The organism is Geobacillus thermodenitrificans subsp. thermodenitrificans DSM 465 (assembly GCF_000496575.1).
Classification (GTDB): Bacteria; Bacillota; Bacilli; order Bacillales; family Anoxybacillaceae; genus Geobacillus; species Geobacillus thermodenitrificans.
Map to the genome: position 1 here is coordinate 1 of NZ_AYKT01000019.1, position 57,671 is coordinate 57,671.

Below are 57,671 nucleotides of genomic sequence, written 5' to 3' on the forward strand. Positions count from 1 at the left end.
AGGAAAAGGTTTATTGCCGGGCGAAGGGAAAGTAGGAACTTACAAACAATTAATAAAACAAGGCAAAGCGTTTGATAACCTTACTCCACACCATATGCCATCTGCTGAAAAAAGCCGGTATAAAGCGAAATGATGGTGTTAGCATGAATATGGAACAACCACATCCTGGTACTGGGGGAAGACACCGTAGGACTTATACTTATGGACTTTCTGGAGAAAAATTAAACGATTATTTAAATCTTAGCTACCGAGATGCACTAGCACATGATATTTGGGATGCTCGAAGAATTTATATGAAGGATGGGCTATACACTCCGAAAATAAGAAAAAGTTTAAGAGATGTAATTCAATTGAATAAGGAATTGTACCCAGAATTATTTAAGAAGTAATTATTTATAAGGAGGGAATATTTTTGGATATTAAGTCGGAAATAAAAAAGGTATACGATAACCGTCTGCTTAAGACAGAAAAACAAGTGGAAGAATTTGAGCAAGCTTTAAAAAATATATATGAATATGGTGAGGTTTCAATTATTAAAGATTTAATTTTAGCTTTTGATGATAATACTGAACACCATGAGGTAATGTTTAACTTGGTGCATACTATTGAGCATTTATATAAGAATAAAATAGAGGAAGGGTTAAAACTAATTGCTACTTCTGTGCCAACGGTTATAAGTTATGGGAGGGAATGGATAGAAATTTTACATTACAGAATATTAAATCACCCCCATGTGCGTACAATTTATGCAAAAGTTTTGGAGAATATCGACATCAAAACAAGAAATATTATTAAAGATTTGTTAGGAGATATAAAGAAAGAAGATCCAGAATTGTTTGGTGAGTCAGTAGATGAGGTATTAGATAATATTTAAGAACTAATTATGAAAACCTTGATTGGCAATATGCTTTTCAAGGGTTTTCTATTTTCAATCTAACAGCTATATCAAATAATAAAGTGTGTTTACGAGAGAATTTAAGTATGTTTTTTACCAACATTTTAATTCAGAGCTCATAATGGTTCACCTACAACGAGCTTGGCTGCAATGCATGGTAAAGCGACTAACGCCACGAATACCCTTCGAGTACACTTTAAAACACGAGAGAACGCTTTCTCGTGGCGAGAAATAGGGTATAAACTTTTAACTTTTAACCGACTATGACAATAATAATAAACTGGCAAATTATTTTTGTATTGTATTTTCACTAGAGACGGTCGTATAATACTCGTCATTATTAAAAAGCGTTACATAAATTGTAATTTTTGTAACGGGAGGGCGACACATTGAACGTTGTCGGGTATATACGAGTCTCAACGCAAGGACAAGCAAGAGATGGTTACAGCTTGAAATATCAAGAAGAGGAAATCAAAGCATATTGTGAGAAAAACGGCTGGAACTTGATCCATATTTTTAGAGATGAAGGCATTAGCGGGGCAAAAATGAATGAAGAAGCGTTCGAAGTAGACAGGGTGGGTTTACAGGAGATGTTGGCCCACCTTTCTTCTCTCCAAATTAAGTATGGCGTGGTGTTAAACACAAGCCGGTTGTGGCGCTCTGACATGGTGAGAGTGTTGATTCATCGAGAGTTACAGAAGTATGGGGTGGATATTAAAAGTATTGAACAGCCATCCTACAGTATCTACAAAAAAGACCCAAGCGATGTATTGGTCAATGGACTAATGGAGTTATTAGACCAATATCAGCGATTGGAAATTGCTTTAAAACTAAAGAAAGGTCAGCATAAAAAAGCAAAAGAAGGAGGATATGCCGGAGGAAGGGTGATCTTTGGCTATACGAAACCAAAAGGGGAAAAGGAACTCAAGGTACATCATGAACAAGCTAAAGTGGTCAAACGGGTCTTTGAACTAAAACGAAAACATCCTCAAGGGTCTTTAGCTCACATTGCCAGGGTGTTAAATGATGAAGGGTACAAAACCGCTCAAGGAAAACCATTTACAAAAGTACAAGTAAAGCGAATTTTAGACCGAAAGAGCTTTTATCAAGGGATGTATACCTACGGCCCCATACAAGCCCATGGCAAACACGAAGCCATTCTTTCAAACGTCACTTAAAAAATTCATGAGTTTTCTTATATATCGATATAGATGATGCCTCCATGGACAGGCTGATGTACCAATGCGCACCGGAAGGTGAACGCTCGAACTAACGGATTGACCCCCTAAATTTGGACACATCCTATCTTATTTTAGGTTATTCTCAAAATTTCTCGTTTTTTCTTGGCAAGAAGACAAAATCCTCTTGCCTTATACGCGAACTTCTTTGATGATTAACGATTCCGTTTGCGCTTTTTTGTGAAATTCATGCGGTGGAAGATCAAGAATACTCGAATGAATCCTTCGCTCGTTATAAAATTTCATGTACTCCATCACGGCTTGATAAGCTTCTTCATAGCTGTCAAACGCCATTCTTCCTAGACATTCCTCCTCCAGTAAACGATGAAACGCTTCCATATGCGCATTCATATTCGGCGTCCGTGGTGGAATCCGTTCATGTTCGATTCCAAATCGCTCACAGGCAGCTTCAAAGGCATGAGAAATAAATTGCGGGCCGTTGTCTGTCCGAATCACAGGTTTATTTGCCTGTTCAAATTGCTGACGCTTGAATAACGCTCTTTGAAGCGTCTTTACGGCATCGCTTCCTGAACAACTCAACCCAATATGGTAATCAATTACCGAACGGTCATACACATCGATGAGCGACAAAACAAGGAAAAAGCGTTCTTCTCCTTCGATATATCCATATTTCACATCCATTTCCCATAACTGATTCGAGCCTGTAATAATGCGATTTCGAGCGTGTTTCTTCGGATATGGAATCCGTTTCTCTCGCTGCGGACGTAGCAAGTCCATCGCTTTACACAATCGATATACTTTTTTCTTACTGATCACAAGCTGATGGTCTCTTCTTAACTGAATGGTCAGCTTGTGATATCCGTAGGCAAATCCTTCTCCCATCACAAGCTCAGAGAGCCATTCTTGGATTTGTTCGTCTGGCACTTTTTCGCCAGTTGCCGTTAGAGAGCAGCCGGGTGTTGGACGTCCCCCATCTACTGTTTTCTTCTCGACTTTTCCGTTCTGCTGATAATAGTAGGTTGAGCGATTGATTTCTAGAATCTCCAATACTTTTGTAATCGGATATCCTTTCTTGATCCACTGCTCGGCTACTTCCAATTTTTCAGTAAGTGAGGGTTCTTCTTTTTTATCAAATCACGCAAAATCGCGATTTCTAAATCTTTTTCCCCTAATAGCTTCTTGAGCTGCTCGTTTTCTTCCTCCAGCCGTTTGATTTCAGCTGAAGAGGGAGAGGAAACCATTTCTTGTCCTAGTTTTCCTTCTTCATATGCCTTCACCCATCTTTGCACAAGATTCGGGCTAAGCTCGTATCTTCTAGCTACCAATGCTTTATTTCCGACTTCTAATGCTTCTTTCACTACTTGTAGCTTAAATTCCTTCGAATGTTTTCTTCGTTTCATGTACATCAAAAGCCCCCTTCATTTGGTCACTTCGATTATAAAAAACACCTTATCGAGTGTCCAAATTCATTAGGGGGCTAATGAGATCTTATATTGGATAAACAGTTTGAATAAATGAAGATTTTTACTTTGAAGATAAATCACGATAATCAATAGTTGAACTGATACAAAACGTAAAGTCGATACATACTGTTTTTGAAGTTTGGATTGACCTATTGTAAAATGAGAGTGCTCTTACAATTTAGAGAGATTCTCATACAAGGGCTATTTTATGCTCATCTAATTTTATCTAGCATCACGGGGATTATATCTTATTTAATGAATGTAGCGGGATTGTTTAAAAGCTAACAGTAAAATTACGAAGGAAAACAGGATGAGTGGTAAATGAAAAAAGTGATAAACATAATTTGGAATATTAGTTTTATATTTTATTTATTAGCACTGGTCATGCTGTTGTTTGTAGGAGTTATGTTTGTGGGAGCTAGAGGGCATGTATGGACAGACTTATCGTTAATCGAATATTTAAGGCGTTCTTCAAATTTCGTTCCATTTAAAACGATTAGTATATATATTAAGGCGATGTTTAACGGAAGTTTGAATATAAGTATACCGATAAAAAACCTCTTGGGTAACTTAATTATGTTTTTACCAATGGGAATTTATCTGCCTTACTATATTAAAAAGATAAACAAGGTAGGTAGGTTTACATTCTCGATGATTATATTGTTATTTGTGATTGAAGTAACACAATTAGTGACAAGAAGAGGAAGTTTTGATATTGATGATTTTATACTTAATATCGTAGGTGCTTGGATAGGTTTTATTATTTGGAAAACAAAAACCGTTCAGAGGTTACTTAAATTAGATGTTTCTTACTCTTCAGCTAAAGAGGGCTTTAGATGAATAAGACTAAACTCAGATACAGAACTTCCGGTTGATTGGAAGTTCTGCTTTTTTATATAAAATCAGCAATAAACTTTAACAGAGCCTATTCTAAAATAAAACAGCGCTTATTCCCTACACTGCTTAAACATCTAACAAGGCCGAAGAATTGGTTTATCGAATCGTCGAAAAAACGCTACTCACCAGAGTTAGGGAGATGGATGATGTATCTGCTCTTGTTCACTCGATCCTGCTTTTGTTCCACCATGATGAGATGGAATCAGTTGATTCAATGCGGTGGGGAAACTGTGTATGAGACATGAACCTCCTTTCAGGTAGTTAACAGCACGTTGATGTTAACTAAGGAGTTTGGTTCATGTCTTTTTATTTGTCTGATTGTAAGTTTGCTTATCTGGGGAGTGTGGCCTTCGATATGTGCATATGACAGGTTTACGGCATTTTTATTTGGACAGTAGTTTAGCCACAGGCTGGGCTGTGTGGGTGATGGCGCATCTACCAATGCTCACATTCTTTTTTCTGCTCCATCAAACGAAAAATACGCCTCGAGTCGTAGTCAAAATATATCTTCGGAACATGATGGGAGGCAGGGAGTGTGCGGTACGATAGAAAGCGAAGGGAGGCGAAAGGATGGCAAAAAAGATCGGGTTGTTCATTGCCGGCGCGGCCGCGTTGATGGTGCTCTTGTTTCACCTCGGGCCGCTTGTCGGATTGGCGATCACGCTGGCGATCTTGTACTATGCGTTCAAAAAGTATTTGAAAGCTCCATCGACGTTTGGAAAAATCGCATGGGCGTTGATTGGCTGTGCGGCGTTAGTTATCAGCGTTTCGAATGTGCCGGCGCTGATTGCGCTTGTCGCGGCATATGTCTTGTATGTCGTGTATAAAAAATGGAACAGTGCGAAAGGTGAGCGTACCGTTCCAGGAACCGATGACCCGTTTGTCAATTTTGAAAAACAATGGGCTGAGCTGCAAAAGCATCATTAATCATATGGATGGAAAAGGAGTGGATCAATGATGGGATTGTTCTCACGTTTGAAAACGATCATTGAGGCTGATCTTCATGAATGGCTCGATGAAAAAGAAAAGAAAAATCCAATTGCGTTACTCAATCATTATTTGCGCCAATGTGAGCAGGAAGTTGAGCGGGTACGGCAGTTGCTTGAGCGCCAATATGTGTTGAAAGAGAAGTTTGCCCGCGAACATCACGAGGCAGAACAGATGGCGGAAAAGCGGGCCAAGCAGGCGGAGGTAGCCGAACGAGCTGGAGAAGAGGGATTGGCCGAGTTTGCGCGGCGTGAGCAGGCGCAATATACCGAACGGGCGGCCCGCTTAAAGCAACTGCTCGAACAAGCAAGCCACGAGCTGTTTGAGTTGGAAGCGAAATATGAGGACATGAAGCATAAGCTGAAGGATATGCAGATGCGGCGTATGGAGTTGATGGGGCGCGAAAATGCGGCGCGGGCACATTACCGGATTCATCGGGTGATCAATGGGGACACCGGTCCTGCTCAGGCAGCGTTTGCGGATGCTGAAGTTTATCTTGATCGCCTTGAACGGCAAGTCCAGTCCGATTATTATCGGAACACGATCGATGCGCGCATCGCTCAGTTAGAAAAGCAGTTGCAAGAAGGGAAATAACCGGATATGCTAAAGGCGTACATAGTTACGCCTTTTTCATTTTGGACAACAGGGGGCTCCCCACATGCTTGATCAGCAGAAGAAAACCGATTATGTCAGCTGGGCTGTCTTGCTCATCTTTTTGCTTTTTGTTGTCGAAATTGCATTTTTCCATCCTGGGTTGCTGTTTTCCATCGGATTAGCGATCGCTTTGCTTTATATCGGAAAACAGTCATGGCCACGCAAACGGGGGAAAGTGCTTTTTTGGATCGGTGGCATTAGCCTTGTGTTTCATGTGTTTACGATGGTGACGGCCCGGTTGGTCATTGTTGCTGGCTTATTTTATGTTCTGTGGAAATTCTTTCAATCCAAGCAGCAACCGACTGTCATTCGGCCAGTCATCATTGAAGCGAAGGACAGTCAAGGGGAAGTCATCGACCGAAAGCCGCTGTTTCATAATGTGCTGTTTGGACGGCAAACGACTCCCGAACATGTGTATGAATGGGATGATGTGAATATTCAAACCGGCATTGGCGATACGGTGATCGATGTCAGTAACACCGTCTTGCCAAAGGGAGAAGCAGTCATTGTTGTGCGCGGCTTGATCGGTCATGTGCGCGTGCTTGTCCCGTATGAAGTAGAGACAAAGGTCGTCCATTCAGCTATCTTTGGTGGGGGAACAGTGTTTGGGCAAGAAGCAAGGCATTTGCTTAACCAAACGCTCATTTATCAAACCCCTTCATATCAAGCGGCCGAGAGAAAACTGAAAATTGTCACCTCACTGATGATTGGTCACCTTGAGGTGAAGCGGTTATGAGCCGACCGTTGATGGTTTCTGTTTTGTCAGCGCTGATTCTTTTCATTTTGTTATCCCTTTCCTTTGTTTACGTGTTTCCGCCGGAGACGTGGGCGGAGTTGTGGGACAAAACGGTGATGGGCGTACCGTTTTTGCTGTTTGTGTCGGTTGTCAGCTTATTGATCGGGATCGCGAGCGGACTTGTGTTAGATTTCGTTTGGCGTAAGCAGCGGCAAGTTGTTATGCAGGCGCTCGAGCAAATTGAACACGGTGAAATGGGGGAACTTTGGCGGGAAGAGCCGTCACCGGAACTGCAGGACCTTTGGCGGCAAATCGAGAAGCTGCAAACGCAATGGCTCGAGCAAACGAAACGCGTTCAAAAATTAGCGGCAGAAAAGGTCGAACAGGAAGAACGGCTCGTTGAACGCATTCTTTCCGAAGAACGCACGCGGTTGGCGCGGGAGCTGCATGACTCCGTCAGCCAACAATTGTTTGCCGCTTCCATGATGATGTCAGCGATTACAGAAACAATGCCACCCGATGATGAACGGCAACGCAAACAATTGAAAATGGTTGAGCAAATGATTCACCAGTCCCAATTGGAAATGCGGGCGCTGCTTTTGCATTTGCGGCCGGTTCAGCTAAAAGGAAAGTCACTGCAAGAAGGGATGGAAGAACTGCTGACAGAATTGACGGGCAAAGTGCCGCTCGAGATGAAATGGAAAATCGAAGATGTTCCCTTGGATAAAGGGGTGGAAGATCATCTGTTCCGCATTTTGCAAGAGTCGCTTTCCAACACGTTGCGCCATGCAAAAGCGAAAACGGTTGAAGTGTTGCTGATTGAACGGGACGGGTTTGCAATTTTGCGCGTCACAGACGATGGTGTTGGCTTTGATGTGGAACGTTCGAAAAGCGGTTCGTACGGGTTGCAGCATATGTATGAACGGGCGGCGGAAATCGGTGGAACATTGAAAGTAGTCAGCTTAAAAGGCCAAGGAACAAGGTTGGAAGTGAAGGTGCCGCTTGTGTATAAGGGGGGATGACCGTGATAAAGGTGTTGCTTGTCGATGATCATGAAATGGTTCGGCTTGGCGTATCCGCGTATTTATCCGCTCAACCGGACATGGAGGTGATCGGCGAGGCGGAGGACGGGCAAAAGGGAGTTGAGCTTGCTCTCACATTGCGCCCTGATGTCATTTTGATGGACCTTGTGATGGAACCGATAGACGGCATTGCGGCAACGCAGGAAATCATGAGTGCATGGCCGGAGGCGAAAATTATTGTTGTGACGAGTTTTTTGGATGATGAAAAGGTGTTCGCAGCGCTCGAAGCAGGGGCGACGAGCTATTTGTTGAAAACATCGAAAGCAAGTGAAATTGCCGACGCCATTCGGGCCACGTTCCATGGACAATCGGTGCTCGAGCCGGAAGTAGCGGGAAAAGTCATGCAAAACCGGAGAAGACAGAGGGCGCGTCTGCCACACGAACAGCTTACGAGCCGAGAGATGGAAGTACTTTTATTAATGGCGCAAGGAAAAACGAACCAAGAAATGGCCGATGAATTGTTCATTTCACTCAAAACGGTGAAGGTGCATGTGAGCAACATTCTCGCCAAACTTGGTGTCCAAGATCGGACGCAAGCGGTCATTTATGCTTTTCGTCATGGGTTGGTGAAATGATGCGTGCATCATTTAGTTGACATGTGTAAGAATATCGCCATGTTCATACGAAAACCGCTCCACTTCATCAAGACGAACAAGAAGATGAAACGGGAGCGGTTTTGTTGTTTGCGGTGGATCAGAACGGTTGATCTGCTGAGAGAAATCTCGTTTGTTTGACCAATTTGCGAAGATTTCGGTCACGGTGAAGCACTTCCGTTTGTGAACACTTCGACAGAGGATGGGATGTCTGCGAGTTTTTCTTCAAGATGATCGATTCATTCAGTTGTTTGTTCATCCTTACGTTTCCTCATGAAGCGGTTTATAATGCCACCAACTTTGCCGTACAATAAACTCATACAATAAAGAGCATTGGGTAGAAAAAGAAGGTGACCATGTTGGAAGCAAGGTGGAAGTTCGATAATAGTTATGCAAGGCTGCCAGAACGCTTGTTTAGCAACGTTCTCCCTACGCCAGTGCGTGCGCCGAAATTGGTGGTGCTCAACCGTTCGCTCACAGCCGAGCTTGGGCTGAATGAGGAAGCTTTACGAAGCGAAGAAGGGGTGGAAGTGTTAGCGGGAAATCGGATTCCGGACGGGGCTAGGCCGTTAGCGCAGGCGTATGCTGGTCATCAGTTCGGTTATTTCACCATGCTTGGGGACGGACGGGCAGTGTTGCTTGGCGAGCACATCACTCCAAGCGGCAAGCGGGTCGACATTCAACTAAAAGGATCTGGGCGGACGCCGTACTCTCGTGGCGGAGATGGGCGTGCGGCGCTCGGGCCGATGCTGAGGGAGTATATCGTGAGCGAGGCAATGCATGCCCTCGGCATTCCGACGACCCGAAGCTTGGCGGTCGTGACAACAGGAGAGACCATTATACGCGAAACTGAACTGCCTGGGGCGATTTTAACCCGCGTTGCGTCGAGCCATTTGCGTGTCGGCACATTTCAATATGCAGCGCAGTGGGGGACGAGAGAAGAGCTGTGCGCGTTAGCTGATTATGCGCTTGAGCGGCATTTCCCTGAGTTTGAGGCGGTTGCGAACCGCTATTTGTTTTTACTTGAACAAGTCATCAAGCGCCAAGCGGAATTGATCGCAAAATGGCAGCTTGTTGGCTTTGTCCATGGGGTGATGAACACCGACAATATGACGATCAGCGGGGAAACAATCGATTACGGGCCGTGCGCGTTTATGGACACGTATGACTTGAAGACAGTGTTTAGCTCAATCGATACGGAAGGACGGTACACGTACGGTCATCAGCCGTATATCGGAGGCTGGAACTTGGCTCGTTTTGCGGAGAGCTTGTTGCCGCTGTTGGATGATAAGAAGGAAAAAGCGGTGGAGTTGGCTGAAGAAGCGCTTGGCCAATATTCAAAATGGTATGAGTACTATTGGCTTGGCGGGATGAGAGCAAAATTGGGACTTGCCGAGGAACAGGAACACGATGCAGAGTTGATCACCGAGTTGTTGCGGTTGATGGAAGAATACCGTGCAGACTATACGAACACATTCCGAGCATTGACATTAGGTGAGTACACTGGAATGGAGCTGTTTGACACTTCTGAGTTTCGTGAGTGGCACGAGCGGTGGCAAACGAGGCTTAGCAAGGAATCAGTCTCGCGAGAAGAAGCGTATGAACGGATGCGCCGTCACAATCCAGCGGTCATTCCGCGCAATCATCGGGTTGAAGAGGCGTTGGCTGCTGCAGTCAATTGTGGAGACTATCAGGTCATGGCTCGACTCCTTAAAGCGTTGGCCGATCCGTACGCTTACTCGCCGGAACAAGCGGAATACGCCGAACTGCCGCCGCCATCTGACCAGCCGTATCGGACGTTTTGCGGGACGTAATAAAAGGGACTTAGCAGCTCTTTTTTACTGTCAGTCCGGTGATGCTTTAATTCAATCATAAAGGTGAAACGAAACAATACGAAAACAAGAAAAGGAACTTTCCTATATCCAGAAAAAGGGACGAATGTTAGGAGCCCTTTTTTCTTTTTTCCTCTTTACTTTTACGTTACGTCAAGGTGTATCGTCATGAATAGGGAGGTGAGGAACATCGAATACACCGTGCATGAACTGGCCAAATTGGCAGGAGTGACAAGCCGGACGCTTCGGTATTACGATGAGATTGGTTTGCTCAAGCCGGCACGGTTGAGCGATGCCGGGTATCGGCTATACGGACCGCGTGAAGTCGATCTTTTGCAGCAAATTCTCTTTTACCGTGAACTTGGCGTGGATTTGGAAACGATCAAACAAATCGTTCATTCCCCGGAATTTGACGAACTTGAAGCGTTGCGGCAGCATCGCCAACAGCTATTGGAAAAAAGACGCCATCTTGATGCATTGATTGCGAGCGTTGAAAAAACGATTATTGCCAAAGAAGGAGGAATCACGATGAGTGACAAAGAAAAGTTTGCCGCGTTCAAGGAGCGGTTGATTGAAGAAAACGAGCGGAAATATGGAGAAGAAATTCGCCAGAAGTATGGCGACGAACAGGTCGATCGTTCCAACAATAGACTGCGGAATATGACAAAGGAACAGTTTGATGAGGCGGAACGGCTCGGCAAGGAAGTGCTAGAGGTGTTGAAAGAAGCGATGCAAGATGGTGACCCGGCCGGAGAGAAGGCGCAACGGGCGGCTGATTTGCACCGTCAATGGCTTTGCTTCTGGTGGGATCATTATTCCAAAGAAGCTCATGCCGGGTTGGCGCACATGTATGTTGAGGATGAACGGTTCAAAGCGCACTATGACCAAGTGCATCCGGGAGCGGCTGAATTTCTTAAAGAAGCGATTTTGATTTATACGGGAATGAAGAAGTAAGCCGGGCGCAGCCTGTTTCCTATCGGGAAGCAGGCTGCATTTTTTGTGGGGAGGAGTGGATGATGGCCAGCGCGCACAAAAAGTACATAGATAATCTAATTGCAATCGCTGTTTGTTATCATTAAAATGGAGGCACAAAGAGAGTCGTAGTAAGATGGGGGATGCAGTGTCGTTTGTTTCTGAAGAAAACAGAAAAGATTTGCATTCCCGTCTATAGCACACGCTGAACGAATTGTACTTTATTCAACGAGCGCTGGATGAATCGACGATTGTCGTGATTACTGACAAAACAGGAAAAATTACTTATGTGAATGAGGCGTTTTGCTGCATCTCCCAATATAGTCGGGAAGAATTGAGCAGCAATCCCCATCGTTTAGTTGAATTCAGGGCACCATAGCCCTGAGTTTTTTGGGAATATATGGAGGAAAATTGAGAAAGGGAAAATACGGAGGGGAGAGATGAAGAATAAGGAGGAAGATGGAAGTTATTATTGGGTTCAGTCGACGATTGTTCTTTTTTAGATGAACAAGGAAAGTCATATAAAATATGTTTCCATTCGTACAGATATTACCCGTTTATAACAAATTGAATATATGGCGAAACACGATGATTTAACGGGCCTTCCCAATCGACGGTTGTTAAAAGAACAGTTTCCACAAATGGTCGAGGAGACGAAAGCGAAGGGACATCTATTGGCTGTCTATTTTATTTATTAAAAACTTGCCACATTCAGCGGATGACCAAGCGATTATTGCTGCAGACATCAAGATGGCTCGCCAATTAGGCATTGACACCCTTGCGGAAGGAATTGAAAATAAAGAGCAAATTCAACAGTTAAAAGAAATGGGGGCAACAGCGGGCAAGAATATTTTTGGAGTCCGCCTGTACCGGAAACGGACTCGTTTTTGGACCGCACGAAGTGAGCAGTTTCAATATACATAACGAGAAAAACGAATGAAAGGAGTGGATGACATGGAAACGCTCAGAAAGCAACTGAGAGCCATTGACCAAAAGGGATATAAAGCGTACAAAGCGATTGAAGGGACCTATTCTTTTCCGGCGTTTACCCTTGCCATTGACCATGTGCAAGGAGACCCGTTCGCTGAACCATCGAAAATTCGAGTGATCGTGCCGCGGGCAAAGACAGTGTTAGCGGCAGAATGGACCAATACGACGCCGCGCCGCATCCGCTGCGAAGATGTGGTTGCGCGCCGTGTTCACTACGAATTACGGCAATGGCCATCGCGGGCGCGTGGGTCAGGAAAAAGCGGGCTTGTGTTGATCGACGCTCCAGGGCAAAAAGTGCTGGAGCGTACGGCGGTGCTAATTGGTGATGAGACGATTACTGTTTGTTTATCGGTTGGCTTGCCGGCCAATGGGCGGCGCATTTTAGCGAAAGAAGCGGAGAGTATTTTTTTCGAACAGATTCCGGCCGTGATCGAGCGGGCGGTGTATGGCCTGCGCGAAGGTGACATTCGACCCGCAGTCGAGTTGGCCGATCAGCAGCACACTATTCGGCGTTATTTGCATGAGCACGGATTGGTGGCGTTTATCGCTAACGGCTCCATATTGCCTCGTGAAAGCGGAGTGAGCGATAAGCCGCTGCGGCAAGGGGCGGTACCGTTTCAAAGCCCGCCGGAGCTCGAGGTGGCGATCCCTGTGCCTCACCGCACTGAGCCTGTGAAAGGCATGGGCATCCCGAAAGGAATTACACTCATTGTCGGCGGCGGTTACCATGGAAAATCAACACTGCTTCAGGCGTTAGAGCATGGTGTGTATGACCATATCTCCGGTGATGGACGGGAGTTTGTCATCACGGACAGCAGGGCAGTGAAAATTCGCGCCGAGGATGGACGCAGCGTTGCGCATGTTGATATTTCCCCATTTATCGGCATGCTGCCATATGGAAAGGAAACGACGCGTTTTTCGACGGAAAACGCGAGTGGCAGCACCTCGCAAGCCGCGAGCATGATCGAAATGATCGAAGCTGGGGCATCGGCGTTTTTGATTGATGAAGATACAAGCGCCACCAATTTGTTCATGCGCGATGCACGCATGCAGGCACTCATTGCGAAAGAGGCCGAACCGATCACTCCTTATATCGACAAAGCTCGCCAACTGTTTCATGACTATGGCATTTCGACGGTGCTTGTCGTCGGTGGTTTAGGAGACTATTTCGAGATTGCTGATGTTGTGATTAAAATGGAACAATATGTTCCGTCTGATGTGACCGTTGAAGCGAAACGGATCGCCGCAAACATGCCATCGGGGAGGAAGGCGGAAGGCGGGGAGTCGTTCGGCCACATTCGTGAGCGTATCCCGCGCCCGGAAAGTTTAAACAGCCAAAAAGGAAAAAAAGCAAAGGTCACAGCGAGAGGGCGGCATGTGATTCAATACGGGCAGACAGATGTGCTTCTTTATGCGCTTGAACAGCTCGTTGACGACAGCCAAACAAGGGCGATAGCTGCCGCGTTGTTCCATATCGAGCGGAAAGGATGGCTGGATGGAAAGAAGACAGTTCGTCAATTGCTTGATGCCATCGAGGAACAGTGGGACCGGCATGGGCTTGGCTCTGTTTCTTTCCGAAACGGTCATCCTGGTGAACTCGCTCGCCCGCGTCGTTTCGAATTGGCGGCGGCACTCAATCGGCTTCGGACGCTTCGGTGCAGCCAATAATAGCAGGCTGGCAGGAGAAAGGGGGCTCGTTTTCTCCTGTCAGCCAAACGAAATAGAGAACTAGGGACTTGTTTGTCTTATCAATCAAAACAGAAGCAACAGTTTCGAGAATGGTAACAGCTTGTGGGCACAAACAAGACAGCCCTTCGATCATTTCGTTTCGACTTCATAAAAAACAAGATAATCCTCATGCTGATAGTGATGCAACCAAAAAATAGCTGACAAAATGTGCTTGAATCCGTCTTTCTGACGGCGTTCCTATGATTTTGCTCTAGCGCTATCTGTCGATTATCGTTATAATTATGTTTATCAGTTCAACGCGGTGGAGGGCGGCAACGAAGTCGCCGGTTGGTGAGAGAGGGATCGGGGCATGAACAAATCCAAAGGCTGGATCGAATCTGAAATCAGCAAAGCCTTAACAAAGTGGGAGAAGGATTTTCTCGGCCGCGGTTCGTTGTCTGTCAAAACCGACATTTTGCGCGATATGATTATCGTTTCCTTGCATGGTATTTTGACGCCTGCCGAATACGCCCTTTGTGAGTCAAAGGAAGGAATGCTGGCAGTGAAGCGATCGCGGACGAGTTTGGTTGAATCCGGAGTCAATGACTTAAAAGAGATGATTTTCGAAATTACCGGTGAACAGGTGAAAAGCTTTCATACCGATTTAAGCACCCAGACAGGTGAGCGAATTATCGTCTTTAAACTGTTCAACAATTTGGAAAAACAACTGGTCAAATAAATGTTTTAGATGACAGGTTAACAAAATTGTTTTATAATTAAAATAATTTTTATCATCCTTAACTGAGAAACCTCTACGCGTGAGCGTAAGTGGGGGTGAATTGGTATCCTTCACCAACTGTGGGACGCATGCAGTTGGAGGGCTAAGAATCACCTACGTTTAAGCGTAAACGTAGGTGGGGGAGCGTTCAAATGAATAAAGAGGACGTTATGGTCAGGAGTCCTTCAAAAAACCTACATCTGCTTAGGTTCGTTGAAGGAAAACTGACCGGCGTCTGTTGCACAACCAACGACGGGAGATCTTCAAACAATCAATGAGTGATTGGCTGAAGGTAAACCGGCTATGGGCAATCTATGGGCAATGGAAAGGCCTTTTTTGGCCTCCTTTGCTTGATTGACATAGCCGGTTTTTTCTTTTTCTCCCGAACAACAGGAAGAGAACGGGGAGGAGATGTGAATGGGGATGGAATGGTTCGTATGGGGCTGGTTAGTAGCGGTGGGGATCGTTTTTGCCAGTGCGATTATATGGCTATTTCCACGCATGCCGGAGCAGTATGTGCGTATACACGTCTGGTTATTACTTTTGCCGGGAGCGGCAGCGCTGGCTGGATGGATCAGCGCTGGAACCGTGGAAGTCGGGATGTGGCGGTTCGATACAGTCAGCTGGTTGGTCGGTATCTATATCTCGCTCCTTAGCTGGGCCATTCAACGGTTTGCCCTTCGTTATTTATATGGTGACCGTGCTTACCGGTTTTATTTTTCATTGTTGACTTGGACGGCATTTGCCGCCTCACTCACATGGGCGGGCGGTGATTTGCGGTTGATGGCCATATGCTGGGGGATGCCATTGATCGGTCTTGTGGCATTAACCGCGTTGAAAAAAGAGTGGGGGCCAGCTCGGTTTGTCGCCCGGCAGATGGCATTGGTATTTGGCATCAGTTGGCTTGCTGTTACCGTCGTAGCCATTTGGCTCGGAACAGCGACTGGCGAATGGCAGCTTGCTTCTGCGTTGTCGGTGGACCCCCTTGCTCGTCTAGACGCTTGGGAGAAAGCGGTGATGAACGGGTTGCTTATTTTGGCGGCTATCATTCCGGCTGGGCAATGGCCATTTCACCGCTGGCTGATGGAATCGGCAGTGACACCAACACCGGTATCGGCGATCATGCATGCCGGGATCGTGAATGCCGGTGGGTTATTGCTTTGGTGCTTTTCTCCCCTCTTTAGCGGGACAGGGGCGCATGCGGCGCTGTTTCTCATCGCCTTTTTCTCGATTTTGATCGGGACAGGGATTAGTCTTGTGCATGTTGATTATAAGCGCCAGCTTGTTGCGTCAACGATGGCGCAAATGGGCGTCATGTTTGTGCAATGTGCCCTTGGTGTTTACGGAGGAGCGGTGGCGCATTTAATGCTGCACGGGTTGTTTAAAGCGACGCTTTTTCTGCAGTCCGGTTCTGTCGTTCCACAAGTGGGCGGGGCGGGATATCGAAAGGCGGGCGGTTCATGGCGGAGCGGCATGATCGTTGGAGCACTGCTTGGGACTGCTTTTTGGCTTTTTGCTTCCGGTGAACCAGCTCGATTGTTAAGTGCGCTTCTGTTTGGCGCTTCGGCATCAGTTGCTTGGGGACGGCTTGCTGACTTTCGCGAAGGACGCTGGTTTGGCTTCGCTGTGGTCGCCACTTTGGCATTTGTCTCGGAAACGGTGCGTCATCAGTTTATGGTGCTCTTCAATGAAGAGAGGGCGTTCTCGTTTGTTCCGTCTGCTTCATTTGAATGGATGGTAGGCATGATATTCGCCGCCGCAGCGCTCGCTGCCGTATGGATTGCAAACCGGCGCACGTCGATGCTTGCCGTTCGTCTGTATATGCGGTTTGTGCACTTTGGAGAACCGCGTCCAGCGGCGATGGAGACGCATCCACATTATTTGACAACCTATATGAAGGAGGGAATGGCCCGTGAGTAAAAGTGCAATGTCGCTTGAGCGAACGGTTGTGATGTTGAATGAAGATGACACGCAAGGCCGTCCGCTCGCTGACCTTGTCAAGGAAGCGGCAAAGTCGATTGCTCCGCTTTGGCCAATTTCGTCATTTATCGCCCGCCATCCATGGATGGGATTAGAAGGGGAGCTGTTTGCCGATGCAGCCGACCGATGGCAACAAGTTTATGGGATTGACTTGTATCCGCCGATGACCGTGTTCTATACAGCATTGGAAAAAGGGGAGATTGATCCTGTGTTCGTTGAGCGGCGGCTGCAGAGCTGGCTTGACAAACAGTCACTCCCGGTGCCACGTCACGAAGCGGAACGGCTTTGCCGCTCCTTCCTTTGGAACGACACCGTGCCGGAAGAAGCGTTCAGTCTCCCAGAGATGGCTCAGTTAGCGGAAGGAACGCAACTGCGTCCGATGGCTGTCCAGCCGATTAGCAAGCGGTTGGATCAAATTGCTAAACGGCTCGATCAACAAATGATCAAGTGGTGCAAGTTATTTTACGATGAAAGTGGAGGAACATGGACGCTTCCTCAACGTGAACAAGGTTTTTATCAGGCATGGCGCCAGCTTGTAGTCACGGACCCGTCGCTTTCAAAAGATGAGCGGAAACGTTTTTCCGGTTGGCCGCATGATAAACATGAAGCACTGAACTACGCGCTCGAAAAGCTAGGGATACGGGACGAAGACGTGGTTGCGTATTTGGAAGCTCATTTGTTGGCATTGCCCGGATGGGCCGGTATGGCAGTATGGAGATCGCATCGAGCAGGCGATGAGGTGGGCGGATTGATCGATTATTTAGCTGTCCGGCTCTCGCTCGAGTGGGTACTTACGGCCCCGCATTTGCCGTTACACGGGGAAGAAAATGGAGAGCGCCGCGATGTTCTTCCACTGTTGGCAGCTTGGTTTTATTGGACCGGAATGACGCCGGAAGACTGGCGGCGCTTGCGGACGAACGAACAACAAGCCCGCCTGGCTTTTGCGGATCGCTTTTGGCGGATTGACCGCCATCACCTTTGGCTTGAGGCGTGGGAAGATACAGATGAAGCAAAGCTAAAAGAGGCGGTGTCCACACGTCATCGGATGAGCGAACCGGAGCAGGTCGCGGCTCAGTTATTGTTTTGTATTGACGTTCGTTCCGAGCCGTTTCGCCGTCATTTGGAAGCAGCTGGGCCGTTTGAAACATACGGATGTGCGGGATTTTTCGGCTTGCCGATTCAAACACGCGTGCTTGACAGCGAAGACGTCCATCCGTCATGTCCGGCAATTGTCGATCCCCGGCATGAAATTCGCGAAGTGGCGCCCCCTGAAGAAGTGGAGCCATATCGCTTCCGGCGTGATATGTTTCGCTTTGTCAGCAAGACGTTTAAAAAAATGAAGCAGCATGTGTTGGCTGGATTATTGCTTCCGGAAATGAGCGGGCCATGGCTTGGCTTACATACGCTCGCCCGGAGTGCGGCTCCGGCTTGGGCTGGGCAGGTCATTCGCTATACTAAAAAGTCGGTGGAACAAAAACCAAAGACGACGTTGTCGCTTCACTACCATGAAGGGGATGAAACGACCGGCCTGCCGATCGGTTTGACAAATGAAGAGCAAGTCGAATATGTGAAGCAGCTGCTTGTCACCATCGGTCTAACGTCCTCGTTTGCCCCGCTTGTTGTCGTTTGCGGTCATGGAAGCGAAACGACAAACAATCCGTACGCCTCGGCGCTTGACTGCGGGGCGTGCGGCGGTGTTGCAGGAGCGTTTAATGCTCGAGTGTTTGCCGCACTGGCGAATTTACCTAGTGTGCGAGCTGAGCTAGCAAAAGAGGGAATCGTCATTCCGGATGAGACCGTGTTTGTCGCTGCTGAACATATCACGACGGTTGATGAATTGCGCTGGTTGGAGGTGCCGCCGTTATCGGAAGCAGCCCAACAGTCGTTTGATCGGCTCAAGCAAGCACTTCACGATGTGAGCCGCCAGGCAAATGCTGAACGGATGATGAAGTTGCCGCATGTTGGCGGCAAGCCGCGCGATCCGGTAGCAGAAGCACAGCGCCGCGCGGTTGACTGGAGCGAAATCCGTCCGGAATGGGGATTGGCAGGAAATACTGCTTTTTTCATCGGACGTCGGGCATTAACGAAGGGTGTTCATTTGGATGGAAGAGTGTTTTTGCATAGCTACGATTGGCGCGACGACCCGACCGGTGAAGCGTTAGCCCGCATTATTGCCGGACCGGCGACTGTCGGGCAGTGGATTAATTTGCAATACTATGCGTCAACAGTCGCTCCACACTATTATGGAAGTGGCGATAAAACGACCCAGACGGTCACAGGCGGCATCGGTGTCATGCAAGGGAATGGAAGCGATCTGCTGGCCGGCTTGCCGTGGCAGTCAGTCGTGTCCTCCGACCGCGAGCTGTTCCATTTCCCGCTCCGGCTGCTCGTCATTATTGAAGCGCCGTCCTATTATATCGAGCGATTGCTCAATGAAAACAGCGAATTTCGGCGCAAAGTCGAGAATGGTTGGCTCCGTCTGTCCTCCATTGATCCAAATAGCGGGGCATGGATGAAATGGGGGGACACCCATTCCTTATCAGTGTGGTCACGTGAAATGGGAATAGGAAAATAATTGCCGCTTGCTCGGTTTACGTAGCAAGCGATTTTTTTATTAAAAATAAAAACGATTTGCTGTTATCGCGGGTATATAAAGTGAAAACTCCTTTCAGGAGGTGGAGAGATGGAAAGGGAGCTAATTGAGCGAATCCAGCACGGCGATGAAGCGGCGTTCGCTGAATTGTATGAGCTTTATGGAGAATATGCTCTGCGCGTAGCGGCAGCGGTGACTGGCAGCAGTGCGAACGCGGCGGATGCTGTACAAGAAACGTTTATCCGCGTGTATGACCATATCGGGCGCTTTGACCCTGCGAAGCCGTTTCGACCATGGTTTTATCGCATTTTAATCAATGAATGCCGGCGGTTAATGAAAAAGCAGCGAGCCGTGACGATCTTGAGCGAGGAGATGGGGGCTGCCGATCTGCTGACGTATGAAGACCGTTACACGTTTGCACAGTATGAAGAGTTATATAAGGCGATCGGGCGATTGAAGGAAAAGCAGCGCATTCCTGTCGTGTTGAAATATTTGCAAGGATTTACCACTGAGGAAATTGCTGATATTCTCGATTTAAACGTCAATACAGTAAAATCACGTCTGTTTAAAGCACGAAACCAACTAATGAAATGGATGGAAATGGAGGGAGAAAGGGGTGCGACAAATGGATGAACGGAAATGGGATGAAATGATTCAAGAGGCGTTGTTGTACGGAACTGATAAGGCAGCTGAGCAGAAAGAAGAGGTCTGGATGCATATTCGCTCCCGGATGGTAAAGCAGCAACGGAAACGTCGTCGAGGAGGCAAGTGGATATGGACGATGGCTTCGGCGGCCGCAGCAGTCATGCTGGCGTTTTTATTCACTCCTCCTGGCCAAGCAGCGATCGACCAAGTGAAGCAATGGTTTGTCCCGAAAAAAGTGGTCACAGAAGAAATTGAAGGACAAAAAGAACAAAAAGAAGTGACATTAAAAGAAGGGAAAGCCGGTTATGTCATTTACATTGATGAAAGCATGTACCGGCTGGAAAAAGGGGATGGATATGATCGGATTGTGCCGCTTCATCAAGGGAACGCCAACATTCCACCGGTATATATGGAAATTCGTCAAGTGACAGACCAATCCCCAGAAACAGTTGCCGCTGAGCTAGAACAGGAAGTGAAGGGAAAATATCCGATCATTATTCAAAATGGCAAGGTAAACGAACCAGTGGCTGGCTATGTGATTCAGGGAGAAGCTGGGTATCAGTGGAATGACGAAGTCGTTAGATATTATGTCGTTCCGAACGGCAAAGGCGGCGCGTTCATTATCGAACAACGGTATTTTCTTGAAGCAAGCGAAGGTCATGGCGCCCGGTTTGACCATATGTTAAAGCAGTTTCACATTGTCGATAAGCAACAAGGAAAATAAACGGTCTTCTGTCAGTCGGCACACAAAGGCAGGGAAAACAGTAGCGGGCAACGAAATAAAGTAGTAGATGATGTAGTAAACATTAGGCGCGAAGGAAAGAGGGAAAGCGGATGAAAACGCAGTTTATCGCTGGTCATGCACGACTGCCGGCTGGAATGGCGGCGAAAAGCCTTTACGATACGTTGACGATTACCGCGGAAATTGATAAAAAGTACGGGGTGATCGTGGAAGCGTCGTGCACGCTCGCGACTGAACACGGCCGTGACTATGTCGCTCGTCTGCTTCGCGGTCATTCGCTGCGTGATGGCATTGACGGGCTGTTAGCTGAGCTTGACGCGGGGTATTTAGGCAAAGCGCATTCCGCTCTCTGTGCGGCGCTGAAAGATTTGTACAAGCAATATTGTAAAATGGACGAGAAAGAACAATAAGCGGCTGTTCCTCATCGGCGGATGAGGACAGCCGCGTTTTTGCACAGAGCGGCGATTTGGACAACTGCCGTTTCGCTGTTGTTTTAGTTCTCGTCTGGCCGCCATGCCGGCAATGTTTTGCGCAACGGTTTGTCCTTACGGTAGCCAAGCACGTACTCAGCCTGCATAATCGTATGAATTTCCCGTGTACCTTCGTAAATGACCGGTGCTTTCGAGTTGCGTAAGTAACGCTCGACTGGATATTCGTTCGAGTAGCCATAAGCGCCATGGACTTGAACCGCATCATCGGCTGCTTGGTTGGCATAGTCACAAGCGATCCATTTGGCGAGCGACGTTTCCCGCGTGCAGCGTCGACCTTCATTTTTCAGAAATCCGACTTTGTAGACAAGCAGGCGGCTGATTTGCAAGCCGGCTTCCATGCGGGCGATCATTTGCTGAACAAGCTGGTGGCGACCGATTTCTTTACCAAACGTTTTTCGTTCATGGCAATATTTGACGCTCGCCTCTAAACACGCCATAATGAGGCCGACGGCGCCGGCAGCGACGGTGAAGCGGCCATTGTCGAGTGCTGACATGGCGATCTTGAACCCTTCTCCTTCCTCACCGAGCAAGTTTTCTTTTGGGACGCGGACGTTGTCAAAAAACAGCTCGCCCGTGTTGCCGGAGCGGATGCCGAGCTTCCCTTTAATCGGGCGCGACGAAAACCCGGGCATTGTCCGTTCGACGATGAAGGCGGAAATGCCGCGATGTTTTTTCGATTTATCCGTGTAGGCGAATACAAGGAAATGGTCGGCGATGTCAGCAAGGGAAATCCACGTTTTTTGCCCGTTTAAAATATAGTCATCGCCATCACGGACAGCGGTCGTTTGAATCGAAGCAACGTCTGAGCCGGCGTTTGGTTCGGTTAGGCCAAAGGCGCCGATTTTTTCCCCGCGGGCTTGCGGGATGAGATATTTTTGTTTTTGTTCTTCCGTCCCCCATTGCAATAGCGTCAAGCTGTTCAGACCGGTGTGAACCGAGACAGCGGTGCGGAAGGCGGTGTCACCGCGCTCGAGCTCTTCGCAGACGATGGCGAGCGAGTTGTAGTCCATGCCCATGCCGCCATATTGTTCTGGAATGCAGACACCCATTAAATTGAGCTCGGCGAGCCGTTTGAAAATGTTGCGGTCAAATTCGCCGCGCTCATCCCATTCTTTGATATACGGCATAATTTCTTTGTCGACAAACTTGCGAACCGTTTGCCGCAACATCTCTTGTTCTGGTGTAAAGTCGAAGTTCATCATTGTTTTACTCCTCCTATGCATCTATTGTATATGTCCGCGTTTGCTTGGCGCTTGCGGGCGCCGAGCCGTTGCGGGAAGCCATGTCTCTTGCGTTGGTCAGGACGATTCGTTTCGGTCGCTTTGGAGCGTTTGTTCGTTTCGCCATCCGATATCGGATTCGTTGTTATGCTCGCCAGCGAGCGGCGGTGGAAGCCGATAGGATACCGGCGTTTCAGATAGCTTGAGCGGGCTGGCGACAAGCGGGAGAGAGCCGACGGTCGGATGATGCATGATGACCATCATTTCACGCGCTGCCGTTTGTGGGTGGCGAAACAGTTCATCTAGCGTCTGTACCGGGCCGCACGGAATGCCTTTTTCAGCAAGAAGGCGTTGCCATTCCGCTCTCGTCCGTTGTTTGATCTCTTCGTTCAGCCGCCGGTTGAGTTCATCGCGATGGGCAACGCGGCCCGGATTTGTCTGAAAGCGAGGATCAGTTCCGATCGAACGATCAGATAACAACGAACAAAGCGCTTGAAACTGTCGGTCATTACCGACGGCGATGACGATCGGCCCGTCGCTCGCTTCGTATGTTGAATACGGAACGATGTTCGGGTGTTCATTGCCGAGCGGCTTTGGAATGTTGCCGGATAATAAGTAATTAGCGGCAACATTGACTAGTGCGCCGATAGCGCAGTCAAAGAGCGATAGATCGATTTTTTGTCCGCACCCCGTTTTTTCACGGGCGAGCAATGCCGCTTCAATAGCGATGGCCGCGTACAAGCCAGTAAATACATCCGTAACGGCCACGCCGACTTTGAGCGGGCCGGTGTCAGGGGTGCCATTAATGCTCATCCAGCCGCTCATCGCTTGAATGATGTAGTCGTAGCCGGCAAGTGGAGCGAGCGGTCCGGTTTCGCCGAACCCGGTGATCGAACAATAGATGAGGCGAGGATTCAAACGGGACAGCTCTTCATAGCTAAGTCCCCATTTTTCCATCGTCCCGGTTTTGAAGTTGTGAATGACAACATCAGCCGTTTCCGCCAAGCGGCAGACCGTTTTTCGCCCTTCCTCTGTTTTTAAATCGGCGGTTATGCTCCGCTTGTTGCGATTGACGGCCGTATAGTAGGCGCTCATGCCGTTTTTAAACGGCGGTCCCCAAAACCGGGTATCATCCGATCCACCCGGTGCCTCGACTTTGATGACATCGGCACCTAAATCGCCTAAAATCATCGTCGCATACGGACCTGCCAACACGCGGGACAAGTCGAGCACACGCACACCATCGAGTGCTCCTCCCATCGGGTTTTTTCCTCCTTTCCCTTTCACATGCAAAAAGCCGGTTCCCTGCCAAATGTGCGAAACAGGAACCGGCTCAAGCGGACTGAGGGGGGCATTCCGGCACGGAGATGCCGTCAGGCCGCACAGTTCTTTTTCGGTGACGAGTATATGAAAATCAATGTTGTCTACCAAGCAGCAGGACGAATGAGCAGATGGTGCGTCCGTCTGGTCTGCACAACCGGCCAAGCTGACAGGAGACGGCTCGCTATATTTATTATAAAATTTTGATAGATAATTGTAAATAGTCTAAACATTACTCGCAAAAAATACTCGAGAGCTAAAGTCAGCTAAAGAGTGAAGCAAACATCCGTTTTGTTGCATTAACAATGTAGCGATTGCCGCCGCCGTTTCCCACTTTTTAAGCAAAGACCAAGCAGCTGATTACGATAGTCGGCAGGAAAACATCGCAGTCTGAGACCAAAAGCGCGCAACATTCGTCTATATCCATATATAATTGTAAAGAAAGGGGAAACGCTGACGTAAAGGAAGTGATGGTGCATGTTCCGCATTTTAGTGACGACAGACGCCAATTATCTTCCACCGTTGAAAGTACTCATGCATTCGTTATTTTGCAATAACCGGCGCCCGTTTACGTTTTATTTACTTTATTCGCGCATTGCGGAGGAGGAGATCCGGGCGCTTAGTGATTTTGTTCGCAAGCAAGGGCACGAGCTTGTGCCGATTTATGTGGATCCACAACTGTTTCATGATGCTCCGGTGTTTCGTCACTATACGGCTGAAATGTATTACCGGCTGGCGGCGCATATGTTTTTGCCTTCGGATGTCGAGCGCGTGTTGTATCTTGATCCGGATATTGTCGCTATCAACCCGATCGATGAGCTGTATGAGATGGATTTTGAGGGCAATTGGTTTATCGCCGCTGAGCATACACATTCCACGAAAGTAGCCAACTTGTTCAACAAACTCCGACTGAAGATACCGAATGCCAAGGGCTATTTCAACACAGGCGTAATGATGATGAATATAGCGATGATGCGGCAACACGTTCAGCTAGAGGAGATTTATCAGTTCATTCGCGACAACCGGTTTAAACTCGTCCTTCCCGATCAAGATGTGCTTAACGGACTGTATTGGGACAAAATTAAACCAGTCGACGGGTATCGCTACAACTACGATGCTCGTTACTATGATTTTTTACAGCTGCTGCCGAATCCAAAGCATGATTTATCGTGGATTGAGAAAAATACGGTTTTCATTCATTATTGCGGCAAAGAAAAACCATGGAAACAAAATTATAAAGGGGAACTCGGCCTGTTTTACAAGCGGTACAGCCAAATGCTTGAACTGGAAGGAGAGGCGATGGTGTAACCCAGTCGAGACAAAGGGAATTAGCCGCTTGTAAGCAAGAGCAGAAAAGCAATGTCAGTTAGGTCAATCAAAAACAAACGAATCAGCAAGGAGAAGAGAGCACTCGACTTGCTTTCTGTTATGGGAGGCATAACCCGCGACATTGCAGCTTGGAAGTGAGGGAGGCAAGCAAAAGGTGTCCCGTTAAGCGGGACACCCTTGTTCGACTATCGTTTGCGTTCTTGCCGGCGGATGCCAGCCGCTGCAGCGCGCGCTTGCGCTTCGAGGTCTTCGTGGTCGGCAAATTCTTCGGAATACTCGACATCAATGTTGTCTTTCAGCTGCTTCGGCACCTGTGGTAAAGTCGCCTTATTTTTATCACGTGCCCGTTGTCCGCGAGATCGGCCCATTGTCCATGCCCCCTATAGAAAAGTGGTGAATCGTACGATTCATTCTTTAGGATGGCAAGGACAGAGCGGTTGTATAAATAGCAATCGTTTCTAATGGCGCGCTTTTTTAGCCGTATAACCGCCCGCTTGGTCGGCCATTTTAAAATCGCGGGCATAGCTCACTTCTTGGGCGCTTGTCAGTGTATGTTTTACTTTTTCACGTTTTCGTTTTTCCGCCATCACTCGTTCCCTCACTTTGCATCAAGATTCATTCAGTTCCATTTTGGACGACACGAGCCGTTTTTATGCATAAAAAGAGGATGTCTGGACGGACATCCTCTTTTTGGATCGTCATGCGTTCTCCCGTGTTTACGCTTCTTTCCGTTGTTCCTCTTCAAGCGTGAAGGAGGGATGGCGCATCGTATAAAGCGTGTAGTTGTCTTTCGTAATTTCATACAAATTGTACACATCCGCACCGATTTGTTCGAGCAGCGTCCGCCGCGTTTCATTGGCCGATGTCACATACGGTAGCTTTTCCACTGCCTTAATCGAGCGGACATTGACTTTACGGATGCGTAAAACTACTGTTTCGATGGAAAGTTCATAAAACAGTTCATGGAAAAATGCTTCTTTGGCGCGCCGGTTGTAGCCGAGTCCGTGGTATGGTTTGCCGAGCCATGTTCCTAAAAAACCGGCACCATCTTGTATATCAAAGAGGCTGATCGTGCCGATCGAGTTTCCCCATTCATCCAAAATCGTGCGTGAAATGACCTCTCCTCGTTCTTCGGCCTCAATGAGCTGTTTTGTCATAAACAAAAACTCTTCGTACGAGCTGGCTTTTTGGCGCACAAAAGGGAAGACGTCCGGGTGCACCATCAGCTCGTATAGCGCATGGCAGTCTTGCAACTCGCGTTTTTTCAGCATGGCCAATCCCTCCTTTTAAATGCCGAGGGCAGCCTCCCAACGCGAGTAGGACCCACCCTCGAAATTTTTTTATTAAAACTTCGTTAAAAAAATTTCGGGGTGGGAATCGAACCCACTAGAACCAGCGCGAGCGCTGGTGGCGCACCATTTGCCTTCCCCTTATTCCTGTTTGTATGCGATTATGAACAACAACTGTTCTGAAGTCTTCTTTATCATACACGATTAGATGGAAAAAAGAAATTGCTTTTTTGTTAATTTTTTTTGGATATTTTTTGTTCGTCTTGCGACAAAACTAAATCCTTGAGACAATCTTCTAACGTTGGAAATGAAAAGCGGAATCCGGCTTGCAGCAACTTTTCCGGGATGACGCGTTGTCCTTCCGTAATAAGCATGCTCATTTCACCGAGGAGGAGGCGAAGCGCTGCTGCAGGGACCGGAAGCCAGTGCGGACGGCGAAGCAGGCGGGAAACCGTACGGCCGAACTCATCCATTTGTACCGGATGAGGCGCCGTGAAGTTGACGGGCCCTGCCAGCTCATCATGTTCGATGATATAGGCGATTGCACGGGTGACGTCCTCAAGATGAATCCATGACAGCCACTGATGTCCGCTGCCGATCCGGCCGCCGATAAATAAACGATATGGTATGACCATCATCGGCAAGGCGCCACCGTGGCGAGCGAAGACAACACCAAACCGGGCATAAACGGTGCGGATGCCGCTCTGTTCGATTGGATGAGCCGCCGCTTCCCACGCTCGAACAGTTTTAGCGAGAAAATCAGCGCCATAATCGGTCGTCTGCTCGGTAAAGGTAGCGGAGTCGGAAGTGCCGTAAACACCGATGGCACTCGCGTTGATAAACAGTGACGGACGCTTAGATAGCGAGTGGATATAGTTGACCATTGCTTCGGTAGCTCGAAGACGGCTGTCAACAATCACAGTTTTTTGCTTCGTCGTCCAACGCTTTCGATTGAGCGGCTCGCCGGCCAAATTTAGCGCCACATCGATGGCGGTTGGTTTTTGGCTGTCGTTGAAGGAAAGATAATGAATGTTTCCTTCAGAAGGCTTGGGTGAGCGAGTGAAAATATAAACGTCATGCCCTTGTTTAGAAAAAGAGTGGGCGAGCGCCTGGCCGATTAGTCCAGTTCCACCATTTATGGCAATGCGCACAGTTCTTCTCTCCTTTTATTTTATGCATAAGGAAGCGGGAAATCATCGCATGCGGGTGACACGTTCCCTTCCCATTTCGCCGTTTATGTCGAGAATTCCTCTCTATGGTAAGATAAAGGAGAGGGGGAACGAGGCATGGGAACGATTGTCGACATTACGGTGACGAAAGAAAACGCTGAGCGGTTTTGGATCGTCATTCACCGCGACAACGAGTCAGCGTTAAAGCTGACAGTCGACCAAGACGTATTGCTTAAATTCCGTTTGAAAAAAGGGATGATCATCGACGATGCCCTTCTTCGTGATATCGTCTATGCCGATGGGATAAAAAAAGCGTACCAACAAGCGCTCTATTTTTTGGCGCATCGGATGCGATCGGAGCAAGAGATTGTTGAACACTTGAGAAAAAAAGGTGTTGTCGATCCGGTCATCGAAGAAGTGCTTGAAAAACTTCGCGCCGAGCGGTATGTCGATGATGAGGCGTTCGCTGCTGCTTATGTGCGTACGCAAAAGAACACATCTACCAAAGGACCGCGTCTCATTCAGGCTGAACTTGAGCGGCTCGGCGTACCTGCGAGTGTGATTGAACAAAGCTTAGTCGAATACTCGTTTAATGAACAAGTGATTGCAGCCCGCTCGCTTTACGAAAAGGCAAAAAAACAACGGCGGGCAGAGTCGGCGCGCGCTTTTTTGGAGCGAGTAAAGCAACAGTTGATGCGCAAAGGGTTTTCGCATGAAGTGATCGCTATCGTCCTAGCGGATGGGAGCGGCCATACCGAGGAGGAAGAGAGAGAAGCGCTACATGTTCAGGCAGAAAAGATTCGTCGCCGCTATGCGCATCACCCGCGCCCGCTTTATGAACAAAAAATGCGTCAAGCTCTTTACCGGAAAGGGTTTTCGCTTGCTTTGATCGACGAGTGGCTGCGCAGGCAAGATGACGATGGATGACCATCGCAACTAAAAACGGGAAAAGAAATGGTGCTGCCGGTTAAAAAAGAAAAAGGAGATGGCCAAAAATGCTCAAAGAGGAACAAAAACGATATAGTGAAATGACAAAAGAAGAATTACAGCAAGAAATCGCTGTCTTAACGGAAAAAGCTCGCAAGGCGGAACAGATGGGCATGGTGAACGAATATGCCGTTTATGAGCGGAAAATTGCTATGGCAAGAGCGTATATGATGAATCCAGCTGATTTTCAGCCTGGGGAGATATACGAGATTGAAGGGGCGCCAGGGGAGTATTTTAAAGTGCGATATTTAAAAGGGGTGTTTGCTTGGGGATGGCGGCTGAAAGGAAACGGAGAGGAGGAAGCGCTGCCGATCTCATTGCTGCGAAAGCCTAACTTGCCGTAAGTAAAAGCATGCAAGGGAGGCTTGACAATCGAAAACACGCCCCTTCCTCTATCTTTATCCGGTGAGCGGCACAGAGAGCCATTTGATGTTTGAAAGAAAACCTAGGGGATTGCCCCTAGGTTTTGTTACGACCGCTTGCGCGTTTCTCGCTCTAAAATGATCAAGTTAAGCGGTTGCCGCGTTTCACCGTTTACTTGCGCGTGGGCATGCTTGCGGTTAGCCCATGGCTGCGGGAACGGATTCGAATACAAGTTGTCATAAAACGCCTTGCGCCGATGGTGACCCATGACTGTTCACCTCGCTGCGGAATATGCTGGGGAACATGGCGGATAGCACCATGCTCCCACGTTTTTGCTCACTATTAAAAGAAGTCGCTTCGTTCACCTGAGGCGCGCATCCGTTCTTGCGGGTGGGTGTTGGTCGTACCGTCAGCCCGCTTTGATGCATACTCGGATTTGGCGCGTGGCTCTCCCTCAAACTTGTTGTTGTTTTGGTTTGGGAAGTTGTGCTCCTTATTCCGCACCGCACATTCCCCCTTAATGGAGTGCTCGTGTTGGGATGGCCAACACGTATTTTTATTATGGGATAATCGAGTGTGCTTATGTGTGCAAATTGTTGGGACAAACATGGGCGCTGGTGACCACTGTCAGTTTGGTGCGAGTTCGAGTTTTTTTCGTAGTCTTCCTTCGCTGAAAATCCATCCGGTGTATGAGCTGACAATGTTGAGGTTCCGGTCAAGCTGAACGACAGCGACGAACGAATAATATCCTTTACTCCGGTAGCGCAAGTCGGTAAAGCGTACTTCGTAATGGTCATCGTATTCGTTCATTTCCCAACGGTATACCGGGGAAAAGGATAAAAAAGCAGCAACATTTTCATCGCGTTTGGCCGCATTCATGACTGGGTGGTCTGGAAGCGGCCGCTTTTGGAAACGGTCGAGAATGAGAAGACGACCGCGTTTGATGCGGGCGACATAAAATTCGTCGCTCGTCGAAATGGCTAAGTGCCATTCACGGGGGCGCCACGTCGGTACGGTAATGATCTCGGTCACGCCATCGATCGTGGAGCGAACGAGCTGTTTTATGTTGGCCTGTTGGCGGAAGCGAAGCACGTAATATGCGGCGATGATTACATAGATGGTGAAAAATGTATAACCTGGGTGGGCGCCGAGAAGCAGTCCACCAATCCCGAGCAAATGGAGCACAAAAATGATCGGATCAAACGTATGAACGACGCCAAGAGCGATCCATTTTTTCGTAAACGGGCGCAACGCTTGTGTCCCGTAAGCATTAAAAATATCGACAAACACGTGAAAGGCAACGGCAATAAACGTCCAGAGCCAAACGCGGAACCAATCTGTCTCCGGATAGACGGCGGTCATCACGCCAACGATTAATAACGGCCAAAGAATGACGCTCGGAATCGAGTGGGTAATACCGCGATGGTTGCGAATATATTTGGCATTATTGCGCAATTTTAAAATCGTATCGATATCTGGCGCCTGTGAGCCGGCAAGCGTGCCGATCAACACAGCGCGCGATAAGAGCGGATCGTGGGCGATGGCGGGATCGAGCGAAGCAAGGCTGCCGAGCGCCACTCCCATTAAAACGTGTGTGCCTGTATCCAACGTCAAGGCACCTCCTTTATTAGCGTCGTTTGTTAGTATATCCCGCATGGAGCCCGGCCAATAACCGCTCCGTTTCAGAGCGGTTGGTCGGTGAGGTAAATAATAGTATCGGTAGTGTACCACATGATGCTGTCAGTCAGCGAGGGACAGAATGACTAAATCGGTGTCTATTTGTTGTTGGGGACATCTAGCAGGGAAGGAAAAAGGCTTGATCGGGGACGGTTTTACTCGAATAAAAAGCGCCCGCGCAATCGGCGGGACGCCTCATTCGTTTTGCTAGTCGCTTGGATTGCTGTCCATTTTTTTGAAAGTCTATTTGCTTGCTGCTATTTTGTCCGCTAACCAACTGGTTAGCTATCATTTCCAAGACGTTGGCCGATCGCCTTAAGTGCGGAAAGGAAAAATCGAACGGCGCGGTTGATATCCGGGTCGTTGAGCGCCTTAAACAAGTCGAACAGCCCGACTTTTGTCGGTTCGACAGAGGTCTGTTCGTACGCCTCGATAGCACCGGAGGCGATATGTTCAAGCAGTTTGGCTGTCCGTTCCGGATCAAGAGAAGAGGCGAGGCTGGCCCAGGCGAACGCGTGATTGACCATCGTTGTTACGGGTTTTTGATTGAGCTGGCCGACGACGATTTTTGCTACGTCTTCCCGCGCTTTTAATAAAGCGTTAGCTGCCTCAAGCAAACCGCTTTCGTGCAGCTGTTCGATGAACTCGAGGAGTTCGTGAACTGCTTCTTCACTGTCACCGACAGCCGCTTTTAGTTTCGTCAGCGCTTCGGCCCGTTTTTCCTCTTCGGTCATCTCATGTTTTTGAATGGTGGTAATCGGTTTAGCCACCGATTTTCACCTCCTTTTCCGCTTCCGTGAGCGGTACGTAATCGCGGCGTCGCCATTTTCGTTCGACCTCGACGCCGTTTTGCGGATGCCGCTTTTGAAAGCGTGGGTTTGTACGCGGCAGCGGCGTCTCTCCTGATCGTTCAAGCACTTCCATACGCACTCGGGCTTGCTTATACGCCGGTGTATTTGTGCGATGGTCGGTCTGTGGACCAGTTAAAATGTTAATAGCGCTCTCATTGGCGGTTGAATGCATCGGCAAGAACAGCTCATTGCCTCTGACCCGGTCGGTGACGAGCACGCGCACTTTGACACGGCCGTATGGTGAGATGAGCCGGACGAGCGCCCCGTCACTAATGCCGCGCTCTTTGGCGAGTTCTGGCGACACCTCAACGAAAATGTCCGGAAACTTGCGCTGGATGCCTTTTGATTTGTACGTCAAGTTTCCTTCGTGGAAATGCTCAAGCAGCCGGCCGTTGTTGACGAGCAAATCGTACTCTTCCGGGTATTGCACCGGTTCGACCCAGTCAGCTAGCGCAAAGCGAGCTTTGCCGTCCGGGAAGTTGAACCGCTCTTTGTACAAAAGTGGTGTGTCGGCGCCGTCATAGCTGCCCCAGCATAAGCTGTTCCAGCCTTCGAGCCGGTCATAATACGCCTGCGAATAGAGTGGAGCCAAGCTGGCGATTTCGTCCATAATTTCGCTCGGACCGGCGTAATTCCAGTCGGCGCCAAGCCGTTTTGCGATTTCTTGAATGATCCACCAATCCGGTTTGGAGTCGCCAAGCGGCTCGAGCGCTTGGTAAAACCGTTGGATGCGGCGTTCGGTGTTTGTGAATGTTCCTTCCTTTTCTAAGCTCGGCGCTGCCGGCAAGATCACATCAGCAAATTGCGCCGTTTTTGATAAGAAAATGTCTTGGACGACGACAAAGTCGAGTTTCGCTAACGTGTCTTGCACGTGGTTGGCGTTACAGTCGACAAGCGCCATATCTTCACCGATGATATACATCGCTTTTAGATCACCGCGTTCAGCAGCTTCAATCATTTGAATGTTGTCAAGACCAGGTTTGGCATCGATGCGGACGCCGTACGCTTTTTCAAATTTCGTGCGCGCTGCGTCATCGGTCACATGTTGGTAGCCAGGCAGCCAGGAAGGGAGCGATCCCATGTCACAGGCGCCTTGGACGTTGTTATGGCCGCGCAATGGGAACGCACCGGCGCCCGGACGCCCGTAGTTTCCGGTTGCGAGCAGCAAGTTGGAAATCGCCGCCGATGTGTCGCTGCCGCCTGTATTTTGCGTCACGCCCATGCCCCAGAGGACGCATGTGCCGTCTGCTTCGTGAATCATTTCAGCAATGCGGATGAGATCGGTTTTGGCGATGCCGGTTATTTGTTCAGCATAATCGAGTGTGTATTTTTCTAGCAACTGTTTAAATTCATCAAAGAAATGGACGCGTTCGCGAATGAACGATTCATCATGCCAGCCTTGGTCAATGATATATTTCGTTACTGCCATGAGCCACACTTGGTCGGTGCCTTGTTTCGGACGGATGAACAAATCGGCACGCTCGGCCATTTCGTTGCGGCGCAAGTCCGCGACGATCAGTTTTTGACCGAACAGTTTATGCGCCCGTTTTACGCGAGTCGCAATGACGGGATGTCCCTCAGCGGGGTTGGCGCCGATGATGATAACCAAGCCGGCGGAAGCGATATCATAAATCGTGCCGGAATCGCCGCCCATGCCGACCGTGCGGAACAAGCCGTCAGTAGCTGGCGATTGGCAATAACGTGAACAATTGTCGACGTTGTTCGTTTCAAACACTTGCCGAGCCAGCTTTTGCATTAAATAGTTTTCTTCATTGGAAATTTTCGATGATGAAATAAAGCCGATGGCGTTGCCTCCGTATTGTTGCTTGATGGCGCCGAGCTTTTCTGCGACCAAGTCAAGCGCTTCCTCCCATGTCGATTCGACGAAAGTGTCCCCTTTACGGATGAGCGGTTTTGTTAAACGCTCTTCGCTGTTGATAAAATCCCAGCCGAATTTCCCTTTGACACACGTTGAAATGGCGTTGACAGGCGCTTCGGAAACAGGTTGGATTTTTAAAATCTTGCGTCCTTTTGTCCATACTTCAAACGAACAGCCAACACCGCAGAACGTACAAACCGTTTTCGTTTTTTTGATTCGCTGTTGGCGCATAGCGGCTTCAATTTCGGAAATGGCGAAGATACTCGTGTAATTCGGCTCAACTTCTTTGACAAAATCGATCATTGGTTTGAGCACATCTTGGTCTAAACCGGTCATAAATCCGGCTTCGCCGAGCATCGATTTTTCCATTAAAGCGTTGCACGGGCAGACGGTGACGCAGTGTCCACAGCTGACGCACGACGATTCGTTGATCGGCACGCCGCCATCCCAAACGACGCGCGGCCGTTCCGCTTCCCAGTCAATGGAGAGTGTTTCATTGACTTGTAAGTTTTGGCATGCCTCAACGCACTGCCCACAGGCGATGCATTGGTTCGGATCATAGCGGTAAAAGGGGTGTGACATATCTACCTCGGACGGGTCGACTTTCGGACGGTACGGATATGTTTGATGTTCAATTTGCATCATTTCCGCTGTGTTATGCAGCTTGCAGTTGCCATTGTTGTTGTCACATACCGTACAATACAAGAGATGGTTTTCCAAAAGGCGATCCATCGCTTCTTTTTGTGCCACTTTCGCCCGCGGTGAGCTAAGTTCGACGACCATTCCGTCTTCCACTAGCGTTGAGCAGGCGCGAAGAAGCGAGCCGTTAACTTCAGCGATGCACGTGTCGCACGTTTGAATAGCGCCAAGCTCCGGCGTGTAACAAACTTGCGGGTGAGGGAGACCGTGTTCATTGACAGTTTCTAAAATGGTCATCCCTTGTTTGACGTGATACGGGCGTCCATTGATGGTGACTGTTACCGTTCGTGTTTCCATCATCACTCCTCCTTTGCAAAATAAAAACTCCACCAGCGATGAGAAGCGTGTTTCATCGTGGTGGAGTAGTTCTTTAGCATGGCGATACTAAACAACCAATCCAATATTCACTAGATTCGTAGAAAAATAACAAGAGAAACCTTATTATTTTTCCACTATATACACATCTGTTATAGTTTATTATAGTATGGAGAAACATAGAACACAATGGATGAACAGGAAGTTTTTCAAACGTTGGCGAAAGGAGAGGGGATGGAGATGTCGAGAAAAGAAGCCGCGTTTAATGATATTGTGCGCAAAGTGCGTAAACAGTTGTTTGGCAAAGGACCGGAACGGATTAAAACGTATTTTGTCGACAACTTGGCGATCTCCATTTTGCATGGCAATTTAACGCCGACGGAAAAATTTATCGCCCGCACGCCGGAAGGGCGGGACATGGTGCATGCAGCAAGAACGAAAATGATTCAAGATGTGTATGCCCAACATGTGCCTGATGGTATGGAAGAACTTGCTGGATCGAAACTGCTTTACTTGTTCAGTGATATTAAAGTAGAAGAAGATATGGCCGTTTCCGTGTTTGTGTTTGAAAAACCGATTGAATTGTGACAAATTTGTGAACAATTTTGGTTGTGTTTCGCGATTGTTCATGGTATGCTTATGAATGTAAGTAATGTGAAAATAGGGAGAAGCCTTGTCGGCTAACGGGGGGTGTCCGGTTGGCAGAAAGGTTTCGAAAACGGATGTGCGTTGGTTTCGCTGCAGATCGTACTGGGTGTAAACTACCGCCGCCTTTCGTAAGCAGAAGGATGATTGACCTTCTGTATCGAAAGGCGGCGGTTTTATTTTGAACAAGGGAGGAGGGGGGACTTGTTGGACGGGTTTGTGGCCAAAAGACGGTATATCGTTAAATATCGAAATGGGCAGCTGGCCGAGGAAGAAGATGAGATCGCGCTCGAGTTTCCGCTGACGGTGGTAGTCAACGGGCAAGAGTTTGCGACAATCGTCTGCACACCGGGTCATATCAATGAACTTGTCATTGGTTTTCTGGCGTCAGAAGGAGTGATTCGTGTAATCGATGACATTAAGGCGATGACGATTGACGGGGAGCGGGGCTTCGTGTATGTGGAGCTCACCTCAGACGAGCTCCCGGCAAAACAGTTTTACGCGAAGCGATTCATCGGCTCGTGCTGTGGAAAAAGCCGGCAATTTTATTTTTACAATGATGCGAAAACCGCCAAAACGATTGTCGGCGGCATTACTGTCAAAGCGGATGATTGTGTGTGTTTAATGAAAACGTTACACGAACAGTCAATTGATTTTGCGGCAACCGGTGGCCTTCATAACGCTGCGCTTGCCACGCCGGATAGAATTGTCGTCATCCGCTCTGACATCGGCCGCCATAATGCGCTTGATAAATTGTACGGTTACTGCTTGCGCCATCAAGTGGCGATGAAAGACAAGCTTATTGTATTCAGCGGTCGCGTCTCGTCAGAAGTGCTCTTGAAGGCGGCGAAAATGGGCATAAGCATCCTGTTGTCGAAATCAGCGCCGACGACGCTAGCCTTAGATTTGGCGGAAGAACTTGGAATTACCGTTGTCGGTTTTTTACGTGGACAGGATTTTAATGTGTATACGCATGAGAAGCGTATTATTATCGAATGAAAGGGGAGAAAATGCCTTGAAAAACCGCTGGCTGATTGCTTTATCCGCTGTCGGCATCCATATCTCCATTGGATCGGTTTACGCATGGAGCAACTTTACGAATCCATTGAAACAATTGTTTGGTTGGTCGGATCAAGAAGTCGCTCTCACATTCAGCATTGCGATCTTATTTTTAGGATTATCCGCCGCATTTCTCGGCCATTTTGTTGAAAAGCATGGACCACGGAAATCTGGACTATTGGCTGCCATCTTCTTTGGTCTCGGGGTGACTGGGTCCGGATTAGCGGTAGCACTTGGATCGAAGTACTTGCTGTATTTGTTTTACGGTGTGTTGGGAGGAATAGGGCTTGGTGTCGGTTACATTGCGCCCGTGTCGACGCTCGTCAAATGGTTTCCGGACCGTCGAGGGCTAGCGACAGGACTGGCGATTATGGGGTTTGGGTTTGCCGCGGCAATCGCGAGTCCTGTGATGAATAGTTTGATTGATTCCGTTGGTGTGCAAAATACGTTTTTTATTTTAGGTATCACGTATTTTGTCATTATGACGGTATCTTCCCTTTACTTAGAAAAACCGCCGGAAGGATGGCTGCCGGAAGGATTTCAAGAAAAAGTGAAGGCCGGAAAAGCCAAGCCTTCGCTTGACTTGGCGCAATTGACGGCCAATGAAGCTGTTAAAACGAGACGGTTTTGGTATTTGTGGTTTATGCTGTTTATTAACGTCACATGCGGCATTGCTGTTTTAGCGGTGGCCAAGCCGTTAGCGGTAGAAAGCATCGGCATCAGCCAAACGGCAGCGGCGGCACTGGTTGGCGCCATTGGGGTATTTAACGGGCTAGGGCGCATCGGTTGGGCGTCAGCTTCCGATTATATTGGGCGGCCGAATACATACACGACATTTTTCGTTTTGCAAATTTTGATTTTCTTCTTGTTGCCGAATGTATCCATTAAATGGCTGTTTGTTGTGATGCTGACGATTGTGTATACGTGTTATGGCGGCGGGTTCGCCTGTATTCCAGCATATATCGGTGATTTGTTCGGAACAAAACAGCTTGGCGCCATCCATGGTTATATTTTAACTGCTTGGGCAGCCGCCGGGTTGGTCGGACCCATGTTTGCGGCATATATTAAAGACACAACTGGCTCTTATGAAGGAAGTTTAGCCTTTTTTGGCGGATTGTTTGTCATCGCTCTCGTTTTGTCTTTGCTTGTTCGCATTGATATTCGTCAAATGCGTGCTCAATATGAACAGACAGCCTATGTTTCCACGACAAAAGAACAATCCCATCACGTATGAGTCAACTATTTTTCGGTGAAATCTAACGTAGATTCTTGATGAGAATCACGGACGTTTGTCTGTTGTGTTTGTGAGGAATGCCAGACAAAGCGTAGTAGGAAGGAAGCTACATTCCTATCAAAAGGACTCTCTCCCTGCTAGGATAGTGATTGATCCAAACAGCGGAGGGAGTCCTTCACTAGTTATAAACCTTTCATCCTGCAAAATGGTCTATGCTGTTTCCCCATTCTCATGTTGTCACGTTTTCAGCCTCTGTGTTTTTCCAACTGCCGATGCCGTGATGTGCATCGTTTTTACGTCATATCTTGAGCAAGATCTTCGTCTCTCCATGTTCTGTAGTGGATCACCCAGCCGTTTGTCTTCCTGCATGCTGCAAGTCATGTTGGGGGTTTTTTGGTATAATGGGATGGACAATAGACACCATGGGGGACATAATGAATATGACAACGTGGACAAAACGGTTTCCTGCCCGCGAGTTTCAGCGCGATTTGCTTGATTGGTTTGCCCGTGAGCGCCGCGATTTACCGTGGCGCCAAGACCGCGATCCGTATAAGGTTTGGGTATCGGAAGTCATGTTGCAGCAGACGCGCGTCGAGACAGTGATTCCGTATTTTGAAAAGTTTATCAGGCAATTTCCGACGCTAGAGGCGCTCGCTGACGCCGATGAAGACGAAGTGCTGAAAGCGTGGGAAGGGCTCGGCTATTACTCGCGTGTGCGCAACTTGCATGCAGCGGTAAAAGAAGTGAAAGAGCGCTACGGAGGAAAAGTGCCGGATAATCCGGATGAGTTTTCGAAGTTGAAAGGAGTCGGTCCGTATACGGTCGGGGCTGTATTGAGCCTCGCCTACGGCGTGCCAGAGCCAGCGGTCGATGGTAACGTCATGCGTGTGTTGTCTCGTTTGTTTTTGGTGACGGATGACATTGCTAAGGCGTCAACACGAAAGCGGTTTGAACAGATTGTCCGTGAAATTATGGCGTATGAACAGCCTGGGGCATTTAATGAAGCGTTGATTGAGCTGGGTGCTCTTGTTTGTACGCCGCGCCGCCCATCGTGCCTTCTTTGCCCGGTGCAAGCTCATTGCCGGGCGTTCGCGGAAGGGGTGCCAGAGGAACTGCCGGTGAAAACGAAAAAAACAGCGGTGAAACAAGTGCCCCTTGCGGTCGCGGTGCTGACTGACCAAGATGGGCGCATTCTGATTCGCAAACGTGATCATACCGGTCTGCTGGCAAACTTGTGGGAATTTCCAAGCTGTGAAATGAAGGGCGAAGGTGAGACAGAGAATTTGGAAAGGGCGTTTTTGAACGAGCAAGGTCTCGACGTCAAGCTTGGTGAACCTATCGCTTCGTTTGATCATGTTTTTTCCCACTTAGTTTGGAAGCTGACGGTGTTTTATGGACGATTGCTTGATGGCGAGCGGCTGGAGGAACCGTATCGATTGGTGTCAGAGAGGGAGCTAGAGACATATGCATTTCCTGTGTCACATCAGCGCGTTTGGCGGGAATATCAAGAGCACGCAGGCGAAGTGCGCCGCCTGCGTTAATCGGGAACTGGCATCGTGCCATGCGTGTACGTCGCTTCGCGGCGCCCAAGGCCGCCGCGCGCTTCAATTTCTTCAATAATTTCCCGATGAATCGTTTGCCCTTCGATGTTTAAATACGGAGCAATTTGCTGGAATGAATGGTGGAAATAAGCGAGTTCATCATCGGTCCATTCCGTTTTTGGAATCATTGACAGTTCAGTCATATCGCGGCCGACATACATAGGCTGCGCCTCCTTTGTTTGCGGAATTCGGCTATATTATACGTAAAGGAGTGGAAAAACATGAGTGGAAAAGTGGCGGTCGTTACGGGAAGCAGCCGCGGCATTGGTAAAGCGATTGCTTTGCGACTGGCGCAAGAAGGATATGATATTGTCGTTAATTATGCTCGCAGCAAAACAGCAGCTGAAGAAACAGCACGTGAAATCGAAGCGCTCGGCAGAAGAGCGCTTGTCGTCAAAGCGAACGTTGGCGACGTCGAGAAAATTCGTGACATGTTTGCCCATATAGACGAAGCGTTCGGGCGGGTCGATGTGCTGGTGAATAATGCCGCATCCGGCGTGTTGCGACCGGCGATGGAGCTGGAAGAAACGCATTGGAATTGGACAATGAATATCAACAGTAAGGCACTTTTATTTTGCGCCCAAGAAGCAGCAAAACGGATGGAAAAAGTCGGCGGTGGAAAAATCGTCAGCATCAGCTCACTCGGCTCGATCCGCTATTTGGAAAACTATACGGCTGTCGGCGTGTCGAAGGCGGCACTTGAGGCTCTTACGCGCTACTTGGCCGTCGAGCTGGCACCAAAAAATATCGCCGTCAACGCCGTTTCTGGCGGAGCGGTTGATACGGATGCGTTGAAACATTTCCCGAACCGCGATGAGCTACTCGCTGATGCGGCGGCGAACACCCCAGCCGGGCGCCCGGTGAAACCGGAAGATATCGTTAACGCCGTCTTGTTTTTGTTATCCGATGCGGCTGAAATGATTCGCGGACAGACGATCATTGTTGATGGTGGAAGATCTTTACTTTTATAATGTCGGCGGATAGAACGGCCACCTCCGGGGCATAGTAAGGTACGTGGAGGTGAGAGCAATGGCCAAACAACCGAACAAAACATCTGCTGGCACGAACATTCAAGAAGTAAGACAACAAAATGCACAATCGTCGCAAGCTGCTCAAGCTGGCCAATTCGGCACTGAGTTTGCGGCTGAGACGAATGTACAACATGTCAAACAACAAAATGCGCAAGCAGAAGCCCGCAAAGCACAAAACACTAATCAGTAACCGATCATTATAAATGGCCGATGCCATCGAGCGCTAATGGCGGCGTATGTTGCCAAGAGAGCGCAGGCAAGAGGCCGGATAGGAAAGTCAAAAAGCGGAGGCAGTACGCCTCTGCTTTTTTGTCGACAAAAGCTGCTAAGGCTCTACATAATTAGCTAGAGGATTTGAAAGGCGGGTCGCGAAATGATAAAGCAGACGGCAGGACAAAGGGGAAGGGAGAATAGGAGGAGCATGGAACAGATTTGGGTGGATGAACGGGAGGAAACGTTATTTTTGTGGCATGAAATGGAGCGCTGCCAGGAGATTACCCGCCAGTTGGAGGAACTCGAACGCGAAGCGCCGACCATTGCTCTTCGTGAAGAAGTACGGCAAATGAAACAGCAAGTCGAAGCCATTCGCCGCGTGTTTGAGAGACAGATGTCATCTAGCGCTTGAAGCAGGCCGCATCCTTCAGCGCTGCACCGCTAGGCCGCTTTTGCTTCGGCAAGGCGGCTTTCTTTTCATTTGCGAAGTAAACAAGGTATAATGAAAAGAAGAAGCTCCCATCGGAAAGTAGGGAAGAGTGATGCCAGCATACCCACGGGAAGGGAAAATCATTCAAATCCATAGCTACAAACATAATGGGACGATCCATCGCATTTGGCAGGAAACGGTCGTGTTAAAAGGAACATCAGCGTACGTAATCGGCGGCAACGACAAAACGCTTGTCATGGAAGCGGACGGCCGGACGTGGGTGACGCGCGAGCCGGCAATTTGTTTTTTTCACGCCAAGCATTGGTTTAACATTATCGCTATGATTCGCGAGGACGGAGTATATTATTATTGCAATTTAAGCTCCCCGTTTGTCTGGGATGACGAGGCGCTGAAATATATCGATTACGATTTGGATATTAAAGTGTTTCCTGATATGACGTACATGCTTCTTGATGAAGACGAATACGAGCGGCATCGCCGCGAGATGAACTACCCGGATGTGATTGACCGTATTTTAAAAAATAACGTCCAGAAGCTCATTGGTTGGATCCAAGAGCGGAAAGGACCGTTCGCGCCCGAGTTTATTGACAAATGGTACGGAGTGTTTCAGGCGTACCAAAAATAGCGGCATGAAAAAAGCCTGTTCGGCACCGCTGACAGGTTTTTTCTGCTTTTTCAGGGGGGATCTCCATGGGAAGTATCCGTCGTTACTGGCAGTTTGTCCGTCCTTACCGTTGGCATATCGCTGCCACAATGGTTATTGGCATCATAAAATTTTCTATTCCGTTACTCATTCCATTGTTGTTGAAATTCGTCGTTGATGACGTGATCGCCAATCACGCACTTTCACTTGAAGAGAAAACAAACCGCCTTTGGCAGGCGCTCGCCTTTATGCTGATCGTCTTTCTCGTCATTCGGCCGTTTGTCGAATATTACCGGCAATATTTCGCGCAATGGACAGCAAGCAAAGTGTTATACGATATTCGTCAGCAACTATTTTCATCATATGCAAAAGTTGAGTGTTTCGTATTATGCGAACCACCGGACGGGTGAGGTGATCTCGCGCGTTATCAATGATGTTGAGCAGACAAAAGAATTTATTATTACTGGGTTGATGAATTTATGGATCGATATGGCAACGATCTTGATCGCCCTCGTGATTATGGTGAACATGGATGTCAAAATGACGCTTATTTCTGTCAGTACGCTGCCGCTTTACGCGTTTGCGGTCAAATATTTTTTTGGCCGCCTGCGTCAGCGCACCCGTCAGCGTTCACAGGCGCTCGCTGAATTGCAGGCATATTTGCACGAGCGAGTGCAAGGGATGCCGGTCGTGAAAAGCTTTGCGATTGAAGACGAAGAACAGCGGCGTTTTTCAAAGCAAAACGGTCATTTTTTAACGAAGGCGCTTATACATACGAGTTGGAACGCTAAATCGTTTGCAGCGGTCAATACGATTACCGACATCGCGCCGATCGTGGTCATCATCTATGCGGGGTATGAAGTGATCACTGGACAGATGACCGTCGGTACCATGGTGGCCTTTGTCGGTTATATCGAGCGGCTGTATACACCGCTTCGTCGCCTGGTTAATGCCTCGACGACGTTGACGCAGTCGTTTGCCTCGATGGATCGCGTGTTTGAATTTTTGGATGAGCGGTATGATATTGATGATGCGCCACAGGCGATTGAGTGTCGCTGTGTGAAAGGCGATATCGTCTTTGACCGCGTCACGTTCGCCTATCACGACGGTGGGCCGCTGGTGCTTCGCGATGTGTCGTTTTCCGTCAAAGCGGGGGAAACGGTCGCCTTAGTCGGTCCAAGCGGTGGTGGCAAATCAACGCTTGTTAGCTTAATTCCGCGTTTTTACGATGTGACCGATGGCCGCATTTTGCTTGATGGCATGGACATTCGCTCGTTTCGCGTCCGCAGCTTGCGCGATCAAATTGGCCTTGTGTTTCAAGACAACTTTTTGTTCAGTGATTCAGTGAAAGAGAATATTTTGCTCGGCAAGCCGGACGCGACGGATGAGGAAGTCATCGCTGCGGCGAAAGCAGCGAACGCTCACGAGTTTATTATGAGTTTGCCCGACGGCTATGACACGAGAGTCGGTGAGCGCGGCGTCAAGCTTTCCGGCGGGCAAAAACAGCGGATTGCCATCGCTCGCGTGTTTTTGAAAAATCCACCGATTTTCATTTTTGACGAGGCGACGTCGGCGCTCGATTTGGAAAATGAGCAATACATTCAAGAAGCGCTTGATCGTTTGGCGAAAAACCGCACGACGTTTGTCGTCGCCCATCGTTTGTCGACGATCACCCATGCTGATCGCATTTTGTTCATCGAAAACGGGCAAATTGTCGAAAGCGGCACGCATGAGGAACTCATGGCGAAACGAGGGAGCTATTACGAGTTGTTTATGGTTCAACACTTATGATAGTAAACAAAAATATTAATATTATTGAAAAACATAAAAAAAGCGGTTTTGCCTTAGGCAAAGCCGTTTTTTATTGTTTTATTTCTTTTTAGATAATTTTAATTTTTTATAATATTATATTGTATTATAGTATGATGCATGTCATAATTTTGTTGAGAGAGAAAAAGTTTCATGAAATGGGGTTATGAGGGGGGAGGGGGAGGATGGAAGCACCTTTATTGGAAGTTCGGGGGCTTCGAACCTCTTTTTTTACAGATGACGGGGAGATTCCCGCTGTCGATGGTGTTGACTTTTCTGCTCGTGAGGGTGAAGTGCTCGGTATCGTCGGGGAGTCTGGATGCGGAAAAAGCGTCACATCGCTGTCAATCATGGGATTATTGCCAAAAGGAATCGGCAAGGTGGTCGGCGGTGAGATTTGGTTTAAAGGTGAGAATTTAGTCGAAGCCTCAGAGCGACGGATGAAGCAAATCCGTGGGAATGAGATCGCCATGATTTTTCAAGAGCCGATGACGTCATTAAACCCATTATTCACCATTGGCGATCAGCTAGTTGAGGCGATTCGTCTTCATACAAAAATAAGGAAAAAAGAAGCGAGAGCACGGGCGGCAGAAATGCTCAAACTTGTCGGATTGCCGCGCGCCGAACAAATGCTGGATGAATATCCGCATCAGTTGTCAGGCGGTATGCGTCAGCGGGTGATGATTGCCATGGCGATGGCGTGCCAACCGGCGCTTTTGATCGCTGATGAACCGACGACAGCGCTTGATGTGACGATTCAAGCACAAATTTTAGCGTTGATGAAAGAATTAAACCGGACGTTCGGCACAGCGATTATGATGATTACTCATGATTTGGGAGTTGTGGCTGAAATATGTGATCGTGTGATCGTGATGTATGCCGGTCAAATTGTTGAAGAGGGAAGTGTTCAGGCGATTTTTCGACGGCCACAGCACCCGTACACCGCCGGTTTAATTCGCTCGATTCCCGATATCCGTGGTAAAAAGGAGCGTCTGTACTCCATTCCTGGACAAGTGCCGAAGCCGGGGAGCGTTCGCTGTGGTTGCCGGTTCGCTGAGCGGTGTGAATATGTGTTTGACCGCTGTCGTCAAGAGGATCCGCAGCTATATGAAACGGGCGAACAAGGACATCGCACCCGTTGCTTTTTGGCGCTAGAGAAGGGAGGGGGAGTCGATGAGCGACCTGTTGCTCGAAGTGAAAGGGCTTAAAAAATATTTTCCGATTACCGGTGGCATTTTTGGCAAACAAATCGGAATGGTGAAAGCGGTTGATGATGTGACATTTACCGTATATCGCGGCGAGACACTTGGGATCGTCGGTGAGTCCGGTTGTGGCAAGTCGACGACAGGACGAATGCTGATGAGACTGATTGAGCCGACGGATGGTTCGATCACTTTTGAAGGAAAAGAGGTAACGGCTTTATCCAAAACAGAGTTGCGTCGGTTGCGGCGCGATATGCAAATGATTTTCCAAGATCCGTTTGCCTCCCTCAATCCGCGCCATACGGTGGAAAAAATTTTAGAGGAGCCGTTGATTGTTCATGGCATCGGGTCGAAAGAAGAGCGGAAGCGTCGGGTGCGTGAGATGCTTGAAGTTGTCGGGCTCGGTTCGTATCATGCGAAACGTTACCCGCACCAATTTAGCGGCGGTCAGCGCCAACGCATCGGCATCGCGCGGGCACTGATGACCAATCCGAAGCTGATTATCGCCGATGAGCCGGTCTCAGCGCTCGATGTGTCGATTCAAGCACAAGTGCTTAATTTGCTTGAAGATTTGCAGAAACAGTTTGGCCTTACATATATTTTCATTGCTCATGATTTGGGAGTGGTACGGCATATTAGCGACCGAGTCGGCGTCATGTATCTAGGAAGGATGGTCGAACTAGCGGACAGTGAGTCGCTATATGAAGCGCCGAAACATCCGTATACGAAGGCGCTTTTGTCTGCTGTGCCGATTCCCGATCCGGACCATAAAGCGGAGCGTCAGCTACTCTCCGGTGATTTGCCGAGCCCGGCCAATCCACCGCAAGGGTGCGCATTCCATACGCGCTGCTCGGCTTGTATGGACATTTGTCGTGCTCAACGTCCAGCATTAAAAGAAGTAGCGACTGGACATTACGTCGCCTGCCATTTATATGAATAAACAGCAGGCGGTGTGATGATAGACAAAACAAGTAAGGGGGAGAAACGATGAGAAGAAACAAATGGTTTACCTGGCTGGCCATGCTGCTTGCCGTTGTGCTTGTCTTTGCCGGCTGTAGCAAGCCGAAGGAAAGCACAGGGGGCAGCAGCGAAAAACCATCGGCCCAAGACACTCTTGTCTATGGCCGCGGTGGCGATTCGGTATCGCTTGACCCGGCGACAGTGACGGATGGTGAGTCGCTCAAAGTCACGAAAAACATTTTTGACACACTGCTTGACTACAACGACAACGACACATCCGTTAAGCCAGCATTGGCGACGAAGTGGACGGTTTCTGAGGATGGACTGACGTACACTTTCGAGTTGCGTCAAGGTGTAAAGTTTCATGATGGCACGGATTTTAACGCTGAAGCAGTTGTATTCAACTTTGAGCGTTGGGCAAACGGCAATGAAGACAAGTTCCCATACTATGGCTCGATGTTTGGCGGCTATAAAAATGATGAAGGCCATGTCATTAAAGAGGTGAAAGCGATTGATGACTATACCGTACAGTTTGTGCTGAAGCGTCCGCAAGCGCCGTTCTTGAAAAATATCGCCATGCCGCCGTTTGCCATTGCCAGCCCAGAAGCTGTGAAAAAATACGGTGACAAATTTGGCGAACATCCGGTTGGCACCGGACCGTTTATCTTTAAAGAGTGGAAACGAAACGAACGGATCATGCTTGAGAAAAATAAAGAATATTGGGAAAAAGGTTATCCGAAGTTGAATCAGCTTATTTTCGTTTCCATTCCGGACAACTCAGCGCGCCTCAATGCCCTTTTAAAAGGGGAAATCGATATCATGGAAGACTTGAACCCGACGGACTTAAAACAAGTGGAAGGAAACAAAGAGTTTCAAATTTTTAAGCGTCCGTCGATGAACGTCGCCTATGTTGGACTGACAGCGACGAGAGGCCCTCTGAAAAACAAACTGGTGCGCCAAGCGTTGAACCATGCAGTCGATAAGAAAGCAATCATCGATGCGTTTTACGCCGGACAGGCGGAAGTGGCAAAAAATCCGATGCCACCGAGCATTCCAGGGTATAACGATGCCATTCAAGACTACCCGTTTGATCTAGAAAAAGCCAAACAATTGCTCGCGGAGGCCGGATACCCGAACGGCTTTGAAATCGAACTTTGGGCGATGCCGGTGCCACGTCCGTATATGCCAGATGGGCAAAAAATCGCTGAAGCCATTCAAGCAAACTTTGCCAAAATCGGTGTCAAAGCGAAAATTGTGTCATATGAATGGGCGACTTACTTAGAGAAGCTCGCTAAAGGGGAAGCGGATACCTTCATGCTCGGTTGGACCGGCGACAACGGTGATGCGGATAACTTCCTATACGCGCTCCTTGACAAAGACAGCATTGGCAGCAACAACTACACGTATTTTGCGAACGATGAGCTTCATAACATTTTAGTTGAGGCGCAAACAGTCAGCGATGAAAATAAACGCAATGAGCTGTATAAACAGGCACAAGAAATTATTAAAGAAGAGGCACCGTGGATTCCGCTCGTTCACTCGACTCCGCTGTTAGCCGGCAAGACAAATATTCAAGGGTTTCATCCGCATCCGACTGGCTCAGACAAATTTACAAAAGTGGAATTTCAATAATCAGTTGGGAGAGGGGAAGGAGCGCATCTTCCCCTCTTTGTTTACCGCACGTTAAGGGAGGGATACTTGGGTGCTGTCGTATATAGTGAGAAGGGTGCTGATGATTATTCCCGTCTTATTTGGCATGTCGTTAGTTGTGTTTTTTATGATCCGAGCGATTCCTGGCAACCCCGCACAAGTCATTTTAGGACAAAAGGCGACGAAGGAAGCAGTGGCGGCTTTGACCCATAAACTTGGATTGGACGAGCCTTGGTATGTCCAATATGTCAAATATATTGGCGGGTTGCTGCGTGGCGACTTAGGGGAGTCTATTCGCACCGGCGCTCCCATCGCCGAAGAAATTTGGCCGTATTTGGCGGCAACGCTCGAGCTGTCGTTAGCAGCAATGTTGATTGCTGTTGTGATTGGTGTCAACGCCGGCATTATTAGCGCTTGGTTTCAGCATTCATGGTTCGATTATATTGCGATGGTATTAGCGTTAATCGGCGTTTCGATGCCCATTTTTTGGCTTGGGTTGATGGAGCAGTGGTTGTTTTCGATTCAGCTCGACTGGCTGCCGACGTCAGGTCGGGAGGACGTGCGTAACCCCATTGAGCCGATTACCCATCTCTACTTGATCGATACACTGCTCAGTGGAAATACGGAGCAGTTTTGGCAAGTCGTCCAACATCTCGTGTTGCCGAGTATGGCGTTAGCGACGATTCCGATGGCGATTATTGCCCGCATGACACGCTCTAGCATGCTCGAAGTGATGAAATCGGATTATATCCGCACCGCAAGAGCGAAAGGGGTAAGCATGTTTTGGGTTGTGTATAAGCATTCGTTAAAAAACGCCATTATTCCCGTATTGACTGTCATCGGCTTGCAAACAGGGCTATTGCTTGGCGGAGCAATTTTGACGGAAACGATTTTCAGCTGGCCTGGCATTGGACGTTATATTTATGATGCAATCGGTTACCGAGATTATCCAGTTATTCAATCAGGAATTTTAATTATTGCTGCCATTTTCATTTTCATTAATTTAATCGTTGACTTGCTTTATGCAGCGATTGATCCGCGTATTAAGTACAATTAACGAAGAGGGAGGCGTGTGTATGGCTGAATTAGCGCGCACACCGGCAACGCCACCGACAGCGATTGAGGAAGAAAGAACTGTTTCATTATGGGGAGAAGCTTGGCAACGGTTTCGAAAGAATAAAATCGCGCTTGTTGGGACAGGGATCGTCTTATTTTTTATTATGATCGCCATCTTGGCGCCCTGGTTGGCGCCGTATGACTACAAAGAACAGCAGTTGGCTGAGCGGCTGCAACCACCTTCGAGCGAGCACTGGTTTGGAACGGATGATTTTGGCCGCGATATTTTCTCCCGTGTGATTTATGGAGCGCGCATTTCATTATGGGTAGGGTTTTTCTCTGTGCTCGGGTCGATCGTTGTCGGCTCATTGCTTGGCATTATCGCTGGCTACTACGGCAGATGGATCGATGGAGTGATTTCACGATTATTTGATATTATGCTAGCATTTCCGAGCATTTTATTAGCGATCGGCATCGTTGCGGTGCTCGGCCCGTCTTTGCAAAATGCCCTTATTGCCATTGCTGTCATTAATGTACCGAACTTCGGCCGTTTAATCCGTTCTCGCGTGTTAAGCATTAAGCAGGAGGAATACATTATGGCGGCAAAAGCAATCGGTATGAGCGATTGGCGCATTTTGTTTCACCATATTTTGCCCAACAGCCTAGCGCCGATTATTGTTCAAGGGACATTGGCGATTGCTACTGCCATTATCGAAGCAGCGGCACTTGGCTTTTTAGGATTAGGGGCACAGCCGCCAAACCCAGAGTGGGGGAAAATGTTGTCCGATGCGAAAGATTTTTTAACGCAAGCACCGTGGACGATGATTTTTCCAGGACTGGCGATTATGTTAACCGTGCTCGGTTTTAACTTAATGGGTGACGGGCTGCGCGATGCGCTTGACCCACGGATGAAAAGCTAAAACAGGCGGCCCGCTATGAGCGGCCGCCTGTTGACTTTTCGAGCTGTTTCGTCAGCTCCTCATCATAATGGTAATGGTGGAAGCTATCAATTAACTTATCTAAATGCTCAAGCCGATCCCCGTAATCGATGATCGCTCCAATTAAGGAGAACAACCGGTACTCAGCGGGCAGCTGTCCTTCGGAGTAAAAGGTCGCCGCGAGCCGTTCACGCTGGCGGTATATTTCTTCGGCTCTCTTGTTATGGGGAAGCGGTTTTGCCTTATGGATAAATTTCAGCAATAGCTGCTCATGATAGTCAAGCAAGTGGCTGAGATGCAAGCTGATGGCTTGGTGGAGCTCAGCAGGCAGACGTCCGAGCTCGTTTTCAAGGCGATGAAGCCATTTTAATACTGACAGCGCTCGGTCAGCCGCAGCAATCATCTGGCGGTATAAAACGAGCTTGCGCGATTTTTGGAAGCGCTGGCGACGGAAATACGTGCGCTCTTCCTTATACATGAAATAAAGATGCTTGAGTTTCGTCATTTCATCGAGCAACGTTTCGATTTCATCTTTTAAATGATGATGGTCGGCAACTTGTTGCTTATGCAGTCGGATCCATTTTAAAATCGTTTCCGTCTCGCCACTAATTTTTTCGTACAACTTTTTTTCGTACTTTGGCGGCAAGAAAATCAAGTTGACGAGAAAGGCGGCGAAAATGCCGAGCATAATGGTTAAAAAGCGGATAGCTGCAAATTCGATAAACTGGCGTTCCGTATATTCCATAATCGCGATAACGGTCACAAGCGCCACCGAAATCGTCGACGATTCAAGACGCATTTTTAGGCAAAGAGCGATGACGATCATGAGCGTCAAGCCGACGATAAGTGGGTCACGGCCAAGGATGAGAACCGCGGTGATTGCGAACAAGGCGCCGATCACGTTCGCTTGTACTTGTTCAATTAATGATAAGTAGGAACGATAAATGGTCGGCTGCATGGCGAACACCGCAGAAATGCCGGCAAACACTGGTGATGGAAAATGAAAAAGCGCCGCTAAAAACAGAGCCAACGCCACGGCGATTCCCGTTTTAAAAATGCGGGCACCGAGCTTCATCTATGGAAATCTCTCCTTTTCGATTTGGTAAACCATTCTGTACTATACACACTTTTATCTATGAGTTCAAGGGGAAAATATAACGCCCCGCCGAAATCGGCAGAGCGTTGAAAAGATTCAGAAGGCGGTCTTGCTATTGGCGGTGCGTCGGTTAGAGAGGCGGGTATTCATTTCCTGATAAAAACGGGTTCCATCAAGCCATTGTGTTTGCCCGGCAGCAGAGCGGATGAGCGCTAGCGGCTGCCCTGGAGTCAGCGACTTGGCGGTGTCGCCATATGGCTTGGAGGTGATGAACACACGGGAAGGAGTGTCCATTTTCCAAAGCGACTCGGCGGTGTTGGCAATCCATATGGCTTCCTGTTCCGAACAGGCGGCAAAAAGAACATGTGGTTGTTCCAGCGGCGACAATCCGTTTTGTTTAGCCTTATTTGGCATGAAAGCAAGTCCGACTGCTTCGAGCAGGCTGTAACCGTCAATGTAAATGGGCGTCTCGACTGCCGAAATAGACGTTTTAGCGCTATGAACAAGCATGCCGGCTGAACCGAGACGCTTATAGCAAAGAGGCGCGCCTGCTTGCCCGACATAAGCGAACGTAGCAGTTGAGGCGAGGAATGGATGAGATACATCCGGTTCGCGCAGCAATTGGGCTAATGTGTCAGCTTGATAGACCACATGGGTATGGCTAAGCGAGGCGACGCGGACGTTTGAATCGTGCTCCATTGCCGCCATCAAGCGGAACAAACGGTCGGATAAGGAAAACACATCCCTCGGCAACATGGCGATTTGCAAAAACAAGGTATTGTCATCCGAGGATGGTCGGATGGATTCGAAAAGAAGAACAAAGCCGAACTGTTTGCAAAGTTGGCGGAGATGCACCCGAATCGGATCTGCGTCAGCCGACCGAGAAATGTGTACATGGCCGACGATGAAATGATCATTTGTTGCAATTTCTGGGTTTTGTCCGGCGTTGGCAAGTTTCTCCATCCATAGCTTGCGTGGGATATCGAGTTGGATGATGACGTTCCCTTTTGCCGGATGCCCCCATTGCGCAAGTGCCCCAAGGACGGATTGGACATGCTCGTTAGTCGGGATGTCCCGCTTTTCTACTGCCGCCAACAAAAAAGCACCTCGTTGTTCTGCTGCGTTTGGCGAACGATGTGTGTGTTGCTCCATATATACTAGGCGCGGTCGGGAGGGGGTTCTCCCATCGGCGCCGGTCACCTCCTCGAATGGCTTGCTGGATGAAAAATGACAGTCTTAATTTTCAGAATTTGTTGTTTATCATATCATGTGGGTTGCAGGAAATCAATGGTTCCTTATCTTGTGGCGGTATTGTTCACAAAATTGTCAACATCAGCAGTCGTATAAATAAACAGCGCCCGCCTAGCAGCGGGCGCTTGAATGGCAGTGGCATGCCTGCCTAGAGCACTCGTGATTGAACCAGACAATGCGCGGCGTAAAGCTGTTTCTTTACTAATTGAAAAACGTTGTTTTTGAGCCTTTCAAAAATGGCAGTTGTCGGGAAACATTCATTTTTCTTTAGCCTGCTAGAGGCAAGGGTCGCATGCCATGCCGATTATAGTTGTCGGAACGCGCGACCGACCGCGTCAATCGTGTAGGCGATGTCGTCTTCTGTATGGGCGAGAGTAATAAACCATGCCTCATACTTGGACGGTGCGAGATTGACGCCTTGCTTGAGCATTAGCTTGAAAAATTTCGCAAACAACTCGCCATCGCTCCGCTGGGCCTGCTCATAGTTTTCAACTTTTTCTTCTGTAAAGAAGACAGTCAGCGCGCCTTTGAGGCGATTGATAGTTACCGGCAGGCCGCATTGGCGGGCATGAGTCATGATGCCTTCTTCGAGCATGGCGCCAAGCCGGTCAAGATGCTCGTATACTCCTTCTTGTTTCAACACTTCGAGGCAGGCGATACCTGCGAGCATCGATGCTGGATTACCAGCCATCGTCCCAGCTTGGTAGGCTGGGCCAAGCGGAGCAACTTGTTCCATAATATCTTGGCGTCCGCCGTACGCCCCAATCGGCAAGCCGCCACCGATAATTTTCCCCATGGCCGTCATGTCAGGTTCAATGCCAAGCAAGTTTTGCGCTCCCCCGTACATAAAACGGAAAGCAGTGATGACCTCATCATAAATAACGAGCGCCCCGGCTTCATGGGCGATATCGTTCACGGCTTCTAAAAAGCCGGGTTTCGGAAGGACAATTCCGAAGTTGCCGACGATCGGTTCAACCAATACGGCCGCGACGTGTTCGCCCCAAACGTTCATCGCCTCACGGAATGATTCCACATCATTATATGGCACCGTAATGACTTCTTGGGCAATGCTTTGCGGCACGCCAGCTGAATCCGGCGTCCCTAATGTCGAAGGACCTGAGCCGGCGGCGACAAGCACGAGGTCGGAGTGACCGTGATAGCAGCCGGCGAATTTAACGATTTTGCTGCGGCCGGTGTAAGCTCGAGCGACGCGGATGGTCGTCATCACTGCTTCTGTTCCTGAGTTGACAAACCGCACTTTCTCAAGTGAAGGAATCGCTTCTTTTAACATTTTCGCAAATGTAATTTCGTGCGGTGTCGGTGTGCCGTACAACACCCCTGTTTCCGCGGCGCGCTGGATGGCCGCGGTGATGTGCGGGTGGGCATGTCCGGTAATGATCGGTCCGTAGGCGGCCAAATAGTCAATGTATTTGTTGCCATCTACATCCCAGAAATAGGCCCCTTGCGCCCGTTCCATGACGACCGGAGCGCCACCGCCGACTGCTTTATATGAGCGGGATGGGCTGTTCACCCCGCCGACAATGTGTCGAAGTGCTTCTTCATATAATTGTTCCGATTTTGTCCACTGCATCGCTTGATATCCTCCTGTTTCCGATGACTGCCCCTTTATTTTACCATAATGTGCTGTTCACTGTGGCTGTCGTGCTCGCTAGAGAGAAGACATCATTTGGTCATTGCGGGAGACGAGGGGGAAAAGTAAGCCGACAACCGATATAGGATATGCGTTTTCAGCACATTAAAGATATTTCCACAAATTCCTCGCCAGCTTCTAGAAGACAAAACAGGTGAAAATAACATGGATTTATGTATAATTGCAACATAGAAGGAAGGCGGCAGCCTGTCTTCGTTTGTTCACTTCAAAGAGAGGCAGGAGGAGAAGGATGAACGCTATTGAAGTAGAGGAGTTGCGAAAAGAATTTAAAGTGCACAAAAGCCGCTCCGGCCTCGTCGGAGCGTTTCGTGATTTATGGACGCGCCGTTACATGACGGTTCGTGCGGTTGACGGCATCTCCTTTACCGTCAAGCAAGGGGAAATGGTCGGCTATATCGGCGAAAACGGTGCTGGCAAATCGACGACGATCAAAATGTTGACTGGCATTTTGACACCGACATCCGGTCGCATCATTGTCAATGGGATGAACCCGCATAAGGAGCGGGAGAAATTTGTGCGGACAATCGGTGTTGTCTTCGGCCAGCGCTCACAATTATGGTGGGACATCGCTGTTCAAGAGTCGTTCCGACTGTTAAAAAAGGTGTACCGTGTCCCGGATGAGCAATACGCTCGCCATATGAGCGAAGTAATTGAGATGCTTGAGATCGGCCCGCTCCTTGACAAACCGGTGCGCAAGCTGTCGCTCGGGCAGCGGATGCGCTGCGAGCTCGCCGCTGCGCTCATTCACAATCCGCCCCTATTGTTTTTAGATGAGCCGACAATCGGTCTAGATGTGCTTGTCAAGCTCAACATCCGCCAGTTTTTGAAACAGTTGAACGAACGGTATGGAACGACGATTTTATTGACGACGCACGATATGTCGGATATCGAAGCGCTGTGCGAGCGGGTGATTATGCTCGATGAAGGGAAAATCATTTACGATGGTTCGCTTGAGCAGTTAAAAGAAAAATGGGGGCAAGGAAAACGGGTCGCCTTTACATTTGCTGAAGGAAAGGACGCCTCCATCTTGCAAGAGCTGACCGCCGGATTGGATGTTGTCTGGAAAAAAGGCGAACAGTCAAACGTCTGGGTGGCGCACGTTCCATCAGGAGGAGTTCCGGAAGTCGTCAGCCGCGTCGCCGCCCGCTATGCGCTGCAAGATATCCGCATTCATGAAGTGTCAACGGAAGAGATTGTCCGCAATATCTATGAGGAAGGTGCGGTCCATGGATAAATATGTGGAAATGATCCGCATCCGCTTTTTAATGATGCTTGCCTATCGGACAAACTATTATACTGGCATTCTTATTTATGCTATTAACATTGCGGCGTATTATTTCCTTTGGGCGGCTATTTACGGGGACAAACCGTCGATGCAAGGGATATCGCTTGGACAAATGACGACGTATGTTGCCATTTCTTGGCTGTCAAGGGCATTTTATTTTAACAACATCGACCGTGAAATCGCTATGGAAATTCGCGATGGAAAAGTAGCGACCGAGCTCATTCGCCCATACAGCTATTTAGGGATGAAGGCGGTTCAAGGGCTCGGCGAAGGGTTGTTCCGTTTGTTCTTTTTGTCGTTGCCCGGGCTTTTAGTCGTGTCGCTCTTTTTGCCGCTTCAGTTTCCAGAAAACGCCCATACATGGCTGTCATTTAGTTTGTCGCTCCTGCTTAGCTTTGTTATTTATTCAGAGCTGAACTTGCTAGCGGGGGTGGTGACGTTTTTTACATTCCGTAACGAAGGGTTGCTCAGGGCGAAACGGTTTATCATCGATCTGTTTTCCGGGCTCATTTTGCCCGTTTCCTTTTATCCGGATTGGGCGCAACGACTGATGGATTATTTTCCGTTTCAGGCGATTAGCTACATCCCAAGCATGATCATTACGGAAAGCTTCCAAGGCGCCGACGTTCGTGACGGCTTGATCGTGCAGGTGGCATGGTGCGCGCTGTTGCTTTTACCAATCGGGTTGTTATGGCGGATGGCGAAAAAGCGGCTCGTCGTGCAAGGGGGGTAAACGATTGTTTTATATATCGGTCTTTTTTCAATACATGGCGCAATATATGAAAACAAAATTGCAATACCGTACCGATTTGCTCATTGAGTGGTTGTCCGACTTCATGGCTCAGGCAGTCAATCTCGTGTTTTTGCTCGTCGTTTTTGGCCATACACCGCTCCTTCACGGTTGGACGCGCGATGAAATTTTGTTTATTTACGGCTTTTTCCTTGTGCCGTATGCGGTATTTGGCGCTTTTTTTAATCTATGGGATTTCAATGAGCGCTATATTGTCCAAGGAGAAATGGACCGTGTGTTGACTCGCCCGGTGCACAGCCTATTTCAGATCATTCTCGAACGGATGGAGCTCGAATCGTTGTTAGGGGCTATACCGGGATTGATCATTATGGCGTACGCTAGTGTCCGGTTATCGCTGACGTTTCATTGGTATGATTTCTTTATCTTTATTTTACTTGTGATCGGCGGTGCGTTCATTTACGCCGGCATTTTCATTTCGCTGGCAACCATTAGCTTTTTCGCTGATGCTCGCACCTCGATTATGCCGATGATGTACAACATTAGCAGCTATGGCCGCTATCCGATCGATATTTATCATCGGGTCATTCGCTATATTTTAACATGGGTGCTTCCGTTTGCCTTTGTTGGCGTCTATCCGGCTTCGTATTTTCTTAACAAGCAAGAGTGGTATGATTATGCGTTTATGACCCCGGTTGTTGGCGCGCTGTTTTTCGCCATCGCTATAATGCTTTGGAACGCCGGGGTTAGGAGGTACCGAGGGACGGGGAGTTAACTGCCTCGTCCATTTTTTTGCTTAATGGAGGTTGTCATGAAAATGACAAACAACGTCCAAACAATTGCCATAATCGTTTACGCATAGTTTCGATTTCATCGCGTAAAATAATTTGTGAATGTATTCACAATAATAAGAAGGGAGAATAGCGATGAAAAACGGAGGAGGAAACAGAGTAGCGGTTGTCGGCACAGGGTTTGTCGGTTCCAGCTATGCATTTGCTTTAATGAATCAAGGGATTGCTGATGAGATTGTGCTCATTGATGCAAATGAAAATAAAGCCAAGGGCGATGCGATGGATTTAAACCATGGGAAAGTGTTTGCACCGAATCCCACCAACATTTGGTATGGGGATTATCGTGATTGTCGTGATGCTGATTTAGTCGTCATTTGCGCCGGTGCCAACCAAAAACCAGGTGAGACGAGGCTCGATCTAGTCGATAAAAATATCGCCATTTTCCGTTCGATTGTCGAATCGGTTATGGCGTCCGGGTTTCAAGGGTTGTTTCTTGTCGCTACCAATCCGGTCGACATTTTGACCTACGCGACATGGAAGTTCAGTGGCTTGCCTTATGAGCGGGTGATCGGTTCGGGGACAATTTTAGATACGGCACGGTTCCGCTTTTTGTTAGGTGAGTACTTCGATATTGCCCCGACGAATGTACATGCCTACATTATTGGCGAACACGGCGATACTGAGCTTCCGGTCTGGAGTCAGGCTGATATCGGCGGCGTGCCGATCCGCAAGTTGATCGAATCAAAAGGAGAGCAGGCAAGGGAAGAGCTGGAGCGCATTTTTGTCAACGTTCGTGATGCCGCTTATCAAATTATCGAGAAAAAAGGGGCGACGTACTACGGCATTGCCATGGGGCTCGCCCGCGTGACGCGCGCCATTTTGCATAACGAAAACGCTATTTTGACCGTCTCGGCTTACTTAGACGGTTTATATGGCGAACGTGACGTCTATATCGGTGTACCGGCGGTCATCAACCGTCATGGTATTCGCGAAGTGATTGAGCTTGAGCTAGACGATAACGAGCAAAAATGGTTTCAACATAGCGCAGCGACACTGAAAGGTGTGTTGGCTCGCTCCTTTGCGCAGTAAGTCAAGGCGTTAACTTTCTACAAAAATGGAGAAGGGCTCTGCTAAACGGGTAGTCTAGGCAGGCAGCGTAGCTTGACGCTGCTGTTTCAAGTACGATCACTATCGAGATCGCGGCGGTTCACTCCGTCATAATTGTCCATTCGGCCACGTATATATGAACAACGGACAAGGATGGAGGGAATGTGATGGATTACGCCTTCCTCGGAGTGGTTACCGCCGTACTGCTCGGTAGCATCACCTCAATTTGGACAGCGCGCGTTCAAGCGACGCACCGCCTCTCACTCGACAGTCTGTGGGTGCTCGTTCAATGGTATGTAACGATGCTGCTCGGTTTTGCCATGATTTATATGATTTTGCAGGTGAATGGCCATGCAGTGTTCACTCCGTCCTCAAATAGCGACGTGGATAACCGCTTGTCTTTGCTTGGGGATAGCTTGTACTTAAGCGGCATAACGCTCTTATCAGTGGGATACGGAGATGTGACCCCGATCGGCATCGGACGGTGGATCGCGATCACTGAGGCGTTGCTCGGCTACATTATGCCAGCTGTCATCGTAGCGCGCACCGTATTTGATTGGGACCGCCGCTAACAGTTGCAATTTTCTTCCCGCTCCGTTACGCTAAAAGAAAATAAAGCAGACGGAGGGAACGTCATGATAATTGCCATTGGCCAACCAGCCCCGGATTTCACCTTGCCGGCAAGCAACGGGAAAATGGTTTCGCTTTCAGACTTCCGAGGCCAATATGTCGTGCTTTATTTTTATCCGAAAGACATGACGCCTGGATGCACGACTGAAGCATGTGACTTTCGTGACCGCTATGAGCAGTTTACCAGGTTGAATGCCGTTATTTTAGGGGTAAGCACGGACCCAGTTAAGCGGCATGAAACGTTTATTGAGAAATATCAACTGCCGTTTTTGCTTCTTTCCGATGAACAACATCACGTAGCAGA

At 48.5% G+C, this 57,671-nt stretch carries 59 protein-coding genes and 1 pseudogene (1 of these 60 running past the window's edge); 44 read left to right on the forward strand and 16 right to left on the reverse strand.

Features of this window, described 5'->3' with window-relative positions; all coding sequences use genetic code 11:
- The first annotated feature begins 143 nt into the window (after positions 1–143).
- The 3 genes from DSM465_RS19100 (at position 144) to DSM465_RS0115350 (ending at position 2,073) form a co-directional block, all read left to right on the forward strand.
- A complete protein-coding gene (locus DSM465_RS19100; protein WP_011886782.1) occupies positions 144–389 on the forward strand; it encodes a hypothetical protein in 246 nt (81 codons plus the stop codon).
- 23 nt (positions 390–412) lie between these two features.
- Positions 413–874, forward strand: a complete 462-nt coding sequence (locus DSM465_RS0115345; RefSeq protein WP_011886783.1) for an Imm30 family immunity protein — start codon at positions 413–415, stop codon at positions 872–874.
- A 410-nt stretch (positions 875–1,284) separates the two neighbouring features.
- Positions 1,285–2,073, forward strand: coding sequence for a recombinase family protein (locus DSM465_RS0115350; protein ID WP_011886784.1), 789 nt, complete (start codon positions 1,285–1,287; stop codon positions 2,071–2,073).
- Positions 2,074–2,265: 192 nt separating this feature from the next.
- Here the strand turns inward: DSM465_RS0115350 and DSM465_RS0115355 are convergent.
- Positions 2,266–3,494 (reverse strand): IS3 family transposase gene (locus DSM465_RS0115355; RefSeq protein WP_099233567.1). Its coding sequence is split into 2 segments (ribosomal slippage): positions 2,266–3,206 and positions 3,206–3,494, totalling 1,230 coding nucleotides; the frame shifts between segments, so codons are not numbered across the junction.
- A gap of 384 nt (positions 3,495–3,878) precedes the next feature.
- Between DSM465_RS0115355 and DSM465_RS0115365 the strand changes: the two genes are divergently transcribed.
- The 18 genes from DSM465_RS0115365 (at position 3,879) to DSM465_RS0115445 (ending at position 21,116) form a co-directional block, all read left to right on the forward strand.
- On the forward strand, positions 3,879–4,397 hold the full coding sequence (locus DSM465_RS0115365; RefSeq protein WP_011886787.1) for a VanZ family protein: 519 nt from the start codon (positions 3,879–3,881) through the stop codon (positions 4,395–4,397).
- 627 nt (positions 4,398–5,024) lie between these two features.
- Positions 5,025–5,381: a lmo0954 family membrane protein gene (locus tag DSM465_RS0115370; protein ID WP_011886788.1), complete on the forward strand. Its 357-nt coding sequence runs from the start codon at positions 5,025–5,027 to the stop codon at positions 5,379–5,381.
- A 30-nt stretch (positions 5,382–5,411) separates the two neighbouring features.
- Positions 5,412–6,035, forward strand: coding sequence for a PspA/IM30 family protein (locus tag DSM465_RS0115375; RefSeq protein ID WP_171355534.1), 624 nt, complete (start codon positions 5,412–5,414; stop codon positions 6,033–6,035).
- Between the two features lie 64 nt (positions 6,036–6,099).
- Positions 6,100–6,831: a cell wall-active antibiotics response protein LiaF gene (liaF, locus tag DSM465_RS0115380; protein ID WP_008881586.1), complete on the forward strand. Its 732-nt coding sequence runs from the start codon at positions 6,100–6,102 to the stop codon at positions 6,829–6,831.
- Entirely contained in the window at positions 6,828–7,853 is a 1,026-nt protein-coding gene (locus DSM465_RS0115385) for a sensor histidine kinase (RefSeq protein WP_008881585.1), read from the forward strand. Before liaF ends, DSM465_RS0115385 begins: the two co-directional genes overlap by 4 nt.
- A gap of 2 nt (positions 7,854–7,855) precedes the next feature.
- Entirely contained in the window at positions 7,856–8,488 is a 633-nt protein-coding gene (locus tag DSM465_RS0115390; protein WP_008881584.1) for a response regulator transcription factor, read from the forward strand.
- 374 nt (positions 8,489–8,862) lie between these two features.
- Entirely contained in the window at positions 8,863–10,320 is a 1,458-nt protein-coding gene (locus DSM465_RS0115400) for a protein adenylyltransferase SelO (RefSeq protein ID WP_029761739.1), read from the forward strand.
- Positions 10,321–10,506: 186 nt separating this feature from the next.
- On the forward strand, positions 10,507–11,292 hold the full coding sequence (locus DSM465_RS0115405) for a MerR family transcriptional regulator (RefSeq protein ID WP_008881581.1): 786 nt from the start codon (positions 10,507–10,509) through the stop codon (positions 11,290–11,292).
- Between the two features lie 232 nt (positions 11,293–11,524).
- Positions 11,525–11,689, forward strand: coding sequence for a PAS domain-containing protein (locus DSM465_RS20320; protein ID WP_157663108.1), 165 nt, complete (start codon positions 11,525–11,527; stop codon positions 11,687–11,689).
- Positions 11,690–11,885: 196 nt separating this feature from the next.
- A complete protein-coding gene (locus tag DSM465_RS20325) occupies positions 11,886–12,008 on the forward strand; it encodes a diguanylate cyclase domain-containing protein (RefSeq protein WP_078172604.1) in 123 nt (40 codons plus the stop codon).
- A gap of 4 nt (positions 12,009–12,012) precedes the next feature.
- Positions 12,013–12,234 (forward strand): EAL domain-containing protein, encoded by a 222-nt coding sequence (locus DSM465_RS0115410; protein ID WP_029761740.1) that lies wholly within the window; start codon positions 12,013–12,015, stop codon positions 12,232–12,234.
- 30 nt (positions 12,235–12,264) lie between these two features.
- On the forward strand, positions 12,265–13,968 hold the full coding sequence (locus tag DSM465_RS0115415) for an ABC-ATPase domain-containing protein (protein ID WP_029761741.1): 1,704 nt from the start codon (positions 12,265–12,267) through the stop codon (positions 13,966–13,968).
- A gap of 370 nt (positions 13,969–14,338) precedes the next feature.
- Positions 14,339–14,707, forward strand: coding sequence for a DUF2294 domain-containing protein (locus DSM465_RS0115420; protein ID WP_011886792.1), 369 nt, complete (start codon positions 14,339–14,341; stop codon positions 14,705–14,707).
- Positions 14,708–15,163: 456 nt separating this feature from the next.
- Positions 15,164–16,666, forward strand: a complete 1,503-nt coding sequence (locus DSM465_RS0115425; RefSeq protein ID WP_029761742.1) for an NADH dehydrogenase subunit 5 — start codon at positions 15,164–15,166, stop codon at positions 16,664–16,666.
- Positions 16,659–19,301 (forward strand): DUF2309 domain-containing protein, encoded by a 2,643-nt coding sequence (locus DSM465_RS0115430; RefSeq protein ID WP_029761743.1) that lies wholly within the window; start codon positions 16,659–16,661, stop codon positions 19,299–19,301. Before DSM465_RS0115425 ends, DSM465_RS0115430 begins: the two co-directional genes overlap by 8 nt.
- 108 nt (positions 19,302–19,409) lie before the next feature.
- Positions 19,410–19,952 carry an RNA polymerase sigma factor gene (locus DSM465_RS0115435; RefSeq protein WP_008881576.1) on the forward strand — a complete coding sequence of 181 codons (543 nt, stop codon included), beginning with the start codon at positions 19,410–19,412 and terminating at the stop codon, positions 19,950–19,952.
- A complete protein-coding gene (locus DSM465_RS0115440; RefSeq protein ID WP_011886795.1) occupies positions 19,945–20,688 on the forward strand; it encodes a hypothetical protein in 744 nt (247 codons plus the stop codon). Before DSM465_RS0115435 ends, DSM465_RS0115440 begins: the two co-directional genes overlap by 8 nt.
- A gap of 110 nt (positions 20,689–20,798) precedes the next feature.
- Positions 20,799–21,116, forward strand: coding sequence for a DUF3870 domain-containing protein (locus tag DSM465_RS0115445; protein ID WP_008881574.1), 318 nt, complete (start codon positions 20,799–20,801; stop codon positions 21,114–21,116).
- An 83-nt stretch (positions 21,117–21,199) separates the two neighbouring features.
- On the opposite strand, the gene DSM465_RS0115450 is transcribed toward DSM465_RS0115445, so the two are convergent.
- Together DSM465_RS0115450 and DSM465_RS0115455 are read right to left on the reverse strand one after the other, a co-directional pair.
- Positions 21,200–22,399, reverse strand: a complete 1,200-nt coding sequence (locus DSM465_RS0115450; RefSeq protein ID WP_008881573.1) for an acyl-CoA dehydrogenase family protein — start codon at positions 22,397–22,399, stop codon at positions 21,200–21,202.
- A gap of 96 nt (positions 22,400–22,495) precedes the next feature.
- A complete protein-coding gene (locus tag DSM465_RS0115455; RefSeq protein WP_029761744.1) occupies positions 22,496–23,677 on the reverse strand; it encodes a CaiB/BaiF CoA transferase family protein in 1,182 nt (393 codons plus the stop codon).
- Positions 23,678–24,214: 537 nt separating this feature from the next.
- Here DSM465_RS0115455 and DSM465_RS0115460 point away from each other — a divergent pair.
- The gene (locus DSM465_RS0115460; RefSeq protein ID WP_029761745.1) at positions 24,215–25,045 is read left to right on the forward strand and encodes a glycosyltransferase family 8 protein; all 831 of its coding nucleotides are present in this window, start codon (positions 24,215–24,217) and stop codon (positions 25,043–25,045) included.
- A gap of 206 nt (positions 25,046–25,251) precedes the next feature.
- On the opposite strand, the gene DSM465_RS0115465 is transcribed toward DSM465_RS0115460, so the two are convergent.
- The 4 genes from DSM465_RS0115465 to DSM465_RS0115485 form a co-directional block, all read right to left on the reverse strand.
- Positions 25,252–25,434, reverse strand: coding sequence for a YfhD family protein (locus DSM465_RS0115465; RefSeq protein WP_008881570.1), 183 nt, complete (start codon positions 25,432–25,434; stop codon positions 25,252–25,254).
- A 90-nt stretch (positions 25,435–25,524) separates the two neighbouring features.
- The gene (locus DSM465_RS19115; RefSeq protein ID WP_078172606.1) at positions 25,525–25,653 is read right to left on the reverse strand and encodes a YfhE family protein; all 129 of its coding nucleotides are present in this window, start codon (positions 25,651–25,653) and stop codon (positions 25,525–25,527) included.
- Positions 25,654–25,782: 129 nt separating this feature from the next.
- Entirely contained in the window at positions 25,783–26,337 is a 555-nt protein-coding gene (locus tag DSM465_RS0115480) for a GNAT family N-acetyltransferase (protein WP_029761747.1), read from the reverse strand.
- 251 nt (positions 26,338–26,588) lie between these two features.
- Complete coding sequence (locus DSM465_RS0115485) at positions 26,589–27,506, reverse strand: TIGR01777 family oxidoreductase (RefSeq protein WP_008881567.1); 918 nt, start codon at positions 27,504–27,506, stop codon at positions 26,589–26,591.
- 135 nt (positions 27,507–27,641) lie between these two features.
- Between DSM465_RS0115485 and recX the strand changes: the two genes are divergently transcribed.
- Both recX and DSM465_RS0115495 read left to right on the forward strand, forming a co-directional pair.
- A complete protein-coding gene (gene recX / locus DSM465_RS0115490) occupies positions 27,642–28,451 on the forward strand; it encodes a recombination regulator RecX (RefSeq protein ID WP_008881566.1) in 810 nt (269 codons plus the stop codon).
- Between the two features lie 68 nt (positions 28,452–28,519).
- On the forward strand, positions 28,520–28,855 hold the full coding sequence (locus DSM465_RS0115495) for a YfhH family protein (RefSeq protein WP_008881565.1): 336 nt from the start codon (positions 28,520–28,522) through the stop codon (positions 28,853–28,855).
- A 125-nt stretch (positions 28,856–28,980) separates the two neighbouring features.
- On the opposite strand, the gene DSM465_RS19120 is transcribed toward DSM465_RS0115495, so the two are convergent.
- From DSM465_RS19120 to fdhF, 5 genes are all read right to left on the reverse strand, one after another.
- Positions 28,981–29,142 (reverse strand): YpzG family protein, encoded by a 162-nt coding sequence (locus tag DSM465_RS19120; protein ID WP_008881564.1) that lies wholly within the window; start codon positions 29,140–29,142, stop codon positions 28,981–28,983.
- A gap of 74 nt (positions 29,143–29,216) precedes the next feature.
- Positions 29,217–29,378, reverse strand: a complete 162-nt coding sequence (locus DSM465_RS0115505; protein WP_008881563.1) for a small, acid-soluble spore protein K — start codon at positions 29,376–29,378, stop codon at positions 29,217–29,219.
- Between the two features lie 123 nt (positions 29,379–29,501).
- The gene (locus DSM465_RS0115510) at positions 29,502–30,482 is read right to left on the reverse strand and encodes a metal-dependent hydrolase (RefSeq protein ID WP_029761748.1); all 981 of its coding nucleotides are present in this window, start codon (positions 30,480–30,482) and stop codon (positions 29,502–29,504) included.
- Between the two features lie 350 nt (positions 30,483–30,832).
- Positions 30,833–31,321, reverse strand: a complete 489-nt coding sequence (locus DSM465_RS0115515) for a DUF1641 domain-containing protein (RefSeq protein WP_008881561.1) — start codon at positions 31,319–31,321, stop codon at positions 30,833–30,835.
- Positions 31,314–34,277 carry a formate dehydrogenase subunit alpha gene (gene fdhF, locus DSM465_RS0115520; RefSeq protein ID WP_029761749.1) on the reverse strand — a complete coding sequence of 988 codons (2,964 nt, stop codon included), beginning with the start codon at positions 34,275–34,277 and terminating at the stop codon, positions 31,314–31,316. Before fdhF ends, DSM465_RS0115515 begins: the two co-directional genes overlap by 8 nt.
- 258 nt (positions 34,278–34,535) lie before the next feature.
- Here fdhF and DSM465_RS0115525 point away from each other — a divergent pair, with 258 nt between their 5' ends.
- The 4 genes from DSM465_RS0115525 to mutY all read left to right on the forward strand — a co-directional run bounded on the left by DSM465_RS0115525 (position 34,536) and on the right by mutY (position 38,774).
- Positions 34,536–34,883: a DUF2294 domain-containing protein gene (locus DSM465_RS0115525; protein ID WP_029761750.1), complete on the forward strand. Its 348-nt coding sequence runs from the start codon at positions 34,536–34,538 to the stop codon at positions 34,881–34,883.
- Between the two features lie 264 nt (positions 34,884–35,147).
- On the forward strand, positions 35,148–35,939 hold the full coding sequence (fdhD, locus tag DSM465_RS0115530) for a formate dehydrogenase accessory sulfurtransferase FdhD (RefSeq protein ID WP_029761751.1): 792 nt from the start codon (positions 35,148–35,150) through the stop codon (positions 35,937–35,939).
- A 16-nt stretch (positions 35,940–35,955) separates the two neighbouring features.
- Positions 35,956–37,233: an L-lactate MFS transporter gene (locus DSM465_RS0115535; protein WP_029761752.1), complete on the forward strand. Its 1,278-nt coding sequence runs from the start codon at positions 35,956–35,958 to the stop codon at positions 37,231–37,233.
- A gap of 440 nt (positions 37,234–37,673) precedes the next feature.
- Positions 37,674–38,774 carry an A/G-specific adenine glycosylase gene (gene mutY, locus DSM465_RS0115540; RefSeq protein WP_029761753.1) on the forward strand — a complete coding sequence of 367 codons (1,101 nt, stop codon included), beginning with the start codon at positions 37,674–37,676 and terminating at the stop codon, positions 38,772–38,774.
- Here mutY and DSM465_RS0115545 read toward each other — a convergent pair.
- Positions 38,771–38,995 carry a hypothetical protein gene (locus DSM465_RS0115545; protein ID WP_008881554.1) on the reverse strand — a complete coding sequence of 75 codons (225 nt, stop codon included), beginning with the start codon at positions 38,993–38,995 and terminating at the stop codon, positions 38,771–38,773. The genes mutY and DSM465_RS0115545 overlap by 4 nt on opposite strands.
- A gap of 60 nt (positions 38,996–39,055) precedes the next feature.
- On the opposite strand from DSM465_RS0115545, the gene fabL reads away from it, so the two are divergent.
- The 10 genes and pseudogenes from fabL (at position 39,056) to nikC (ending at position 48,769) form a co-directional block, all read left to right on the forward strand.
- Positions 39,056–39,805, forward strand: coding sequence for an enoyl-[acyl-carrier-protein] reductase FabL (fabL, locus tag DSM465_RS0115550; RefSeq protein WP_008881553.1), 750 nt, complete (start codon positions 39,056–39,058; stop codon positions 39,803–39,805).
- 58 nt (positions 39,806–39,863) lie between these two features.
- Positions 39,864–40,055, forward strand: a complete 192-nt coding sequence (locus tag DSM465_RS0115555; protein ID WP_029761754.1) for a gamma-type small acid-soluble spore protein — start codon at positions 39,864–39,866, stop codon at positions 40,053–40,055.
- A gap of 231 nt (positions 40,056–40,286) precedes the next feature.
- Positions 40,287–40,490, forward strand: coding sequence for a YgaB family protein (locus DSM465_RS0115560; RefSeq protein ID WP_029761755.1), 204 nt, complete (start codon positions 40,287–40,289; stop codon positions 40,488–40,490).
- Positions 40,491–40,620: 130 nt separating this feature from the next.
- Entirely contained in the window at positions 40,621–41,154 is a 534-nt protein-coding gene (ntdP, locus tag DSM465_RS0115565; protein ID WP_011886805.1) for a nucleoside tri-diphosphate phosphatase, read from the forward strand.
- 65 nt (positions 41,155–41,219) lie between these two features.
- Positions 41,220–42,963 (forward strand): annotated as a pseudogene (locus DSM465_RS18440) (ABC transporter ATP-binding protein).
- A gap of 203 nt (positions 42,964–43,166) precedes the next feature.
- Positions 43,167–44,189 carry an ABC transporter ATP-binding protein gene (locus DSM465_RS0115580; RefSeq protein ID WP_008881548.1) on the forward strand — a complete coding sequence of 341 codons (1,023 nt, stop codon included), beginning with the start codon at positions 43,167–43,169 and terminating at the stop codon, positions 44,187–44,189.
- On the forward strand, positions 44,155–45,123 hold the full coding sequence (locus DSM465_RS0115585; RefSeq protein ID WP_008881547.1) for an ABC transporter ATP-binding protein: 969 nt from the start codon (positions 44,155–44,157) through the stop codon (positions 45,121–45,123). The genes DSM465_RS0115580 and DSM465_RS0115585 overlap by 35 nt, the downstream gene beginning before the upstream one ends.
- A 47-nt stretch (positions 45,124–45,170) precedes the next feature.
- Positions 45,171–46,775 carry an ABC transporter substrate-binding protein gene (locus tag DSM465_RS0115590; protein WP_008881546.1) on the forward strand — a complete coding sequence of 535 codons (1,605 nt, stop codon included), beginning with the start codon at positions 45,171–45,173 and terminating at the stop codon, positions 46,773–46,775.
- Between the two features lie 70 nt (positions 46,776–46,845).
- Positions 46,846–47,850: an ABC transporter permease gene (locus DSM465_RS0115595; RefSeq protein WP_011886810.1), complete on the forward strand. Its 1,005-nt coding sequence runs from the start codon at positions 46,846–46,848 to the stop codon at positions 47,848–47,850.
- A gap of 19 nt (positions 47,851–47,869) precedes the next feature.
- On the forward strand, positions 47,870–48,769 hold the full coding sequence (nikC, locus tag DSM465_RS0115600; RefSeq protein ID WP_008881544.1) for a nickel transporter permease: 900 nt from the start codon (positions 47,870–47,872) through the stop codon (positions 48,767–48,769).
- Positions 48,770–48,782: 13 nt separating this feature from the next.
- On the opposite strand, the gene DSM465_RS0115605 is transcribed toward nikC, so the two are convergent.
- The 3 genes from DSM465_RS0115605 to DSM465_RS0115615 form a co-directional block, all read right to left on the reverse strand.
- Entirely contained in the window at positions 48,783–49,862 is a 1,080-nt protein-coding gene (locus tag DSM465_RS0115605; RefSeq protein WP_008881543.1) for an FUSC family protein, read from the reverse strand.
- Positions 49,863–49,979: 117 nt separating this feature from the next.
- Positions 49,980–50,978: a class II glutamine amidotransferase domain-containing protein gene (locus DSM465_RS0115610; protein ID WP_230459244.1), complete on the reverse strand. Its 999-nt coding sequence runs from the start codon at positions 50,976–50,978 to the stop codon at positions 49,980–49,982.
- 460 nt (positions 50,979–51,438) lie between these two features.
- Positions 51,439–52,725, reverse strand: coding sequence for a glutamate-1-semialdehyde 2,1-aminomutase (locus DSM465_RS0115615; protein WP_029761757.1), 1,287 nt, complete (start codon positions 52,723–52,725; stop codon positions 51,439–51,441).
- A gap of 310 nt (positions 52,726–53,035) precedes the next feature.
- Here DSM465_RS0115615 and DSM465_RS0115620 point away from each other — a divergent pair, with 310 nt between their 5' ends.
- From DSM465_RS0115620 to bcp, 6 genes are all read left to right on the forward strand, one after another.
- Positions 53,036–54,040, forward strand: coding sequence for an ABC transporter ATP-binding protein (locus DSM465_RS0115620; protein ID WP_029761758.1), 1,005 nt, complete (start codon positions 53,036–53,038; stop codon positions 54,038–54,040).
- Positions 54,033–54,824: an ABC transporter permease gene (locus tag DSM465_RS0115625; RefSeq protein WP_029761759.1), complete on the forward strand. Its 792-nt coding sequence runs from the start codon at positions 54,033–54,035 to the stop codon at positions 54,822–54,824. The genes DSM465_RS0115620 and DSM465_RS0115625 overlap by 8 nt, the downstream gene beginning before the upstream one ends.
- A 4-nt stretch (positions 54,825–54,828) precedes the next feature.
- Positions 54,829–55,614, forward strand: a complete 786-nt coding sequence (locus DSM465_RS0115630; protein WP_011886814.1) for an ABC transporter permease — start codon at positions 54,829–54,831, stop codon at positions 55,612–55,614.
- A 151-nt stretch (positions 55,615–55,765) separates the two neighbouring features.
- Positions 55,766–56,719 carry an L-lactate dehydrogenase gene (locus DSM465_RS0115635; protein ID WP_029761760.1) on the forward strand — a complete coding sequence of 318 codons (954 nt, stop codon included), beginning with the start codon at positions 55,766–55,768 and terminating at the stop codon, positions 56,717–56,719.
- Between the two features lie 185 nt (positions 56,720–56,904).
- Positions 56,905–57,309, forward strand: coding sequence for a potassium channel family protein (locus tag DSM465_RS0115640; protein WP_008881536.1), 405 nt, complete (start codon positions 56,905–56,907; stop codon positions 57,307–57,309).
- Between the two features lie 63 nt (positions 57,310–57,372).
- Positions 57,373–57,671 carry the 5' portion of a thioredoxin-dependent thiol peroxidase gene (gene bcp / locus DSM465_RS0115645; protein WP_029761761.1) on the forward strand. Its footprint extends 178 nt past the window's final position, so 299 of the gene's 477 nt are visible here — the first part of the coding sequence; its start codon is at positions 57,373–57,375; the stop codon falls past the right edge of the window.

Coding starts and splice junctions, on each gene's coding strand:
- DSM465_RS19100 (WP_011886782.1), top strand. CDS start 144: ATGAATATGGAACAACCACATCCTGGTACTGGGGGAAGACACCGTAGG.
- DSM465_RS0115365 (WP_011886787.1), top strand. CDS start 3,879: ATGAAAAAAGTGATAAACATAATTTGGAATATTAGTTTTATATTTTAT.
- DSM465_RS0115370 (WP_011886788.1), top strand. CDS start 5,025: ATGGCAAAAAAGATCGGGTTGTTCATTGCCGGCGCGGCCGCGTTGATG.
- DSM465_RS0115375 (WP_171355534.1), top strand. CDS start 5,412: ATGGGATTGTTCTCACGTTTGAAAACGATCATTGAGGCTGATCTTCAT.
- liaF (WP_008881586.1), top strand. CDS start 6,100: ATGCTTGATCAGCAGAAGAAAACCGATTATGTCAGCTGGGCTGTCTTG.
- DSM465_RS0115385 (WP_008881585.1), top strand. CDS start 6,828: ATGAGCCGACCGTTGATGGTTTCTGTTTTGTCAGCGCTGATTCTTTTC.
- DSM465_RS0115400 (WP_029761739.1), top strand. CDS start 8,863: ATGTTGGAAGCAAGGTGGAAGTTCGATAATAGTTATGCAAGGCTGCCA.
- DSM465_RS0115405 (WP_008881581.1), top strand. CDS start 10,507: ATGAATAGGGAGGTGAGGAACATCGAATACACCGTGCATGAACTGGCC.
- DSM465_RS20325 (WP_078172604.1), top strand. CDS start 11,886: ATGGCGAAACACGATGATTTAACGGGCCTTCCCAATCGACGGTTGTTA.
- DSM465_RS0115415 (WP_029761741.1), top strand. CDS start 12,265: ATGGAAACGCTCAGAAAGCAACTGAGAGCCATTGACCAAAAGGGATAT.
- DSM465_RS0115420 (WP_011886792.1), top strand. CDS start 14,339: ATGAACAAATCCAAAGGCTGGATCGAATCTGAAATCAGCAAAGCCTTA.
- DSM465_RS0115425 (WP_029761742.1), top strand. CDS start 15,164: ATGGGGATGGAATGGTTCGTATGGGGCTGGTTAGTAGCGGTGGGGATC.
- DSM465_RS0115435 (WP_008881576.1), top strand. CDS start 19,410: ATGGAAAGGGAGCTAATTGAGCGAATCCAGCACGGCGATGAAGCGGCG.
- DSM465_RS0115440 (WP_011886795.1), top strand. CDS start 19,945: ATGGATGAACGGAAATGGGATGAAATGATTCAAGAGGCGTTGTTGTAC.
- DSM465_RS0115445 (WP_008881574.1), top strand. CDS start 20,799: ATGAAAACGCAGTTTATCGCTGGTCATGCACGACTGCCGGCTGGAATG.
- DSM465_RS0115450 (WP_008881573.1), bottom strand. CDS start 22,399: ATGATGAACTTCGACTTTACACCAGAACAAGAGATGTTGCGGCAAACG.
- DSM465_RS0115455 (WP_029761744.1), bottom strand. CDS start 23,677: ATGGGAGGAGCACTCGATGGTGTGCGTGTGCTCGACTTGTCCCGCGTG.
- DSM465_RS0115460 (WP_029761745.1), top strand. CDS start 24,215: ATGTTCCGCATTTTAGTGACGACAGACGCCAATTATCTTCCACCGTTG.
- DSM465_RS0115465 (WP_008881570.1), bottom strand. CDS start 25,434: ATGGGCCGATCTCGCGGACAACGGGCACGTGATAAAAATAAGGCGACT.
- DSM465_RS19115 (WP_078172606.1), bottom strand. CDS start 25,653: ATGGCGGAAAAACGAAAACGTGAAAAAGTAAAACATACACTGACAAGC.
- DSM465_RS0115480 (WP_029761747.1), bottom strand. CDS start 26,337: ATGCTGAAAAAACGCGAGTTGCAAGACTGCCATGCGCTATACGAGCTG.
- recX (WP_008881566.1), top strand. CDS start 27,642: ATGGGAACGATTGTCGACATTACGGTGACGAAAGAAAACGCTGAGCGG.
- DSM465_RS0115495 (WP_008881565.1), top strand. CDS start 28,520: ATGCTCAAAGAGGAACAAAAACGATATAGTGAAATGACAAAAGAAGAA.
- DSM465_RS19120 (WP_008881564.1), bottom strand. CDS start 29,142: ATGGGTCACCATCGGCGCAAGGCGTTTTATGACAACTTGTATTCGAAT.
- fdhF (WP_029761749.1), bottom strand. CDS start 34,277: ATGGAAACACGAACGGTAACAGTCACCATCAATGGACGCCCGTATCAC.
- DSM465_RS0115525 (WP_029761750.1), top strand. CDS start 34,536: ATGTCGAGAAAAGAAGCCGCGTTTAATGATATTGTGCGCAAAGTGCGT.
- mutY (WP_029761753.1), top strand. CDS start 37,674: ATGACAACGTGGACAAAACGGTTTCCTGCCCGCGAGTTTCAGCGCGAT.
- DSM465_RS0115545 (WP_008881554.1), bottom strand. CDS start 38,995: ATGTATGTCGGCCGCGATATGACTGAACTGTCAATGATTCCAAAAACG.
- fabL (WP_008881553.1), top strand. CDS start 39,056: ATGAGTGGAAAAGTGGCGGTCGTTACGGGAAGCAGCCGCGGCATTGGT.
- DSM465_RS0115555 (WP_029761754.1), top strand. CDS start 39,864: ATGGCCAAACAACCGAACAAAACATCTGCTGGCACGAACATTCAAGAA.
- DSM465_RS0115560 (WP_029761755.1), top strand. CDS start 40,287: ATGGAACAGATTTGGGTGGATGAACGGGAGGAAACGTTATTTTTGTGG.
- ntdP (WP_011886805.1), top strand. CDS start 40,621: ATGCCAGCATACCCACGGGAAGGGAAAATCATTCAAATCCATAGCTAC.
- DSM465_RS0115580 (WP_008881548.1), top strand. CDS start 43,167: ATGGAAGCACCTTTATTGGAAGTTCGGGGGCTTCGAACCTCTTTTTTT.
- DSM465_RS0115585 (WP_008881547.1), top strand. CDS start 44,155: ATGAGCGACCTGTTGCTCGAAGTGAAAGGGCTTAAAAAATATTTTCCG.
- DSM465_RS0115590 (WP_008881546.1), top strand. CDS start 45,171: ATGAGAAGAAACAAATGGTTTACCTGGCTGGCCATGCTGCTTGCCGTT.
- nikC (WP_008881544.1), top strand. CDS start 47,870: ATGGCTGAATTAGCGCGCACACCGGCAACGCCACCGACAGCGATTGAG.
- DSM465_RS0115605 (WP_008881543.1), bottom strand. CDS start 49,862: ATGAAGCTCGGTGCCCGCATTTTTAAAACGGGAATCGCCGTGGCGTTG.
- DSM465_RS0115615 (WP_029761757.1), bottom strand. CDS start 52,725: ATGCAGTGGACAAAATCGGAACAATTATATGAAGAAGCACTTCGACAC.
- DSM465_RS0115620 (WP_029761758.1), top strand. CDS start 53,036: ATGAACGCTATTGAAGTAGAGGAGTTGCGAAAAGAATTTAAAGTGCAC.
- DSM465_RS0115625 (WP_029761759.1), top strand. CDS start 54,033: ATGGATAAATATGTGGAAATGATCCGCATCCGCTTTTTAATGATGCTT.
- DSM465_RS0115635 (WP_029761760.1), top strand. CDS start 55,766: ATGAAAAACGGAGGAGGAAACAGAGTAGCGGTTGTCGGCACAGGGTTT.
- DSM465_RS0115640 (WP_008881536.1), top strand. CDS start 56,905: ATGGATTACGCCTTCCTCGGAGTGGTTACCGCCGTACTGCTCGGTAGC.